The 47228-nt window shown below is 31.8% G+C and carries 37 protein-coding genes and 1 other annotated feature; of the genes, 22 read left to right on the forward strand and 15 right to left on the reverse strand.

Going from position 1 to position 47228, the window contains the following annotated elements; all coding sequences use genetic code 11:
* Window positions 1–44 precede the first annotated feature (44 nt).
* Window positions 45–935 carry an AraC family transcriptional regulator gene (locus LQK79_RS14145; protein ID WP_231016952.1) on the reverse strand — a complete coding sequence of 297 codons (891 nt, stop codon included), beginning with the start codon at window positions 933–935 and terminating at the stop codon, window positions 45–47.
* 179 nt (window positions 936–1114) lie between these two features.
* On the opposite strand from LQK79_RS14145, the gene LQK79_RS14150 reads away from it, so the two are divergent.
* The 4 genes from LQK79_RS14150 (at window position 1115) to potE (ending at window position 8573) form a co-directional block, all read left to right on the forward strand.
* Window positions 1115–2524 carry an MFS transporter gene (locus LQK79_RS14150; RefSeq protein ID WP_053242806.1) on the forward strand — a complete coding sequence of 470 codons (1410 nt, stop codon included), beginning with the start codon at window positions 1115–1117 and terminating at the stop codon, window positions 2522–2524.
* 945 nt (window positions 2525–3469) lie between these two features.
* Window positions 3470–4615 (forward strand): PucR family transcriptional regulator, encoded by a 1146-nt coding sequence (locus LQK79_RS14155; protein ID WP_053242805.1) that lies wholly within the window; start codon window positions 3470–3472, stop codon window positions 4613–4615.
* A 331-nt stretch (window positions 4616–4946) separates the two neighbouring features.
* Entirely contained in the window at window positions 4947–7109 is a 2163-nt protein-coding gene (locus tag LQK79_RS14160; protein WP_053242804.1) for an ornithine decarboxylase, read from the forward strand.
* A 129-nt stretch (window positions 7110–7238) separates the two neighbouring features.
* Window positions 7239–8573, forward strand: coding sequence for a putrescine-ornithine antiporter (gene potE / locus LQK79_RS14165; RefSeq protein WP_053242803.1), 1335 nt, complete (start codon window positions 7239–7241; stop codon window positions 8571–8573).
* Between the two features lie 234 nt (window positions 8574–8807).
* On the opposite strand, the gene alr is transcribed toward potE, so the two are convergent.
* From alr to LQK79_RS14220, 11 genes are all read right to left on the reverse strand, one after another.
* On the reverse strand, window positions 8808–9932 hold the full coding sequence (alr, locus tag LQK79_RS14170; RefSeq protein WP_231016954.1) for an alanine racemase: 1125 nt from the start codon (window positions 9930–9932) through the stop codon (window positions 8808–8810).
* Between the two features lie 45 nt (window positions 9933–9977).
* A complete protein-coding gene (locus tag LQK79_RS14175; RefSeq protein ID WP_231016955.1) occupies window positions 9978–10763 on the reverse strand; it encodes a putative hydro-lyase in 786 nt (261 codons plus the stop codon).
* Window positions 10764–10775: 12 nt separating this feature from the next.
* Complete coding sequence (locus LQK79_RS14180) at window positions 10776–11879, reverse strand: DUF4392 domain-containing protein (RefSeq protein WP_053242800.1); 1104 nt, start codon at window positions 11877–11879, stop codon at window positions 10776–10778.
* 20 nt (window positions 11880–11899) lie between these two features.
* Window positions 11900–12742, reverse strand: a complete 843-nt coding sequence (locus tag LQK79_RS14185) for a D-amino acid aminotransferase (RefSeq protein ID WP_231016957.1) — start codon at window positions 12740–12742, stop codon at window positions 11900–11902.
* Window positions 12743–13029: 287 nt separating this feature from the next.
* Window positions 13030–13455 carry an Lrp/AsnC family transcriptional regulator gene (locus LQK79_RS14190; protein WP_231016959.1) on the reverse strand — a complete coding sequence of 142 codons (426 nt, stop codon included), beginning with the start codon at window positions 13453–13455 and terminating at the stop codon, window positions 13030–13032.
* A gap of 107 nt (window positions 13456–13562) precedes the next feature.
* Complete coding sequence (gene helD, locus LQK79_RS14195; RefSeq protein WP_231016999.1) at window positions 13563–15851, reverse strand: RNA polymerase recycling motor HelD; 2289 nt, start codon at window positions 15849–15851, stop codon at window positions 13563–13565.
* Between the two features lie 209 nt (window positions 15852–16060).
* Complete coding sequence (locus LQK79_RS14200; protein WP_231016960.1) at window positions 16061–16837, reverse strand: ABC transporter permease; 777 nt, start codon at window positions 16835–16837, stop codon at window positions 16061–16063.
* 2 nt (window positions 16838–16839) lie between these two features.
* Window positions 16840–17643, reverse strand: coding sequence for an ABC transporter permease (locus LQK79_RS14205; protein ID WP_053242797.1), 804 nt, complete (start codon window positions 17641–17643; stop codon window positions 16840–16842).
* 370 nt (window positions 17644–18013) lie between these two features.
* Window positions 18014–18790: an ABC transporter permease gene (locus LQK79_RS14210; RefSeq protein ID WP_053243416.1), complete on the reverse strand. Its 777-nt coding sequence runs from the start codon at window positions 18788–18790 to the stop codon at window positions 18014–18016.
* Between the two features lies 1 nt (window position 18791).
* Window positions 18792–19493 carry an ABC transporter permease gene (locus LQK79_RS14215; RefSeq protein WP_231016962.1) on the reverse strand — a complete coding sequence of 234 codons (702 nt, stop codon included), beginning with the start codon at window positions 19491–19493 and terminating at the stop codon, window positions 18792–18794.
* Between the two features lie 98 nt (window positions 19494–19591).
* A complete protein-coding gene (locus LQK79_RS14220) occupies window positions 19592–20566 on the reverse strand; it encodes an ABC transporter ATP-binding protein (RefSeq protein WP_231016964.1) in 975 nt (324 codons plus the stop codon).
* Window positions 20567–20977: 411 nt separating this feature from the next.
* Here LQK79_RS14220 and LQK79_RS14225 point away from each other — a divergent pair, with 411 nt between their 5' ends.
* Both LQK79_RS14225 and LQK79_RS14230 read left to right on the forward strand, forming a co-directional pair.
* Window positions 20978–23473 (forward strand): MBL fold metallo-hydrolase, encoded by a 2496-nt coding sequence (locus LQK79_RS14225; RefSeq protein WP_157055832.1) that lies wholly within the window; start codon window positions 20978–20980, stop codon window positions 23471–23473.
* A gap of 77 nt (window positions 23474–23550) precedes the next feature.
* Window positions 23551–24762: a DUF5050 domain-containing protein gene (locus LQK79_RS14230; RefSeq protein ID WP_231016965.1), complete on the forward strand. Its 1212-nt coding sequence runs from the start codon at window positions 23551–23553 to the stop codon at window positions 24760–24762.
* A 128-nt stretch (window positions 24763–24890) separates the two neighbouring features.
* On the opposite strand, the gene LQK79_RS14235 is transcribed toward LQK79_RS14230, so the two are convergent.
* Window positions 24891–25094, reverse strand: coding sequence for a hypothetical protein (locus LQK79_RS14235; protein WP_231016966.1), 204 nt, complete (start codon window positions 25092–25094; stop codon window positions 24891–24893).
* Window positions 25095–26166: 1072 nt separating this feature from the next.
* Here LQK79_RS14235 and abc-f point away from each other — a divergent pair.
* Together abc-f and LQK79_RS14245 are read left to right on the forward strand one after the other, a co-directional pair.
* A complete protein-coding gene (abc-f, locus tag LQK79_RS14240) occupies window positions 26167–28095 on the forward strand; it encodes a ribosomal protection-like ABC-F family protein (RefSeq protein WP_231016968.1) in 1929 nt (642 codons plus the stop codon).
* 118 nt (window positions 28096–28213) lie between these two features.
* Window positions 28214–29188, forward strand: a complete 975-nt coding sequence (locus LQK79_RS14245) for an effector binding domain-containing protein (protein ID WP_231016970.1) — start codon at window positions 28214–28216, stop codon at window positions 29186–29188.
* A gap of 311 nt (window positions 29189–29499) precedes the next feature.
* Here LQK79_RS14245 and LQK79_RS14250 read toward each other — a convergent pair whose 3' ends face one another.
* Together LQK79_RS14250 and LQK79_RS14255 are read right to left on the reverse strand one after the other, a co-directional pair.
* Window positions 29500–30612, reverse strand: coding sequence for an iron-containing alcohol dehydrogenase family protein (locus tag LQK79_RS14250; protein ID WP_231016972.1), 1113 nt, complete (start codon window positions 30610–30612; stop codon window positions 29500–29502).
* A 206-nt stretch (window positions 30613–30818) separates the two neighbouring features.
* Window positions 30819–31089: a binding site (T-box leader), on the reverse strand.
* 232 nt (window positions 31090–31321) lie between these two features.
* Window positions 31322–32137: a MerR family transcriptional regulator gene (locus tag LQK79_RS14255; protein WP_231016973.1), complete on the reverse strand. Its 816-nt coding sequence runs from the start codon at window positions 32135–32137 to the stop codon at window positions 31322–31324.
* A gap of 301 nt (window positions 32138–32438) precedes the next feature.
* On the opposite strand from LQK79_RS14255, the gene LQK79_RS20915 reads away from it, so the two are divergent.
* The 14 genes from LQK79_RS20915 to LQK79_RS14320 all read left to right on the forward strand — a co-directional run.
* Window positions 32439–32573, forward strand: a complete 135-nt coding sequence (locus tag LQK79_RS20915; RefSeq protein WP_269144163.1) for a MerR family transcriptional regulator — start codon at window positions 32439–32441, stop codon at window positions 32571–32573.
* Window positions 32574–33020: 447 nt separating this feature from the next.
* Window positions 33021–33605, forward strand: a complete 585-nt coding sequence (locus tag LQK79_RS14260) for a TetR/AcrR family transcriptional regulator (RefSeq protein WP_231016975.1) — start codon at window positions 33021–33023, stop codon at window positions 33603–33605.
* 148 nt (window positions 33606–33753) lie between these two features.
* Window positions 33754–34932 carry an acetyl-CoA C-acetyltransferase gene (locus tag LQK79_RS14265; RefSeq protein ID WP_231016976.1) on the forward strand — a complete coding sequence of 393 codons (1179 nt, stop codon included), beginning with the start codon at window positions 33754–33756 and terminating at the stop codon, window positions 34930–34932.
* A gap of 75 nt (window positions 34933–35007) precedes the next feature.
* The gene (locus LQK79_RS14270) at window positions 35008–36036 is read left to right on the forward strand and encodes an epoxyqueuosine reductase (protein WP_231016978.1); all 1029 of its coding nucleotides are present in this window, start codon (window positions 35008–35010) and stop codon (window positions 36034–36036) included.
* 215 nt (window positions 36037–36251) lie between these two features.
* Window positions 36252–37031, forward strand: coding sequence for a TrmB family transcriptional regulator (locus tag LQK79_RS14275; protein ID WP_231016980.1), 780 nt, complete (start codon window positions 36252–36254; stop codon window positions 37029–37031).
* 29 nt (window positions 37032–37060) lie between these two features.
* On the forward strand, window positions 37061–38452 hold the full coding sequence (locus LQK79_RS14280) for an MATE family efflux transporter (protein WP_231016981.1): 1392 nt from the start codon (window positions 37061–37063) through the stop codon (window positions 38450–38452).
* A gap of 327 nt (window positions 38453–38779) precedes the next feature.
* The gene (locus LQK79_RS14285) at window positions 38780–39016 is read left to right on the forward strand and encodes a hypothetical protein (RefSeq protein WP_231016982.1); all 237 of its coding nucleotides are present in this window, start codon (window positions 38780–38782) and stop codon (window positions 39014–39016) included.
* A gap of 35 nt (window positions 39017–39051) precedes the next feature.
* Window positions 39052–39393 carry a hypothetical protein gene (locus LQK79_RS14290; RefSeq protein WP_231016984.1) on the forward strand — a complete coding sequence of 114 codons (342 nt, stop codon included), beginning with the start codon at window positions 39052–39054 and terminating at the stop codon, window positions 39391–39393.
* 190 nt (window positions 39394–39583) lie between these two features.
* On the forward strand, window positions 39584–39946 hold the full coding sequence (locus tag LQK79_RS14295; protein ID WP_231016985.1) for a GntR family transcriptional regulator: 363 nt from the start codon (window positions 39584–39586) through the stop codon (window positions 39944–39946).
* A 1-nt stretch (window position 39947) separates the two neighbouring features.
* Window positions 39948–40652, forward strand: a complete 705-nt coding sequence (locus tag LQK79_RS14300) for an ABC transporter ATP-binding protein (RefSeq protein WP_231016987.1) — start codon at window positions 39948–39950, stop codon at window positions 40650–40652.
* Window positions 40645–41394 (forward strand): hypothetical protein, encoded by a 750-nt coding sequence (locus LQK79_RS14305; protein ID WP_231016989.1) that lies wholly within the window; start codon window positions 40645–40647, stop codon window positions 41392–41394. The genes LQK79_RS14300 and LQK79_RS14305 overlap by 8 nt, the downstream gene beginning before the upstream one ends.
* Window positions 41395–41413: 19 nt before the next feature.
* Entirely contained in the window at window positions 41414–42118 is a 705-nt protein-coding gene (locus tag LQK79_RS14310; RefSeq protein ID WP_231016992.1) for an ABC transporter ATP-binding protein, read from the forward strand.
* Window positions 42111–42911, forward strand: a complete 801-nt coding sequence (locus tag LQK79_RS14315) for a hypothetical protein (protein ID WP_231016994.1) — start codon at window positions 42111–42113, stop codon at window positions 42909–42911. The genes LQK79_RS14310 and LQK79_RS14315 overlap by 8 nt, the downstream gene beginning before the upstream one ends.
* Before the next feature lie 109 nt (window positions 42912–43020).
* On the forward strand, window positions 43021–47228 hold a 4208-nt coding region (locus LQK79_RS14320), incomplete at its 3' end, for a DNRLRE domain-containing protein (protein ID WP_231016996.1).

Here is a 47228-nt window from a genome sequence, read left to right on the forward strand (position 1 = left end):
AACCTCTTTGTTAGCAAATTCAAATAACTGAGAGTAAATACAAACTAAAGTATGCGGGGCTTGGCTGTAAGCCCATATTTTCTAATTTCTGAAGGTGTCATATTTGTATTCTTTTTAAAGATTCGACTAAAGTAATTTGCATCGTTAAATCCACAGCTTAAAGCTATTTCTGTCATATTAAGATTGCTTTCCTTTAAAAGCACCTTAGCTTTTTTTATTCTAAGATTATTAATGTACTCAATTACGGTTTGCCCAGTAGATTCTTTAAAAAGTCTACAAAAATGATAAGTACTAATATGTGATAAAGTGGCGAGTTCATCTAAGGTTATTTGTTTGGTATAGCTATTTTCTATATAATTTAAAGCTTCACTAAATTGTTTTAATTTAATTATTTTAGAGTTAAGCTCCTTTGGCGTATAAATTCTTGCAATATAATTACGTAATAATAAAGCAATTAATTTAAATGTACAACCTTTTATGGAAAGTTCAAAGCCTATCTCTTTTGAAAAATATTCTTTTATGATTTCATTAATATACTTCAAAAATTCAGTGTCATTTCTAATTAAATTTTCAAATAAAATCACATTGTTTGCGAGCGGCGTCATAAACTTTATTTGGCAAGAGTCAATTTGATTGCTAAAAAGAAAAGATAAATCAATTCTAATTACATAGTATTTTAAATTAACACATGAATTCTCTATAGAGTGAAGCTCAGTACTGTTTATGATAACAATGTCATTTGCAAAAGCTTCTATTTTTTTGGAGCCACATCTAAGAAGCGCTTTTCCTTCAGTAAAATAAAAAAATTGAATATGCTCATGCCAATGTGTCCTTAAATCTGTTCCTACGCTATAATGATTTTTTTCAAATATATCTACAAAAAAATTTTCATCAGGCATTTTTTTATAAAAATAATTTTTATTACTTTTTTTCATGGATTTCTCCTTTTCTATAATATAGCAAAATAATGCTAATATTAAGCAATATAATTAATGAAATACAAGCACTATATTGCTAATATAATAATAGCAATTATAGCCTAATATATCAATAATATGCTAAATGTATAAGTTGGGTTTTATCTTAATAATCCTTTAGAGAGGGGAGTTTAATAATGATTTTGGCAGAAAAAAATAAGGAGCATAGCAAGTGGATTATTTTGTTTGTAGTAGTATTAATGTCTTTTATGTCTTGTGTTGACAGCAGTATTGTAAATGTAGCATTGCCTACAATGGCAAAAAAGCTTTCAGTAAATATGGCTCAAATAGAGTGGGTTGTCGCTAGTTATGTTATGATTATTTGCGCTAGTCTTTTGATATTTGGACGATTAGGGGATATAAAAGGGAAGTCGAGGATATTTAAAATTGGCACTATAATATTTACTTTTGCATCGCTTATGTGTGGACTTTCAAATTCCTTAATTATGCTTGTAATTTTTAGAGTAATTCAAGGAATAGGGGCAGGTGCGTATATGGCGAATAATCAAGGAATTATAACTCAAATTTTCCCACAAAAAGAAAGAGGAAAGGCTTTGGGAATTTTAGCATCAGGAGTTGCACTTGGGACTATGATAGGAGCTCCAGTGGGTGGACTTATTGTAGGGTTTTTAAGCTGGAACTATATATTTTTTGTAAATATACCTATAGGTATAATAGCTTTTGTGGCAGGATTGCAGGTGCTTCCAAAAGGCAAGAATATCGATGAAAAACTTGATGTAAAGGGAGCTTTTTTATATTTTATAGCAATTATATTTTTATTTGGTTCTTTAATTGGTGAGCAGCAATTTGGGTATAAGAACCCCATGATTATAGTAAGCTTTGTTTTATCAATAATTTGTTTAATAATATTTGTTTTATCACAAAGAAAAATAGAACTTCCAATTTTACAGCTTGATATCTTTAAGAATAATCTGTTTTTGTTAAGTTTGTTTTGTGCACTTGTATCATTTGTATGTATAGCTTCTTCGATAATTATAATCCCTTTTTATTTACAGGATACATTAAAAATGTCTTCTTCAACTGCAGGAATGTTTATGATTGTGCAGCCATTAATTATAGCTGTAATTTCACCAATTTCAGGTGATTTAGCAGATAAAATAGGATCAGAACTGCTGGCCTTTATAGGGATTATATTTATGACGATTGGATTTCTATTTATGATATTTTTAAATGAGCATTCTCTTTTAATAGACGCAGCGTTTTGTATAGTTTTAATAGGTTTAGGACAGGGATTTTTTCAGCCAGCTAATAATTCCTTAATAATGTCGACAGTTCCTAAAAACAAGCTTGGTATAGCAGGAAGTATTAATTCATTGGTAAGAAATTTAGGACAAATGGTTGGAATAACTTTGTCTACAACCATTTTATATAATTTCATGAGCATCAAAATGGGACATAGAGTAGTGGATTATGTTTTCGGAAGGGATGATGTTTTTGTTTATGGGATGAGACATGTATATATTATTCTTGTGTTTGTGTGTGGCGTGGGTATAATAGCTACTATTTTTAGAATGATAAAGGGATAGTATGGCCTGATGATGTTATTAATTATTACGGTATGAATACTTTACTTATCTTAGTTATTATTATATCCTTCACTCTACTCCCTACTCTGATTTACAAATTCCAGTTTAACAGAATTAATTTGGCTTGCTTATGTAAAAAATTCCGTAAAAAGGATTATGAAAAAATATACATTAAGTATTTTTTGATGCAAATATAACAATAAAAAATGTGAATATAAATACATAGCTTTGATCAAACATTATTTTGCAAATTTACAGCATGGCAAATAAATTTTGTATATGGTCACAAATATGGACTTATAAATTCAAATAAAATTGGAGCATTTTATAAAAATTTATAATCATAAATATAAAATGTAAAATAACTTAAAATGTATATTGCATAAATAAATATTTGTTGCAAATGCTGTCAACAAATATGATAGAATAAAAATAACAAAAAATTTATAATAATACCATAATTTATTAAGTAGTATTTAATATATTCTAATAAGTTATGGTATTTATTTTACAATTTATAAAAAACTAATTCGGTATTTGTACAAATAACGTTATTAAATTGCTAAATTATAAATAATTAGAGCTTGATATTTCATTATTTATAAAAAAAATGTAAAACGATAAGAGAAAGTCATTAAATATAGCTAATAAATGAATAATATTTTTAATTTTGAATAAATGTGAATTAAAAGTATGACTTATTTCGATTTATAACCTAAAAAAAATCGAAAAAGTCATATATTTTAAGCATACAATATGCAATTATCAAAAAAAACCAATAATTATTAAAAAATTTTAATTTAACTTAATTTGAAAAAGACTAAATACAAGAATAATATCAAATCGTATGATGAGGAAATAAATTTTTATATTATCAGAAACATATTTTTGTTATAATTGTTACTTTGATAATATGAAAAAATTGGAGTTAAGGGAGGAATTTTTATGGCTATAACTGTAAAAGAAGCCTTAAGCCTTGATATATTGCAAGGCTTTGAGGTTATTGCTGGTAGAAAAGGTCTTTCGAATAAAATAAATCATGTAGCGGTTTGGGATTATGAAACGCCTAAACTAATAGAGGAAAATTTTAGTCCAGAAGACTTTGCATTAACTACACTAGTTGCAATAAGAGACAGGATCGATGAATTATATGGAGCTGTTGAAATGATGATTAAAGTAGGAATAAGCTGTTTAGCGATTAAGAATATTTATTTTGATCATATTCCTGATGAAGTAATTGACCTTGCTGATAAAAATAATTTTCCTATTATGACATTTAAAGATACGTTTACTGAAGATGTAATTGTAATCGTTAATAAAGCTATTGATGAGAAGAAGGAATATGAAAATCTAGCACTAAAAATAGACGATATTTTGTATAAAAATTTAAATGAAATAAGCATAAAAAAAATTGCTCATAAGATAAATATAAATTTTAAAGAGCAAAACATAGTAGCGTTTTGCAAGAAGAAGAACAACAAATTAGTAGGCATAAAAAGCTTTTCTGATAAGGAAATGGAGGAAGCTTGTAGTAAGGTTATACCGTATAAAGATGGATATATTCTCATTAATACCTTTGAAGATGCAAAACAAAACGATATTGATAAAATTATTTTGAGAAGACTTAAATGGTGGGGATTTAGTGAAAAGGAGTATGTTATAGGAATTAGCAGTTTGTATGAAAATTTGGGTAGTTTGAGTAAGGCCATACAGGAAAGCTTGTATGCTTTTAAATATTCAATTATATACAAAAAGCAAATTTCGTTTTTTAGTGAAATTGGCATAAATAAAATGATTATTCCAATTTTGGATAATCCATGGGTAATGAAATATTACAAGGAAATGATAGAACCATTAATTGATTATGATAAAAATCACGAAACAGAATTATTAAAAACTGCTGTAAAGTATGTTGAGAATAATGGAGATATGAAAGCTACTGGAGAAGAATTATTTCAGCATAGCAACACTATAAGATATAGAATAGAACGAGTAAATAAAATATTAAATGAAAATTGTAAAACCAAACACTTTTATGAAGAACTAGCTGTAGCCATTAGAATATACAATTTGATAAAGATATCTTTGTAAATTTTATAAAAGCATGCGTTTTGCAATTTAAATTATTACAAATCCGAAGTATCCTCCTAAGGTGTATTATATGCATGTAAGAAAACAATAAATAAATGCGAAAACTAATTTCAACTGAAAAATACAAATTTAAATAAAATTAGACGGCGATTGACAAGCACTGCTTTGATTACTGTCGTTAATAAAATGATTAACATAGTGACCCCCTGATTCATTTATACATTCTTTGTGTAAAAATAAGTATATTATAGGCATATTTGGATTAGAATGAATTTATTTCATTGGAAAGAGGTTTTCGAATTTATTTGAAATCTCAAAGGAGGACAAAATTATGAAACATTTAAAAATTGCTTGTACTGAAGAATCTAAAGAATATTTTTCAACTGATAGAAACTTAGTTTTAGCTGAAAACACAGATTATACAGATGTATCAGCAGTTGTATTAACTGATTCTGATATAGACTTAATTAACAATGTACATAATACAAAGTTTGGTATTCCTGTATTTGTCATTCTAAAAGATAAAGAAAAACTTGATGGTGAACTTCTTAAGAAAGTTTATCATGTAATGGACGGAAACAAATTTGATGAAAAACTTTACTCAAGGGAAATTGAGACTGCTGCAAACCAATATGAGGAAAAGGTATTGCCACCTTTTTTCAAAACATTAAGCAATTATGTCGAAAAGGGAAATATACAATTTGATTGTCCTGGACATCAAGGCGGTCAATATTTCCGTAAACATCCTGCAGGTAGATTTTTTTATGATTTTTATGGAGAAAATGTATTCAGATCAGATATTTGTAATGCGGATGTTGAATTAGGAGATTTGCTTATTCATGAAGGCCCAGCTATGGATGCTGAAAAACATGCTGCTAAAGTATACAATGCTGATAAAACTTATTTTGTAATGAATGGAACTAGTATTTCTAACTGTGTAGTTACAAATGCCGTAGTTGCACCAGGAGATTTAGTTTTATTCGATAGAAACAATCACAAATCCGTATACAATTCAGCTTTAGTTCAATCTGGTGGACGACCTGTATATTTAGAAACCGCACGTAATCCATTTGGTTTTATTGGTGGTATTGATGCACACTGCTTCGATGAAGAATACTTAAGAAAATTAGCAGCAAAAGTTGATCCAGAAAGAGCTAAGTCACAAAGACCATTTAGATTGGCTGTAATCCAGCTTGGAACTTATGATGGAACTATCTATAACGCTAGACAAGTAGTTGATAAAATTGGACACCTTTGTGACTATATCCTGTTTGATTCAGCATGGGTTGGATATGAGCAGTTTATACCTATGATGAGAGATTGCTCTCCATTATTATTAGATTTAAATGAGGACGATCCCGGAATATTTGTAACTCAATCCGTTCACAAACAACAGGCAGGATTCTCACAAACATCTCAAATTCATAAAAAAGACAGGCATATCAAGGGTCAAAAACGTTATGTAGATCATAAAAGATTTAACAATGCATATATGTTACATGCTTCTACTAGTCCATTTTATCCACTATTCTCAGCACTTGATGTTAATGCGAGAATACAGGAAGGTGAAGCTGGTAAGCGTTTATGGTCAGACTGTGTAAAACTAGGAATTGAAGCTAGAAAATTAGTTCTAAAAAATTGCACATTATTTAAACCATTTATCCCACCAGTTGTAGGTGGAAAGAAGTGGGAAGATCATGATACAGAAGAAATTGCAAATAATATTGAATTCTTCAAGTTTTATCCAGGACAAAAATGGCATTCATTTGAAGGATATGCTGAAAATCAATACTTTGTTGATCCTAATAAATTCATGTTAACAACACCAGGAATTAATGCTGAAACTGGCGAATACGAAGATTTTGGTATCCCAGCTACCATTCTTGCAAATTATTTAAGAGAGCATGGAGTTATACCAGAAAAGAATGATTTGAATTCCATATTATTCCTATTAACACCAGCAGAAACTTTGACAAAGATGAGTAACCTTGTATCACTATTGGTTAAATTTGAACACCTTGTAAAAGAGGATGCACCATTAAGTGAAGTACTACCAAACCTTTACAATAAAAATGGAAATCGTTATAGCGGATACACAATTAGAACGTTATGCCAGGAAATGCATGATTTCTATAAGAAAAGCGATGCAAAAACATATCAAAAGAAATTATTTAGAGCAGCTTCATTCCCAGAGCAAGCAATTACCCCTCAAGAGGCTAACTGGGAATTAGTAAGAAACAATGCTAAATTAGTTAGGCTAGAAAATATTGTGGGTGAAGTTGCATTAGAGGGTGCACTTCCATATCCACCAGGAGTTTTCTGTGTTGTTCCAGGAGAAAAGTGGAATGAAGTAGCACAAAAATATTTCTTGATATTAAAGGACGGAATAAATCAGTTCCCAGGATTCGCTCCGGAAATTCAAGGAGTGTACTTGAAAGAAGAAAATGGCGTTATTAATGCCTATGGATACGTGTTAGATAAGAAAACTAAGTAACATAAATTTTGTAGTCTGTACATGGATAAACTTGGAATTTATAATTTTAAGGTTCCAAGTTGTTCATCTATATGCAAGTGTTGGATTTGTAAATAAATTAATAAACGTTATAGGGGGAGGAAATGAATTATGGAAAAAACCAAGAATAAGATGAGCGTTCTTCAATTAACTATCTTAACTGCTATAAACATGATGGGTTCTGGAATAATAATGCTTCCTAGTAAATTAGCTCAAGTTGGAACAATGTCAATTCTTTCATGGTTAGTTACAGCAGTTGGATCAATGGCGTTAGCTTATGCTTTTGCTCAGTGCGGTATGTTTAGTAGAAACGCTGGCGGTATGGGTGGATATGCAGAGTATTCTTATGGAAAAGCAGGAAGCTTTATGTGTAACTACACGTATGGTTTATCGCTTGTAATAGCCAATGCAGCAATAGCAATTTCTGCTGTAGGTTATGCAGCTGTGCTTCTAGGAATAACACTTTCACCACTTCAAGTAGCATTATGTACAATTTTTACTTTATGGTTGGCTACAGTACTTAACTTTGGAGGAGCAAGTATAACAGGTAAAATTGGATCAGTTACTGTATGGGGTGTAATTGCGCCTGTATTAGTAATGTGTACTATAGGATGGTTCTGGTTTAGTGGTAAGCAATATGCAAGTGCATGGAACCCTAATCATTTTTCATTTTTTAATGGTATTGGAAAATCAATAGCAATAACTTTATGGGCATTTTTAGGTCTTGAATCAGCTTCTGCAAACATGGATTCAGTTGATAATCCTAAGAAGAATGTTCCTATTGCATGTTTAGGAGGAACTATAGGTGCCGCACTTATATATATTATTTCAACAAATGTTATAGCTGGTATAGTTCCAAATTCAGCATTATTAAAATCTGATGCACCTTTTGGATTAGCATTCGCTTCTATGTTTGGACCTATTGCAGGAAAAATAGTTATTGCACTTATGGTTATGTCATGCTTTGGTTCTTTACTTGGATGGCAATTCACTATAGCACATGTATTTAGAAGTTCTGCAGTTGAAGGATATTTCCCTAAAATATTTAATAAAGTTACAAAAACAGGTACTCCAATTGTTGCAATGGTAATTATTACTTGTGCGCAAACTTTACTTTCATTAATGACAATTAGCCCAAGCCTTAGTAAACAATTTGACGTACTAGTTAACTTGGCCGTAGTTACGAATATTATTCCATACTTGTTATCTATGAGTTCATTAAATGTACTACAAAAAGCAGAGGGAGTGCCAGAGGGGAAAATCAAGACAACTAACATTATTGCTTTAGTGGCTTCAATATACAGTTTATATGCTCTTTATGGTTGTGGTCTTGAAGCAATGACATATGGTGCTATAGCTACTTTTGCTGGATGGACATTATATGGATTTGTTTCACATAGATTTGATTTAAAGAAAAATGAGAGTAATTGTAATACAAATAACTAGTATTTATATAAGCATCTTATAATAATTTAGTTAGAATTCCTTTTGATGAATAGATAGTTGAAATTTTTTTATTGAGTTATTAAGCTCAACCATACGCGTTACCTAATAAAACTAAAAGCAGACATAAATTCGTGTCTGCTTTTGTTTTTAACTGAGAACTAAACAAATATTACTTGCATAGTTTTGGTACTTGCATTCTTAAGCTTTTAGTTAGTACATTTATAATAAAATAGGCTATGGTACATAAATCCTTTTTACCCTTTTGCCTATTCCGCAGATAAATTCATAATTAAAGCTTCCAGCCATATTTGCTAATTCCTCAACAGTAATGGTATTTTCACCATCTTGTCCAACTAAAGTTACTTCATCTTCTATTTCAACACCATCTATATGTGATATATCTACCATCATTTGGTCCATGCAGATTCTTCCTAGTATAGGTGCATATTGTCCGTGAATTAAAACTCTTCCCTTTGAAGAAAGTCCGCGCATATATCCATCTGCATAACCTACGGAAATAGTTGCAATTTTAGTTTTTATCTTTGTAATGTAAGTTTTACCATAGCTTATACCAGTACCTTCATAAACTTCAGAAATATTAATCACATGAGCTTTCCAGGTTAGGGCAGGTTTCAATTTTACAGAAGCCTTGTTGACTTCATCTGATGGATACAAACCATATGTAATTATGCCGCTTCTAACCATGTCAAATCTGTGATCATTAAGTTCCATAATTCCTGCACTATTGCAAATGTGTTTAAGTGCAATATTAATCTTGTTTTTTTCAAGAGTTTTTAAAAATTCATCATATTTTTCTTCCTGCAGTTTAGTGTAATTTTTGTCTTTTTCATCTGCACAAGAAAAGTGGGTAAACATACCTTCAACAATTAAATTATCCATATTTATAATTTTTTCAATATCCGAGATGCTTTTTTGCCTTACTTTAAATCCAATTCTGTTCATTCCAGTTTCTACTGCAATATGAACTTTTATTGTCTTTTTAAGTTTAACTCCACATTTTGATATTTCTTCTGCCATTTCAAGATTGTAAATGGTTTGAGTTATATCATAGTTAGCTAAAATTTCATATTGCTTTGGAGAGGTATAACCTAAAATTAATATTGGTATACCTATTCCGTTTTTGCGGAGTTCTACAGCTTCTTCTATAGTTGCAACTCCAAAGTAATCTACTTTATCTTTAAGAAAGTCGCCTATTTTTATAGCGCCATGACCATATCCATCAGCCTTTATTACTGCCATTACCTTTACATAGTCTTCTATTTTTTTTCTTACCTCATTTATATTATGTTCTATAGCTTTTAAGTCTATTATTGCGCAAGTTCTAAGATATTCTTCCATGTATTAGTCCCCCTTTATCAACTCCTTGAATAAATTTTATCTTGATTAATATTTCAAATCTATATTTTTTATATCTGTTATTAACATGTGACCAGGGGAATGTGTAATAACTATCTTAGGTTTGACGTTCATAACCACTGCTTGAGGAGTGACTCCACAAGGCCAAAATACAGGCACTTCATTATCTTTTATAGTTACGGAATCTCCAAAATCAGGTTTATTTATGTCCTTTATTCCTATGACAGATGGATTGCCTATGTGAACTGGTGCCCCATGCACTTTAGGCATTTCACCACTTACTAAAACTGATTTTACTATATTTTCATAAGAAAGCGGCCTCATGCTTACAACCATTTTTCCATTAAATATTCCAGCTGGTGTACAGTCTATATTTGTAATAAACATGGGTACATTACAATTTTCCTCTATGTGCCTTATAGGAATGTTTGCCTCAATCAGCTCAGATTCAAAAGAAAAGCTGCAGCCAATTAAAAAGCTTACAAAGTCATTTCTCCAGAAATCTGATATATCTGTGTATTCGCCAGTTAATATACCATCTTCATAGACTCTATATTTGGGAATATCCTTTGTGATATCAATATCTTCACCTAGATATTTAAGGTTTCTGTTACCTACGTCACTTACTTCTAATATTGGGCAGGATTTAGGGTTCCTTTGGGTAAATAACAAAAAATCATAGGCTAATTCCTTAGGTAAAATAACCAAATTAGCCTGTGCATACCCTGCACACATCCCAGCTGTTGGTGTTACAACTTTTCCTTCACGAATCAATTTACGAACCTCATAAGGCTTCATGCTTGAATAATTCATTTTTACCACACCTTAAATTATATTTTTTAATTTTTCATATTTATAAGCATCATCGTCATAAAATCCAAGTTCAATTACTTTTTTAAACCAAGTAGAGCAGGTCTTTTCTAATTTCATAGAGGATTCTATGGTTTCCCTCATTAAACTAACTATGGAAACATTTATTTCTAGGTTACAGCCATCTATAGCAGGAATTAGATCTCCGTACATGTCTATCATTCCACTTCTAGATGCTGTAATCATAGCTTCTTTTTCCATTTCTTTTGTGTGCATTATATTTAAATCTTTCTTTAAATAGGCTAATGCAGCTATAAGTCCGTAGCAACCCCAATCTGAAACTGTTGCAGTTATAATGTTGTCTGCTGCTACATCTGCGATTATTCCACCACCACAGCCACAGTTACAGCTTCCTTTTGCAGCATATGGAACATATTCTTCTAAATGTTCTTTTAGAGTTCCCATGCCGAGTTCATTTCCTAGGTCTCCTATGGCTATATTTAAAATACCTTTTTTCTTTAATTTAGTGAATAAAATATCCTGCTTTGCTTCTAATTCGCTTACATCTAATCCAACTGCATTGTGGTAAACACCAAGAGAATTAGCTCCTGGGCATTCTATACTTATAACTGCACTTGGAAGACCTTTTGACATAAGTTCATTTGCTTGATTTTCAGCATCTTTATCATTTTTTGTGAAAGGTATGCCTGCTATTGATAGAGGATATTCCTTTAAGCCTTCAATGTTGTCATGAAAATGAAGTCCAATTACATATGACAAGTTTTCTACAGCTCGCATGTTATCTTCAGGACATAAAATTATAGGTTTTACATTGAAGCCTTTTACTAAAGCTCTTGCCAAAAGCATTGTGCTTACAATCCCATCCATTTCTGCCTTCTTAAATGGGCGCAATACAAAGCCTGTCATTATATAAACAAAGTCGCCTTCTTTTAATGTTTTTACTAATTTTTTAGCACTATTCATTGTTAAAGGTTCTTTAGTGTATTCTCTTGCGGCACTGTATAGAATTCTACAGACACCATATCCTCTTGGATCTAAGTTCATTAAATTATCCAAGTTTTCGCCTATATTTAATATTGTTAATTCTTCTTGCTTCATATAGACATCTCCCCCTAAATTTAATTTGTAGCTTCTAAGAATTCATTAAGTAATGCAGCTTGGAGTTTTTTGATAAGTTCTGGGGCTTTCCCACCTACAGGTTTTCCGTCTATTTCGCATGCAGCCATACAAAATTGACCTGAACTAGTGACTATAACTTCGTCTGCATCCATTAATTCTTTTAAAGTAAATGCGGTTTCATTCACAGGAATATCAAATTTTTTACACATGTTTATAATATGAGCTCTTGCTATACCTGGCAAAATTAAATTATCTGTTGGAGCTGTTTTAAAAATTCCATCTTTTATAATAGATACATTGCTGTGAGCACATTCAGTTACTCTATCTCCTCTATGGAATACTGCTTCCTGGCATCCAGCCTCTTCTGTTTTTTGTGCTGCAATTACACTTGGAAGTAAATTTAAAGTTTTTATATTACAGTGTAAAAATCTAGTATCCTCTAAAGTAATTAGCTTTAGTTTATGAGACATGTCCTTTATATTTGTTGGTTTTAATACTATCCAAAGATTTGCTTTTACTTCATCTGGAGGAAAAGCATGATTGCGCATTCCTGTCCCTCTTGTAACCTGCCAGTATACAAACTGTTCACCAGAATCAACTTTTGTAACCATATCAGCCAATAGTTCTTTTAATTGTTCCTTTGTATATGGAATTTTGATTCTCAATAAACCTGCACTATTGTAAAAACGATCGATGTGTTCGTCTAGGGCAAATATTTTATGATTTCTGCTATATGTGGCATCATAGACTCCATCACCAAAATAACATACCCTATCATTCATAGGGATTTTCATATTTTCAATTAAATCAAATTCTCCGTTATAATATCCTAAGTTCTTCATAAAAAGGCACCTCCTATAAATTTAAAAAATAATATTAAAAAGCAATATATATTATATAATTGCTATAAAAGAATATTCTTCATTAACACATTACTATTTAAATATATGGTATATTAATAAATAAATTTTTTCAATGTTTTCTGAGAACTATGCGGAATTTATTTTTTATTATGCTTTTTACAAAAATATTTACGGTTTTTAACTATATAATATGAAAAATTTATGGCTAGCGAATTTTATGAGGTATGATTATTTTGATATGCAGAAGTCAAAAAAATAAAATCCGTTTAATCTTTCACGGATTTTAAAATATAATAAGTTTTTGTTTTAGACACGCCTTCTAAGTTTTTTATATTGTTGTGAATCTTTTCTAAATCCTCTGATGATTTACAAAGTATTTTAAGCATAAAATCAAAATCACCTGTTAGATAATAGCAAAAATTTATATTTTTATTTTCCTTAATTGCCCTAGTAAATGATTCATAAAACTTTGGATGGTCAAGGCTAACCTCCATTAAGGCACTTGTATCATTTCCTATTTTGCTTTCATCTAAAACTACTGTATAATTTTTTATTATCCCACTTGTCTCCAGCTTATGAATGCGTTCAATGACCGCGGAGACTGATAAATGAATTTCTTTGCTTATTGTTGATGCTTTAGTTCTAGAATTGGCTTTTAAATATTCTAATATTTTATAATCAACATTATCCATAACAATCACTCCTAGTAAAGCTGTTGTTTTATAGAATAATTATAACAATAGTTTAATAAATAAAAAAGCAGGTATAGATTTTATTACGATCTATACCTGCTCCTTTATTATTGCTGAGATACTGCTTTTAACATTTCTGCTTTTTCACCCACAGAATATATATAAAGTTTATGCAGTGGACGCGTCATTGCAATATAAAGCAGTTTTACATCAAGTTCATCAGATGTATATTGATCCTTTGATGCATTCGCTATTATAACCATGTCAAATTCAAGTCCTTTTACCAAATAAGAAGGGATTATTAAGATTCCACTAGAATAATCATTTTCTTTTTCACTTATTATTTGTACCTTATAGCTTGAATTTTTAAATAAGCTTTTAAGCTCCTTGCACTCCTTCATAGTCTTACATATGATTGCAGCAGATTTTAATTTGTTTTTACGTAAGGCTAACAGATTTTTTTCAATTTCATTTTTTACTTCAGCTAGAGAGCCTTTTTCCATTACAGTTACAGGGTCGCCGTGGCGTATTACTGGTTTTGCAAGTGGAAGGCTCTTATTATTTAAAAATTTTATAACTGAGTTTGCTGCATCCATTATCTCGATTGTGGTTCTATAACTTTGTTCTAGTTTTAGTAAGTCTGGCTCATTGCCGCCAAAGATAAGTTCTGCAGTTTTGTTCCAATCTGTAACTCCTCTAAAACTGTATATTCCTTGACACAGGTCTCCAAGGATTGTAAAAGAAGGACTGTCTATTATTTCTTTTAATACTGAAAATTGAAAAAGGCTAAAATCTTGAGCTTCGTCTATGATTATGTGTCTTACGTTTATTTTTTCGTCTAGACCTTGTGTTAAATATTTTATATACATTAAAGGAGCTAAATCTTCAAACTCAACGACATTTTTGTCTAAGATATCGCTTGAAGTTTTTCTTATTAATTCTGAGAGCTCATGATTTATATATTTTTCAGTTAGCTTATTAAATAAAGCTTTATCATTTAGCAGTTTTTTATAATATTCAAGAGGAGACAAAACAGAAATCTTTGATAAATAATTTTTAACAAGTGTTTTTGAATTTTTGTTTATGCCTTTTAGCAGAGCATCTCTTTCATCTATTATTTTTATTATAATTTTGCGTCTTTCAGGTGAATCTGGAGCTTCATCTCTAACCTTGTTTAATTTTTCGTCGTAGGATGACTCAACTCTTTGTAAAATTCTTGCTTTATTGTTTTCAATACTGTTTGTAAGATGTTTTTTTATTTCATTGATTCGCTTCATAAGTGGCAAGCTTTTGTAATCTTCAAGAAACAACTTTTTTATATTTTTTGAACTAATAAGAACAAAAGTGTGAAGTTTAAAATCTTCCTCTAGAATGAAATTTTGTTCTATTAGCTTAATGAAATTCTGTATTGATGTTTTAAATTCTAGGGAAGCTTTAAAATTGGATATCTTTTTTATATTTTCACAGTTTATGCTGTCTCTTAAGTTTACAAGGTCTGAAAGCTTTTTGGTGCTTGGCATGATTTTTAGTTTTCGACCTATGATTTTTTGAGCAAAGTCTTCAAAGGTTGTTTGCATGACATTTTCTACACCGAGTTCTGGCAAAACGTCAGATATATAACTTAGGAAAAAATGACTGGGAGCCATAATCATAAAGTTTTCCGGCTTTAGTTTTTTCTCAAAAGTATATATTAAATAGGCAATCCTGTGAAGGGCAATTGTGGTTTTACCACCGCCGGCAGCACCTTGAACAATTAGAGGTCTCCACATGTTTGCTCTTATGACCTTATTTTGTTCAGCCTGTATTGTTGAAACTATATCTTTAAGCCTGTTGTCCTTACTTGAGCCTAGACATGCTTGAAGAAAATCGTCATTTGTTGTTATATCAATATCAAAGAAATCTTGAAGTTTTCCTTTTTCAATCATATATTGACGTTTAAGCTTTATTTCTCCTTTAATATTTCCATCCGGGCAGGTGTAATTTGCTGTCCCAATACGGCCATCATAGTAAAGGTTAGAAATAGGAGCTCTCCAATCTATAATTAAAAATTCACCAGTTTCCTCCTTTAGAAGGGACATTTTCCCTATATATAAATTCTGGAGTTTATTCTTATCTTCTTCTTTAAAGTCGACTCTTGCAAAGTATGGTTTCAAAAGGCTACGCTCAGAATTTTGAATTTTTTGATGAAGTGTGTCTCTTACAGAAGTATTTAAAGTAACTTGAGTAAACTGTTCTTTATTATCTGGATCAAAATATTTAAGCTGGGAATCTATTTGTGTGTCTAAACTGGATTTTTGTTTAGTAATAACTTCTTTGTATGTTTTTAAATAGTCAAGCGTGTAGTTGAGCCTTTTAAGCTCGGAGTTGTAATCTGGATGTTTTATCAATTTTATCACCTCGTTTAATTCAGAGTACAGATTACAAAGTACAGAGTACAGTGAAGGTTGATTTTCTGCTGTGGCAGAAAATTTTAAATTTAATGGGCTTGCGCCCAACCCTTTTGGGTATGTTTTTTCAGCGAAGCTGAAGCTATAAGTTTAAAGGTTTACCTGACGTAAGGAAGGCAAATCATCCATCACTGTCCTCTGTCAAATGTACTCTGCTTCTAAGATCCTGTTCCTGTGTAGTGTCTTACGCCAAATTTCCATAAAATATAGCTTGGAATAATAAATAAGCATGCAATCAATGGAGAAAACATGTAAAAGATATTGTGACTTCTCCCTATTATATATAGGAGAGGATAGTAGTTAACAAAGGCTAGTGGAACGATAAATGTAAAAAATCTTAGTACAGAAGTTTTGTATATATCTAAGGGATACTGGGCAAGTTCTCTTCCGCCATCTGTAAAGATGTTTATGACTTCAAGACTTTCTATGGTAAAAAAGCAGATGACTGCGGAAATCATAAATAAGCCAAAGAATAAAAAGGTTCCTCCTATTATCATTAATATAAGTGTAAGAATTTTATCGGGCGAAAAGTGAACTCCGCAGGTTTTTATTGAATATATAAATATTATTAATGCTTGAACAAGTTTGCCTATTCTTGTAAGTTCAATTTTTGTACCTAATACTTGCAGCACTTCGTTTCTTGGTCTTGTAAGTATTCTGTCAAAACCTCCATCTGATATTATTGAAGAAAAATTGTCAAAACCTCTTCCAAAGCATTCAGCTAGTGAGAAGGACATAAAAATTGTACTAAAACATAAAAGAACTTCATTAAAGCTGTAATTTTTAATGTTTCCAAAGCGTTTAAATAAAAAATACATGCTAAGAAAGGAGAAAAATGTCGTTAAGCATTGACCAATAGTTGTAAGAAAGAATGAAATTTTATATTGCATTACGGATTTTAGTTGGATTGAAAAGTACTTTAAATATAGTCCCATAGTTAGCCCCCTTGTACCGTTACGCGTTTTAATGCTTTAGAGATTATGAATTTACCAATAATAATTAAAGTTGCTGCCCAAAAAACTTGCAAAACTATGGGAAGAAGTGCTTCACTTACTGGAATTTGGCCACTGTAAATTCTAAATGGAACATTTTGCATTGCAGCAAAGGGTGAAAGATAAAGATATTTTGTGAGCCAGTTGGGCAAAAATGGAAGCGGAACAAGACCTCCAGAAAGAAAATCTGCTGTCATTACAAGAGCAAGTCGTACGCCAATAGGTGATACTGTATAAAAGGTAAATATATAAACAAGCATACAGTAGGAAATAACCACTATAAAACTTAAAAATGCTGTAATTAAAAATAGTAAAGCAGAAGCCAATGAGCTTGGTAAGTTAAATTTATACGGTGCTGGCAAGAAAAAAGCTATAATGAGTATTGGAAAACATCGTAAAAGTGTTCTTGAAAGTCTAACAGCACAGCTTTTAACAAACCAGGTATTGTATATATCAAAGGGTCTGCATAATTCATAAGCTATATTTCCACTTGTTATTAAATTAAAAATATCATTGTCTAAGAACCAGGTCATGAAAAGTGCTAAAAATGCTTGTTGAAGCCATATATAACTGGAAAGTTGAGAAAAATTCATTGGTGCCTTTGAGGGATTACTTTTATATAAAGCTTGATACAGCATTATATACATAAAGCCCCAGGCAAATTGTGTGACAATTCCAGCATAGGCAGCGGTTCTGTATTGAAGACCATTTATAAAGCGAATCTTAAAAAAACATAAATAAGCTCTCATATTTATACTCCTTATAAAGTTGTGTGGATAGATAACTTGAAAGTTTAAAGTTGTCAAATCCAAGTTTATCTCGACAAACTGGAATTTAACTCAGAGTACAAAGTACAGAGGACAGAGTACAGTGAAGGATGATTTTTCTCCGCTGTCGCTACAAAAAATCTTAAACTTAATGCACGCAAAGCGCTTAAAATATAGTGCTCAGTGTAGCTGACACTATTAAGTTCTAAGATTTACCTGAGAGAAACGAAAGGTAAATCCACCTTCACTGTACTCTGCACTTTGTACTCTGTGCTCTGAATCAACTTCCAGTTTGCAGGGATAGATTAGGTATTAGCAATTCAATCTTTCAGCTTGGTTATCTATATTTTTTCTATGATCCTGTTGACTTATATCTACTTAATCCAAATCTAAAAAATCCATAACTGGGAATTAAGAATAGCAAGGATATTATTGGTGAAAACATAAAAAGGATATTTCGGTTTATGTCCAATAAATACAATAGAGGATAATATTGAATCAAGGCCAGTGGAACTATAAATGTTAGAAATTTTAAAATACCATTTCCATACACGGAAAGTGGGTATCGACCAAATTGACGTGCACCATAAGTGAAGATGTTCAAAAACTCCAAGCTTTCCATTGTAAAAAGTGAGCATGCAGCGTTAATGAGAAATAAACCAAAAAACAAAACTCCTCCGCAAAGTATCATAAGACATAGTGTGATAATCTTTTCAAAAGTCCATGTAATAGCACTCATAGGTATTGTATAGAATAGTACGAGTGCAGCCTGCAATAATAAACCAAGTCGCGAAAAATCCATATTAGGCATCAGCACTTGCAATATAATGCTTCTTGGCCTTATAAGGGCGCGGTCAAACTCACCATTGCTAAGCATACGGGGAAATGAAGCTAATCCTCCTCCAAACATTTCTCCAAGTGAAAAAGCCATCATTGTAACGGAAAAGCATAGAAGTACTTGCTGGTAGGTGAAGTTATCTACCGCCTTAATTCGTGAAAAAATAAAATATAAGCCAAAGAACGATGTAAATGATGTTATGAACTGTCCTAATGTAGTTAAAAAGAAAGATACTTTATATTGCATCTGGCTTTTTAGGTTCAAGGCTATAAAATTTAAATATAGTTTCATATTAACCTCCCTGTACAATTACTTTTTTTAGGGTGCGCCGCATAATAAACTGTCCAATGACAAACAGTACTACAAGCCAAAATAATTGAAAGGCAACACCCTTCAAAGTAGCTGTACCTTTAACAGTTCCACTGTATATAATAAGTGGCATATTTTGCATTGCCGCAAAGGGAAGCAGTTTAACAATTGCAAGAATGGGTGCAGGAAAAAATGGTAAAGGTATTATGCCTCCAGATAAAAATGATGTAAAAGCAGTAACTATGATTTTTATACCTCTCTGAGACAGTATATAAAACATTGAAATATACATAAGCATAGCAAATGAAACAACTACGCACAATGCAAGTACTGTTGATAGTAAAAACAGAAGGAATTGTGCCATACCAAGCGGCATGCACATTCTGTACGGCTTTGGCATGATAAGTGCTAAAAGCAGTGAAGGTAGACAGTTAAGTATTGTAAAAGTAATGCGGTTGGCAGCGGACTCACAAAACCAACGGCCATATAAGTTCATTGGGCGGACGAGTTCATAGGCAATGGAACCACTTTCAATGGTAGAATAAATTTCACCGTCTGAAAAAACCACTGCGAAAAGTACTATTAATGTTTGTTGCATCCATATATAAGAAATCGTCTGTGAAAGTTTCATTGGAAAAGTGTTATTGCCAGTGTGATAAAGTGCTGAATATGCAAGTACTTCCATAAGGACCCATAAAAACCTTGTAAGAATTGCTCCAAATGATACAGCACGATATTGTAAGTTGTTTATAAAACGTATCCGGAATACTGATATATACATATTCATATGCTATATTCCTTATAAAGAGAGGCAACCATTTCTTCAGTAGTTATGTCAGAGACTGAAACGTCAAGTAATTCCGTCTGCGTGGCAAAATATCCAATTGCATCTGAGACCTGCACTGCTGATGGATCAAGGGAAATTACAAGCTGTCCTTCACTAGCTTCAGTAATTGTCATTCCTGCACAAATTTTAGGTGCTTTCCCGCGGTATTTTATCACAAGTGTTTTGCGCTCGGATGCATGTTTTTTTAGCTCATCTAGACTTCCATTGAGTAGTATCTTGCCTTTTCCAATTAATAGTATACGATTGGTTAATGCCTCAATATCTTGCATATCATGGGTTGTAAGTATGACAGTTGTGCCCCTTTCAGCGTTAAGCCTCTTAATAAAATTACGCACAGCTATTTTGGAGACTGCATCAAGTCCTATAGTTGGTTCATCTAGAAACAATGTTTTTGGATTGTGCAGCAGAGAAGCAGCAATTTCACAGCGCATACGTTGGCCAAGACTTAAGTTTCGTGCTGGCGTTTTTAATAATTCCCCTAAATCAAGAAGCTCGGAAAGCTCATCCAAATTGGCTTTAAAAAGTTTTTCATTAATCTTGTACATATCACGTATTAATTCAAAGCTGTCAATAACAGGTACATCCCACCAGAGTTGGCTCCTTTGGCCAAATACGACTCCAATTTCACGTACATGAGCTATACGGTTTTTCCAAGGGGTACGTCCATTTATAATACATTCACCACTATCGGGAGTGAGAACGCCGCACATAATCTTGATAGTGGTACTTTTTCCAGCACCGTTTGGTCCTATATAGCCAACCATTTCACCATCATTAATTGTAAAGGATATATTTTCAAGAGCTTTTACTACTTCATATTCTCTATTGAATAGAGCTTTAAAAGCATTACCGAGTCCAGCATTTCGCTTGGAAACTTTAAAGGATTTAGAAATTTCTTTTAATTCAATCACTTAAACACCACCTTTGTACTCTGATTTCTGTGCTTATTAATTATATAGATAAACAGGCTTTAACGAAAGTTTGCATTTAAGTCTTATTTTATACTACAATAGGTGCCAAAGTAATCTTAATAATTTTTCTAGGTTTTTCATATAATATCTAAATTTTAGTTGACAGACTTGCATTTTTACTATAAGATATAAGTATAAAATAACAGTAAAATAATTAAACTATTGACCAACATGCCAAAAATGGCTAACATAATATGGAAATGCGCCCTTATCCAGCTTGGATAGGGGCTTTTTATATACTTACATGTATTGATTTCAGTGCACAATTTATGTAAGTTAAATGTATCAAAAAGATTTTTAACTAATTTAAAATTTGAAATTAGTAAATAATATATAGGTTAAGGATTGGAAGTGGAAAATTTGAAAATATCATTTTTAGGTGGAGCAAGAGAAGTTGGTGCTAGCTGTATGCTTGCGAGGCTTATGGATAAGAACATTCTTCTAGATTGTGGAATAAGGCAGGGAGCGGCTAAAGATATACTGCCAGACTTTAGTACCATTCAAGAAAATGGTGGTGCAGATATAATCATAATAAGCCATGCACACATGGATCACATAGGGGCACTGCCTTTAATAAGTAAGGAGTATCCCAATGCCAGAATTTATATGAACAACATGACAAAGGATCTTACGAAGGTGCTTCTTTATGACAGCTTAAAAATTATGAACAGCAGAGAAGCTGAAATACCACTTTATGCAGAAAAAGATGTAGAAAATATGATGGGCAAGATTTTTACAATTAATTATCAAGTTGAATTTGAAATTGCAGCTGGTATAAAATTGAGTTTTTATCAGGCTGGTCACATTGCAGGGGCAGCAGGAGTGTATATAACCTCAAAAGAAGGAAGTCTTTTCTATTCGGGAGATTTTTCTATATTTAAGCAGAGGTCTATTGAAGGAGCAAAAATACCTAAGCTTAGACCGGATGCAGCTATATTTGAATCAACCTATGGAAATAAACTTCACAGCAACAGAGAAATAGAAGAAGATAGGCTAATAGATGTAATAAGTGATTGTATTAAAAATAACGGTAAAATGCTAATTCCGGCCTTTGCACTAGGCAGGGCACAGGAAGTTTTACTAATTATAAAAAGTGCCATTAATAAAGGTAAGCTTCCCAAAGTTAAAGTTTATGTTGACGGAATGATAAAAAACATAAATAGGGTATATAAAAATAACCCACTTTATTTAAAAGGGAGCCTTGGCAAGAAAATATTAAGGGGAACGGAACCTTTTTATGATGACAATATTTCTCCTGTAGAGAATAAAGAGGAAAGAGAAAAGCTTCTAGATTCCGAGGAAACAGTAATTATTATATCAAGCTCTGGAATGATGACAGGAGGACCTAGCCAATATTACGGAGAAAGAATAGCAGGAATGGAAAACGGGTATATTGTTATAACAGGATATCAGGATGAGGAAGCTCCGGGCAGAAAACTTTTGAACCTCATAGAACTTCCTAAAGAAGAGAGAACTATGGATATAAACGGAAAAAGTATTCCTGTAAAATGCAGCATAGAGAAGGTTGGACTTTCGGCTCATAGTGATAAGAATGAGATAAAAGCACTGGCTGAGCAGCTTAGCTCAAGAAATATATTTCTTGTTCATGGAGAAGAAAGCGTTATTGAAGGTCTTGCAAGTGAAATAGCTAGTGATGTGATGGGGAGAGTATATGTGCCTAAAGATGGAGAAACAATAGAGGTAAATATAAGAGTTCCTAGAAAGCAGCTAAAAAGACAGCTTGAACATTTATTAAGCCGTAAGGATGAGATTAGTGAAGAAAATGTAGAGGAGCTTTGGAAATTTGTACGTGAAAACTATAATGAAAGACTATTTACTATAGAAGAACTTCTTGTTATATGGAAGGGAAATGCTGTTTTTAATTCTGTGGAATTTGAAAGCATGAAAAACGTTCTTTTAAATTCACCATACTTTGAAAATGATGTTAGAAGATTTTTTATGTTTAAAGCAAGGTCAAAAGAAGATGTAGAAGAGGATCTTAAGCCTAAAGAATTAAAACCAAATGAAATAAATGATTTAATTAGAGAACATTTTAATGGATATGCTTTTAAAAAGATAAGCATTAAATTGGGAGAAAAGAAAGTAATACTTGTTTTTGATTTTCCAAGAGCAGTAAATAAGGATATAAGTAATATTATATCTGATTTTGAAGGTGAATTTGAATGGAAGGTTGAAATCAATAAGGAAACAAATAATAATGCTTTAGAAAATTTAATAAGAACTCTATTTTTAAATTTAACTATAAAGAAAATATCATTTTTGCTTAATGAAAACAAAGTTTTAGTGTTAACTGATGATAAAGTAGAGGGGTTTGAAGCTGAGAAAGAAGAATTTAAGAAGAAAACTGGCTTTGATATAGTTCTTCAAGGCAGTAATAATATAAAAAGCACAATTAATGATAGCTGCGTAATGTCAGCGGGAAACTCACCTATGATGGAGCAAAATGAAGCATTAAAATATATAGATACCTGTTTTCAAGGTGAAAAGCATAAACCTTATAAGAAAAGCATTAAATCTAAAGGAAACCTAGAGCTTAGTTTTATTTCACCTATAATAGGAAGAAAATATGCAGAAAAAATAGGGTCTATTGCAAAAGACATAGGATGGAACATGTCTATATCAAATTCTGTAAACCAAAATGAAGTTATTAATATTGTAGTAAGACTTTGTGTGAAAGAAGGGATAAAGCTAAAGAAGAATCCATCTTTTAATCTTGGCACTATGGAGGTTACTTTGAGTTTAGAAGATGGAAGCAAAGAAGTGTTAGAAAAAATTAAAAGTGAATTTGAGGGAAGTACAGGATGTTATTTAAATACAGCTTTATAAAAATATTTAATATTTTATTACATTTGTAGTATAATAGTAAATGGAAAAAATTTGAATTTGAGGGGGGTATAAGTGTTATGAGTAAGATTTCTAAGGTAGCGATGGCTGTTTTTTGTTTAGTATTTTTGAAATCATTAACAGTTCATGCTCAAATAGTAGATAATCAGGTTGTTGGTAAGTATAAGACATGGACTATAAAATTTAGTAAGGCAGTTAAATTTGATGATAAAGTCAAAAATAAAGTTCATGTATTTGATAATAAGCAGGATGATATTAAAGTCAGTGTAAGCAAAGGAAATAGTGACAATGAGATTTTAGTTAGTCCACCAAGTGAAGGATATAGTTTGGGAGAAAAATATACTTTAAATGTACAAAAGGATATTTATTCAACTGATAATAAAAATTTAAGTAATGATGTGAAAATGAATTTTAGTATAAATCAAGATGTAAGTAGTAACGCCAATTTAGTTAACGGTGGGGAGATTGCATCGGATGGAGAATGGCTTTATTATAGTGCCACTGATGGACTTTACAAAATTAAAAGCGATGGAACTGGTAATTTTAAGTTAAGTAAAGATACTGCAAAATATATAAGCGTAAATAATGGCTGGATTTATTTTGTCAATAATGATGACAGAAAAATATACAAAGTAAAATCAGATGGTACAGGACCATATAAAGTATCAGATGTAGAGGTTAAGGAAATTTATGTACAAGGAGATTATATATACTATCATAATTATAATGGACTAGGTGAATATGTTTCTAAAATGAAAGTTGATGGTACTGGTGCCGAGGAGATAGGAAAGAGTGACATATTTGAAGGAGAATTTGCACTAGACGGAAATTATATTTACTGCAATAATGGTGGAACCGTAAGTAAAATTAAGGCAGATGCTGTTTCAGGAGATACGGGTACTACTATTATTAGCAAAGTAAGAGGACCACTGTATATATATGATGGCATGATTTATTATGGAACTAATAGTTCAGATTATATATCAAAATTTAACTTAGGTAGAGCAAATGAGGATGGAACTGGAGCATTAAATTTGAATGTAAAAAACTTAAATTGTGTTAATTTTGCAGGTAACAGTATGTATTATAGTGCAGATGAAAATAGTATATTATATAAGGCAAATTTGGATGGAAGTAATCCGATTAAAATAGGTCAAGGTATTAATAACTTTTATATTTTAGGAAATGAAATTTATTATATAAATAGCAGCGATAATTCATGGTATAAAATGAATTTGGATGGAAGTAATCATATAACACTTGGAAATTAACAAGTTCATTTTTAAACAACGAGCAGCATATTATCATATTATAGTTTAATACAAATTTATTTATATCTGATGTAGTCATTCTAAGTGTATCTACGGAATAAGACATAGGTACGATATTGTTAATTACCCTATAAAATGCTGGTGCAGTTTCTATTGGAAAAGTTCCTCCAGAATAAGCTAACTGCAGCATTAATATTTAATATTTCAATAACACCAAAACTTAAAATTATTGCCTGTAAAGCTACAAGTGCTGAGCCTAGTGTGAATTTTTCCAAAAAACTGTTCAAAAACTTGGACATATCCTCGGAACTAAATTTAAGTTTATTATCCATATTATTGTATCCATTATTTAAAGCATTGTTAAGCTGACCTGTTCCTTGGTTAACGGTCTACAAACCATTCATTAAAGAATTAGAACAGGCATTTAATACCTTTAAACCATCTGTTAGGGTACCTATCTTATCGGCTGCAGTATGTAGTCCCTTTTCTAAGGTTATACTTCCATTATTAGTTGTTTGTAAGCCATTTACTAAAAGTTTTGAATTATTATTTAATGTTCCAATTCCGTTTGTAAGAGTTCCAAGCTTATCAGTGATAGTAGGGAAATGGCAACTATTATCACTAAAGCGATTAAAAATATAGCTGATAATTTATAGACTTGACGCATTTTTGTTTATGAATTAAGTAAGAGGTTGCGTGAGTAAAAGGAATAATGTATTCTTGAACCATAGTAAAAACTTGAGGAGGAAGTAAGTATGATACCAACTAATTGCTAATATTAATTAACCAAAATTAATATGGATTTTCATATTGAGTTTTAAAAGCCTAGTTTTATATAGGCCTATTTATGGATAGACAACATGGAAGGTTGAAAATGATAATGCCAAGTTTATCCTATTAAACTGGAAGTTGATTCAGAGCACAGAGTACAAAGTACAGAGTACAGTGAAGGTGGATTTACCTTTCGTTTCTCTCAGGTAAATCTTAGAACTTAATAGTGTCAGCTACGCTGAGCACTATATTTTAAGCGCTTTGCGTGCATTAAGTTTAAGATTTTTTGTAGCGACAGCGGAGAAAAATCATCCTTCACTGTACTCTGTTCTCTGTACTTTGTACTCTGAGTTAAATTCCAGTTTGTAGGGATAAATTTGGTATTAGTAATTTAAATCTTTCATGTTGTCTATGTACAGGATACTCTTTATGGGATAAAGCATTTAGAAGGCAGCTTACTTTCAGGAAATTTTTATTATAAATTTGATGTTGATATTTTATAGAAGGTTTTGTATAAGTCACAAAACTTATATTAAATTTAACAAATTATAATAGATATATGTAGTATTTTTGGACTGTAAGAGGAAAACATCTTCTTACGGTCCTTTTTATTTAAAGAAAGAAGGAATTTTTATGTTTGAATTAACAGTAAATAATATAAAAAAATATATGGAAGGCTCCCTTATTCTTAAAAATATAAGTTTTCAGGTTTATTCAGGAGAAAAAGTCGGTATAGTAGGTGCCAATGGAAGTGGCAAGAGTACAATTCTTAAATTAATAGCTGGAGTATTGCCCTTCAATTATTGGCCTGGTTACCCAAAGGTTTCAAGTCCGGGCTATGATGAAGGGTGGGTTGTGATACCTAGAGAAGCTACTTGTGCTTATCTTGAGCAAATACCAGAGTATAAGAGCGGTTTAAAGGTCATTGATATTTTAAAATTGGCTTTTGAAGACATTTACCATATAGAAAGCGAAATGCATAAATTAGAAGAAAAAATGAAACTTTTAGAAGCTGATGCTTTAGAAAAGACTTTGAAGCAGTACAGTGATTTAGTTCAATTATATGAGGTTAAGGGAGGATATGCTGCGGAAGAGAAATTAAATAAGATTTGCACAGGACTAAAGCTTTCTGACAGTTTTTTAAACAAAAATTTTAGTTTATTAAGCGGCGGTGAAAAAACTACAGTTCTTCTAGGGAAGCTTTTAATTGATGATCCAGATATACTTTTACTTGATGAACCTACAAACCATTTGGATATGGATTCAATTGAATGGCTTGAAGGGTATCTTAAAGGTTATAAAGGAATCGTAATTGTTGTATCCCATGATAGATACTTTTTAGATAACGTGGTATCAAAAATTGTAGAGGTAGAAGATAAAGAGTGCATGACCTACAAAGGTAATTATTCTGCGTATGTTTATCAAAAAGAAGAAAATTTAAGAATACAATATGAGAATTTTAGGGAGCAGCAAAAGAAGATTAATACCATGAAAGATACTGTAAAAAATCTTCGTGACTGGGCAATGAGAGCTGACAACAATAAATTCTTTAAAAGAGCTGCAAGCATACAGATAAAGCTTGATAAAATGGAGAAAATAGCAAAGCCAACTTTTCAAAAAAAGAATATGAAATTAGATTTAAAGGCAGCAGAAAGGTCAGGTAATGATACAATTAAGGTAATAGGGCTTTCCAAAAGCTTTGAAGATAAAGTTATTTTTAAAAATTCAGATTTGCTGGTGAAGTTTGGTGAGAGAGTAGCATTAATTGGTCCAAATGGCAGTGGAAAGACCACATTTTTAAAACTTCTTTTTGGTGAAGAAAGGCCAGATGCTGGCACGGTGGAACTTGGAGCTAGTGTAATGGTGGCGTATTTACCACAAAATATCACCTTTAAAAATGAGGAGCTTACGGTTCTTGAATGCTTTAGAGAAGATATTTCTATAGTGGATGGAAAAGCGAGAGAATACCTGTCAAAGTTTATGTTTTTCGGAGGAAGTGTATTTAAAAAGGTTAGGCAGTTATCAGGAGGGGAAAAAATTAGGCTTAAACTTAGTAAATTACTATATGAAGATATTAATTTATTGATATTAGATGAGCCTACTAACCACCTTGATATAGATTCCATAGAAACTTTTGAAGAAGCCTTGGAAGAATTTAATGGAACTATATTCTTTATCTCACATGATAGATATTTTATAAACAAAATTGGTGAGAGAGTTATTGCTCTTGAGGATAAGGCTTTTAAAAGTTATGCTGGTAATTATGATTATTATAAAAAACTAAAGGAAGACTTAAAGCTTCAGTCCCCTAAAAAAACTGTAGTAAAGCGTGAAAAAAATAAAGAGCAGAAGAATAATTACGAGAGAAAAAAGCATGAAGCAGAAACAGCCAAGGCTTTAAAAAGTGTTGAGAGTCTTGAAAATGATATAAAAGAGGTTGACTTGGCTATGACTGAGGATGGATTAAGTTATGATGAGCTAAACAAGCTTTACAATAAAAAATGTGCATTGAATAAAGAATTAGATTTAGCTATGAAGTTATGGCTCAGTTTAAGTAACTAAAAAGTTGATTTCTACTATGAGAATTGTTTTTTATAAAGGAAATTTTGAAAAACTCTTGACTTTGACGTCGTGTCGTCCATTATTCTGATTAAAGAGAGGAGATGAGCGTATGGAATTTATGACTATCAGCGAGGTGAGTAAAGGCTTTAAGGTTTCTACCAGGACGCTTCGATATTATGAAAAAATAGGATTGCTGCCAAGTAAGCACGAAGAAGATTACGCATATCGAGTTTATGATGAAAGTTCTGTAAAACGTCTGCAGTGCATTCTAATATTACGCAAGCTGCGGATTTCACTAAAGGAAATTGCGTTGATTCTGGAAAATCCTGAACAGCTTCAGATTATTGAAATATTTCAAAAAAACATTGCCGAGCTTAATGGTGAGATAACTGCTCTCAATATTATTCGTGATGTATTGGAGATTTTTGTATCACGCTTGAACGAAAGTATAGGAACAAAAATTAGACTCGATTTATTGGGAGATGCTGATATTATAAAATTTATTGAACCGCTTACCCCTTCTCGAATTAATTTTAAGGAGGAAGGATCGATGGAAAAATTAAATAAGGCAAATGAGGCATTAGGTAAGCTTAGGAAGGTTCGTATTGTTTTGCTGCCTCCAATTACTGTTGCTTCGTATCATTTTGTTGGTGAAAATCCAGAAGAAACCGTTGGAGGTGTGGTAGATAAGTTTGCTTGCGAGAGCAAGCTCTATGAAAAAAAACCAGATGCAAGGATGTTTGGATTTAATCATCCAAATCCATCGCCGATTAAACCAAATTATGGATATGAGGAGTGGGTAACTATTCCAGAAGATATGGAAGTGCCAGCACCGCTAGTAAAAAAGAGAGTTGAAGGCGGAATGTACGCGGCACATACCATTGCATTCCCTGATTTTCAAGAATGGCAGCTTTTGAGCAAGTGGGCTGAAGAAAGTGACAAGTATGCACCAAATTACAGTGAGCAGGGAGAAGAGATTATGGATGGCTGCCTTGAAGAACACTTAAATTGGGTTTATTCTTCCTATATGGGTTGGCCTAAAAACGGAATAGATGGGTATATTGATTTGCTTTTGCCAATAAAGCTAAAATAACGTTAGATAGACGACTTGGAAGATTAAAAATGGCATTAACAAATTTATACTGACAAACTGGAAGTTGATTCAGAGTACAAAGTACAGTGAAGGTGGATTTACCTTTCGTTTCTCTCAGGTAAATCTTAGAACTTAATGGTGTCAGCTACGCTGAGCGCTATATTTTAAGCGCTTTGCATGCACTAAGTTTAAGATTTTTTGTAGCGACAGCGGAGAAAAATCATCCTTCACTGTACTCTGTCCTCTGTACTTTGTACTCTGAGTTAAATTTCAGTTTGTATGGATAACCTTTTAATATAAGCTTTTAGTGTTTATTGCATACTTACTTTTCCTGCCTTGTCTGCGTCTTTTATTGCATTTATAAATTTTTCTTTCGTGGACATTCCAGGTGCGTATTCCCATTCAATAACAGAAGCAGCTTTTTCTGCAACTATAGGCAAATCTTTTTCTGTAAGACCGATTTCTTTCATAGTAGTAGGAAGCCCTACACTTTTATTGAAGGCAAGTATTTTATCTCTTTCCTCTAGCTGATTATCGTAGGTTAAGAGACATAATACACCAAAAGCTACAATTTCACCATGCAGGTGCTTTTCACATTCTGGTATCAAGGAGGAGCCGTAATATACGCAGTGTGCAAGTGAACTGTTATAGTAATATCTATCCTTTGGATCTGGCTGATTTATATGTACTTCACAGTTTGAAACAATACCTGTAAGCATTATAATATCTAAGGCAACTTGTTCAAGTTCAAAAGAAGATGTTTTATTTTTACAATCCGCTAGAGCTTTTTTTCCAAGATCAATTAATGGAGAGGTACATGTTTTGGCAATGCCTAAGCCTAAGAGAGGTATATGGTATAAGTTCTTGTCTCTGCAAGCAAAGGAAACTTCATATTCTTTTGATAGTGCATCTCCAATGCCTGCCCAGAACATATCATAAGGTGATTCGGCTATAATTTTTGTGTTTATGAATATGTGGTATGGAGGTTGCTTTGGATAATAATATTCCTTAAATGAGCCATCTTCATTGTAAATAACACAAAGTGCTGTACAACCGGCACAATTTGAAGCTAGCGTAGGAAAGGTAAAAATAGGTTTATCAAGCATATCAGCAACAGTTTTTACTGTGTCGCAGGCTCTTCCTCCTCCAACCCCGAAAAGCATATCTGCAGCTTGTACAAGTGGATCGTTTTTTAGTTTTTCTACATTTTCCATATTAGAATTTCCGCCGTACCACAAGAAATCAAGAATTTTAATACTAGAACCTTGTATTCCATCGAGTATTGCAGCTTTTGCTTTTTTTATTGCAGTCTTTCCACCAATTACAACTGCTTTAGTTCCATATTTTCTTGTTATGTAGGGTATTTCCTTATAACAGTCAGCTCCTACACTATAGCTTGGTAAATAAACATTGTAACTTGACATTTTTAACAGCCCCTTTTTATTTTTTTGAAATCAATACTATAGATATACAGTATCAACTACAAAAATCAATTTGCATCAAAATGCCTAGAAGATAGCATTTTGATACAAATTAATTTTCAAGTTTCAAGCGGTTTATCTTTAAAGGCACGATAAAAATCCAGAGCTGCTTAAAATTAGCTGCATAAAAAAAGAGCCATTCATCCTAATATTAGGACGAATGACTCGTGTTACCACCTAACTTCATATAGAAGTATTACAACTATATCTCATAACAACACGGATTTTTATAAATCGATGCCGTTTCCCATTTATACGGTAGGAAATCCGTCAGAGTCTACTCAAAACAGTAATATGTGCTGTTTCTTTTGGTCTGCAGCTCCGAGACTACTTCGTATATTACCTGATAAAGCGTTTCCACCATCCGCTTCTCTCTAAAATCAGTAAGAAATACCTACTCCTTCTCTTCATTGCCTTTATAGGATGAAATCACTGTGAAACTTTAAACTATTTATGTTTCAAAATACCAATCTTTAAGGAACTATGGTACATATATAGTTTGTAGTTGAACTGATTTCACTATATTTAATTGATTTTAAGGTAAATTATAGAACATACTTTTTTGTATGTCAACAGAGAAAGGTACACTTTAATAAATTGCTGAAAAAAACAATGCTATGAATGATATTACCAAGCCTTATATAGTTTATACTTATTTTGTCACAGGAATTTGAATTTCTGTTATATATTCATCTACGCTATCCTTTGACCAGTCCCCTTCTAAATACAATTCTCTATTAGGACCGGCAATTTTGTAATTATTGTCTTCAATCCACTTTTGAAGAGCGGCATAAGCAGCTGGTAAGCCTTCATAGCCACCCTTATGAACGGTACAAGCCATTTCATGTACAGCATCAAGTTCCTTAAATTTAATTCTGTCAGTATCAGGGGCAGTTCCAAGTACATGTTCAGCAATTTCAGCATCTACATCGCATTCTTTAAATCCTGGATCATAGTAAATAACTAAGCAAGGTGGAGCCATTTTTACATTGTTTTCTTTTAAATAATTACCAAGTTCTCTCCAAATGTTATGCTGAGACTCATAGTTTGGTAAAATGCTTCTTATAGAAGCTACCTTTATAGGATCAATTTTTTTTATTACAACATCATATTTTAACATGTTTAAATCCTCCTCATTAATTTTATTAATTAAATTTTTAAGCTTTAAAAGTTTTTCTTTCTCGTTTTCTATATTTTGCTTTATTTCATTTTCTTTGATTGAGAGCATAGATAAAACAGTATCCGTACAAAGTTTATTGTCTAATATATTTGCAATTTCTTTTAATGAAAGCCCTAAATCCTTTAATGCAAGTATTCTATTTAGTCTTGGAAGTTGACTTGCAGAATAATATCTGTAGCCACTCTCATCATCAATCTTATATGGTTTTAAAATCCCTAAATCGTCATAATATCGCAGCGCTTTAACCGATATTTTATTTAGCTTTGAAAAGTCACCTATTTTAAACATTTAAATCTCTCCTATGTGCACATATTTGGATTAAGATAAACCATCTGAAACTTTAAATTTATTTGTACCAAAATGCCATGTTTTTAGGCATTATGGTGCACATGAATTTAGATAGTTAAAGTGGTTTATTTGTACAATATTAGAATAAACCCTCCTGCTATAGGAGAGTCAACTACTTTTGTTGAAATTTTATTTTTTAAAGAAGATGATAAAATATTCTTTTCTCGTTAGGTTCCTTATTACTTGACTTCGTCCAAAGACACAGGTTTATACTTATTTTGTAAGAAAGGAAGTGATCGGGATGTATACAAGCGGTAAGTTTTGTATTATTGGACATATAACGAGAAGGGCACTGCGTATATATGAAGATATGGAGCTTTTACTTCCAGAATGGATTAATCCAGAAAACGAATATAAATATTATGATTCTAAGTAGGTTGAAAAAACAATAAAGATTAATGAATATAAAGAAGCAACCATTAAAACTGAAAATGTTGGTGAAGTAGTAGGAAAAGTATATGAAATGTGCAGCAAAGGAAAATTATGAGGATTTACTTTTGCATATAAAAAAGGAAGATATTTAAAGACAGTTCATAAAGGCCGCTTTTCAAAGGTTGGTCTTGCTCATGCAGCACTTCTTGATTATGCAGATAAAAACAATATTAAACTTAGAAAAACTGCATATGTTTATTTTTGTGAAAAATTTGATATAATATAAATAGGAAATTGAGAAAATAAAAATAGGGTGTTGGTAGCACCCTATAGTATAAATTTTAGTTGCTTAGGCAACTGGCATCACTAGAATTTATTAAAAAATAGTTGACAAAATAAACAGAATGGTCTAATATTAAATTAAGCAAATTAAATGTAAGGAGATTATAAAATGGCAAAGACAACAAAAGGCGAACAATCAAGAATAAAACTTATAGAGTGTGCTGCAAAATTATTTTTACAAAAGGGGTATAATGCCACAGGTATTAATGATATTTTAGCAAGTACGGATTTGCCAAAAGGATCGTTTTATTTTCACTTTGCAAGTAAAAAAGATTTAGCTATTAGTGTAGCAGAGTACTTCGAAAAAAAATTTTTAGGGTGGGCAGTAAAAACTTCAAAAGATAAAAGCTGGAATGAATTCATAACAGATTTAATTGGAGAAATGATTAAAGGAGCAGAAAATGGGAAACATTACGGTTGTCCTTTTGCTGTATTAGGATTAGAAATAGCTTTTTCTGATGAGGATCTTTCAGAATGTTATTATAACTCTATGAAAAAGTTAATAGATATATTTGCTTCAATTTTTGAATATTCTGGAGTACCTAAGGAGGAAAAATATGCATTAGCAAATCGTGCTTTTGCAATATATGAAGGCTATTTAGTGTATTATAGGCTTGGTAAAGATGTAGATATTTTAAGAACTATGTTAAAGGATCTTATAAAAGTATATGATGATTTTAATATGGTAAAATAGTAAAGTACAAATAAAAAAATCCATTAAAAGTGGAAAAATAATTATACTGAAAAGTTAAACAACAAATTTAAGAGATAAATTTTAGACAAATCAAACAGACTGGTCTATTCTAAAAATAAAAATTTATAATTTCAGGAGGAATAGAAATATGAGAGATGTAGTAATAGTAAGTGGAGTAAGAACTGCAATAGGAGCCTATGGAAAAACTTTAAAGGATGTACCCGCAGCAGAATTAGGAGCTATAGTAATAAAGGAAGCTGTCAGAAGGGCAAATATAAATCCGAAAGAAATTAGTGAAGTTATTTTTGGAAATGTACTTCAAGCAGGTTTAGGACAAAATCCAGCGAGGCAAGCAGCTGTAAAAGCTGGATTACCTGTAGAAATACCTGCCTTTACAATTAATAAGGTTTGTGGTTCAGGATTAAGAGCCGTAAGTCTAGCAGCTCAAATAATAAAGGCTGGGGATGCAGACACCATTGTTGTAGGTGGTATGGAAAATATGTCTAGTGCGCCATTTTTGGTAAGTAATGCAAGATGGGGACAGAGAATGGGTAACGGCGAGCTGGTTGATGAAATGATAAAAGATGGTTTATGGGATGCCTTTAATGATTATCATATGGGAATGACTGCAGAAAATGTTGCAGAAAAATGGAAGGTAACAAGAGAGGAGCAAGATGAATTTTCACTTTTATCACAGCAAAAGGCTGAAAGAGCCATTAAAAATGGAGAATTTAAAGCTGAAATTGTTCCTGTAGTAGTAAAAACAAAAAAAGGTGAAATAGTATTTGAACAAGATGAGTTCCCTAGGTTTGGAAATACCATAGAAGCACTAAGAAAACTTAAGCCTATTTTTAAAGAAAATGGAACAGTTACAGCTGGAAACGCATCTGGGTTAAATGATGGAGCAGCAGCTTTGGTGATAATGAGTGCAGACAAAGCTAAAGCTCTAGGAATAAAACCACTTGCAAAAATAAGCTCTTATGGATCAGCTGGACTAGATCCTGCAATAATGGGATATGGCGCATTTTACGCAACTAAAGCTGCTTTAGATAAAATTAATTTAAAACCTGAGGATTTAGATTTAATTGAAGCTAATGAAGCGTATGCTTCTCAAAGCATAGCAATAGCTAGAGATTTAAATTTAGATATGAATAAAGTAAATGTAAATGGAGGCGCTATAGCACTTGGACATCCGATAGGTGCATCTGGTGCGCGTATTCTTGTAACCTTGCTATATGCTATGAAAAAAAGAGATGCAAAAAAAGGACTAGCTACATTATGTATTGGTGGAGGTCAAGGAACAGCGCTAGTAGTTGAAAGAGAATGAAGAATGTTGTAACAATAGTTAATTATGAGATTGAAATTAATCTAATGGGTTTAATTCCTTAAGGAGGACTTCATTATGGATATAACTGCTCAAATGATTCAAAAAAAGGCCTATGAGCTTGGCTATGAAAAATGTGGTATTATTCCGATTGATTTAATGGATGAGTATGCTGAAAAATTTAATGAACGTATTGAAAAAATTCCAAAATCAAAGATGTTTTATCAAAGTCAGCAGCGTTTGATTAATACTAAGAAGATATATCCATGGGCAAGATCTGTGGTAGTACTAACAGTACCATATGGAAAATACAAGGTCCCAGAAGAATTAAATGGTCACATAGCTAAGGCATATTTATTTGATACACGTGTTGATAAAAATACAAAAGAATATCAGAATAATCGTGCACTGGAAAAATATATGCAAGAGCTTGATTTAAAGGTAGAGACAGATCAAAAGTTTGGAGTGGTTGGGATGCGTTGGGCAGCTCTGCAGGCTGGAATTGGCATTATTCGTAGAAACAATTTTTTATACACAGAGTCTGGTTCATGGGTTCATCTTGAAGCTTGGATAACTGACAGAGAAATGGAGCTAAAGGAAACAAATAATGTTGTACAGTGCCCAAAATCTTGTAATCGCTGCATGACGTCATGTCCTACAAAATCACTTTCTGCACCATATACCATGTCACCAACAGAATGTGTTTCTTTTTTGACAACCTTTGGTGGGCGTAATTTACCACAGGAACCGTTGAGTAAAACATTTGGAAACTGTATTTATGGATGTGACATTTGTCAAGATGTATGTCCTATGAACAAAGGAAAGTGGAAGGGGGAAATAGAATTTCCCGGTCTTGCAGAACTATCTTCTTCATTGACACCAGAAAATATTTTGAATATGGAAGAAGCTTTCTATCGTGAGAGAGTACAGCCCAAATTTTTCTATTTATCGCCAGAAGATCTTTGGAAATGGAAAGTAAATGTATTGTGCTATATGTGTAATAACTATAAGGAAAGTTATAAATCGCTCATTATAAATGCCTGCAATAGCGAAAATAATAAAGTGCGTGAAATTGCTTATTCAATTTGTAGAGAACTGTGTTTATAATAAATTACTAATTGAAATTATTGTAGTTATGAAAAGCTCTTATCTTATAAAAGGATGAGAGTTTTTTATGGTTTACTATTATTTTATTATAAATTAATCTTTCTATAAGAAAAAATTTATTTAACTAATATTTTTGTTGACATAAGAGAAAGCAGCGGTTAAAATTTAAATTAGTAGTACATGATGTACTACTAATTTAAAAGGGGGTAAAACTTATGGATCAAATACTTGATTTATTAGAAAATTTAAATTTTACAAAAACTGAGGGGTTAGTATATGTTGATTTACTAAAGAATTATAGTCTTACAGGGTACCAGATAGCTAAAAATTTAAATATATCTCGTTCTTCTGTGTATTCAGCTTTAGACAATTTATATAAAAGAGGTGTTGTATTTTTATTGAATGGCAATTCTCAAATGTATATAGCAGAAAAACCTTCTACTTTAATTAATAAGATGAAAAGTCAATTTATGGAGAATGCTGACCTATTAGAAAGTAAGCTAAATAGGCTGGAAAAATATGACTTGGAGGAGAGGTATGTAAATATAGAGGGTTATGACAATATTATTTCAAAAGTAAAGGAGCTTATTTTAAAAGCTAAAAGTGAGATCTATATCAATACAGATTTTGACCTTCATCTTTTCTCAAAGGAGTTTAATGAAATTAATAAAAGAGGTGTCAGGACAATTGTATTTTCCTTTGCAAAATTAGATAAAGATAATCTTCCTGTCGAACTGTATAGTCATTGTAGTTCTGCTTGTGATGATAAGCAAACAAGAATTATGCTGGTGGTAGATTGTAAAACTTCACTTATTGCTGATATAACACCTCATCGGGATGAATTTTTAGGAACGTTTACAGATAACTTACTTTTGACTTCCATAGTTTCGGAACACATACATAATGATATTTATCTTTTGAAATTAAAAAATAAATATGGAAAAGATTTGATTACTGAAGATATAAAATTAAATACATTACTTGAAAACAGATAATCCTATTAATTTGAGAGAGGTGTATATAAGTGCTAGATAATTCTTTTAATGATAAATCTTATTATAAAACTATATTAGCTATTGCTATTCCAATATCTATACAAAGCTTATTTCAAGCTTCTTTAAGTGTAATTGATCAACTAATGGTAGGGCAGCTTGGTGAAAATGCAATTGCAGCTGTTGGACTAGGTTCAAGGTTTCCTTTTATTTTTATAACTACTTTAGGTGCAATTGCTACAACGGCATCTATCTTCTCTTCCCAATTTTGGGGTAAAAAAGATACAAGGAGTATAGGTCATGCCTTTGGTGGAACACTTGTACTAGGTATGGTAATAACAATTATTTTCTCTTTAATATCATTAGCTTTTCCAAAACAGATACTAGCGCTCTATTCTAGAGATGAAAAAATAATAGAAATGGGAGGCTCATATCTTAGGATTATAGCGATAAGCTACATTCCATTATTACTAACTGCTATTTTCTCAGCGATTTTAAGAAGTACAGAACATGTAAAGGTACCAATGTATGCTGGATTATTATCCATTGTATTAAATACCAGCTTAAACTTTGCCCTTATATTTGGTAGTTTTGGTTTTCCTAGATTGGGGTTATATGGTACGGCTTATGCTACGGTCATTGCTAGATTTGTTGAATGTATATTGATCTTATCTGTCACATATGGTAAAAAATATGTAGGTGCCTTCAAGGTCAATGAATTTATTTTTATTCCTAGGGAACTTGTAAGGAAAATACTTATAGTATGTGTTCCATTAGTACTAAATGAGTTCATGTGGTCTTTGGGTGAAACTATGTATTCTATAGTATATGGAAGAATGGGGACCTTTGAGGTAGCCTCTATGACTTTGACTTATCCTATTCAAGGCTTAAGCATAGGACTATTTACAGGATTAAGCAGTGCAGCTGGAATAATGGTTGGAAATAAACTAGGTGTAGGTGATACTGAATTAGCCTTTAAGTATTCAAAAAAACTTATTAAAATTGGTATTGTAGGTTCAATATTATTTGGTGGGCTGTTATCGATTTTTTCAAATTTATATGTATCAGTATTCAATATAAATAATAACCTAAAATCTTGCACAGCTAATCTTTTAATCATATTTAGCATAGTACTGTGGATTAAGGTTTCTAATATGATTATAGGCAGCGGAATACTAAGAAGTGGTGGGAAAACTCACTATACTCTTTTCTTAGACATGTTTGGCACTTGGTGCATTGGAGTTCCTGTGGGATTTCTGTCAGCTTTTATTTTTAAGTTATCAATTGAATGGGTTTACTTTATAATATGTGGAGAAGAGCTTGTAAGATTTATAATTGGTCTTAAATTGTTATATTCAAAAAAGTGGATGAAAAGTTTAACAAATGTTACCGATGAGCATGGCACATCAGAAGTATTTGACTAGTTACAGTAAACTGGCATATAAAATGCTCAATCTAAGCTTGATTTGACACAAAAATTATCTGCATATGAAGATTAGTGTCAAAGAGTTAGACTTTTATAGTGTTACAGTAAAATAAATTAATATATCTAAATTACAGGCTATCAATGTTTGACACAATAGTGCCACTAATTTGGCATATTTTTTGCTTTGAATAAATAGGATGAAGACTTAATTAAAGCTTAGGTATTATGGAACATGTATAAATTAATAGTTGGGTCGGTAATCATATAAATAGGAAAAGCTTGAAATGTGCACTAAAGAAAATTCAGATAGGTGGTGTTATTGTTTATGTTAAAAGATGATACTCTAAAATATTTGTATGAAAAAACAAAGAATTATGAGAAGGGTAAAAATAATAAGATATTTACAGCTCAATATATTTCGGAGCTATTTAAGGTAAAACGTAATACTATAAGCCATTATATAAACCAAATGATTGAAGATGGTGAAGTAATTAAGGTTAATACAAGACCAGTATATTTTTTTCATAAAAGAGCATTCGAAGAAACGTTTTTTCAAGTTTAGACGAACTATTTTTTAGAGAAGATGAAGGTGAGAAAGTGGAGGAAGTATTTGATAAACTTATAGGTATCAGCGGAAGCTTATGGGGAAAGACATATTCTTATGCAATGTGTGTATTAGAAGAAATGCAGTGGATTAAGACAAAATCTATACAGGCTCCTGAATACTTCCACGGTACACTTGAAATTGTAGAAGATGGTACATGTGTTGTACTTTTAAGAGGTGAAGATGAAACAAGAGTTATTTGTGATAGAGTTGAGAATTTTACAAAACAACACTCAAGCAAATTTACAATATTTGATACAAAAGATTATGTAACAGAAGGGATAAGCGATGAATTTAGAGGGTTATGTGTAAAAAAGCTATTGCTAGAAACTTGAGTTTTTAGTAATAGTTTTTTTTATATAGGTATTGACCTTTTTTTTGTTTTAGTGTACTATATGTATAGTACACTAAAACAATTAATTATGGTGAAATCAGCTTCGCTGTGATTTCACTCTATTTGAATGAGAATTATAAATGTGGTATTATTTCAAAGGCTTTAATATTAAGAACATGGAGGTAATTTATATGCAATATGATAACAATATTCCAATTTATATACAAATAATAAACAGCATAAAAGCAGATATAATAAATGGCAAACTGAAGACTGGTGACAAATTGCCATCTATAAGGGAAATGGCAGTAAAGTTTAAAGTTAATCCTAACACGCTCCAAAGAGTTTATCAGGAGCTAGAAAGAGCCAATATAACTTATACGCAAAGGGGAACAGGAAGCTTTATTAGGGAGGATGAGAATATGGTTAAAAATTTAAAGAGAGAAATGGCAACGGAAGTAGTTGAGAACTTTATAGAAAGTATAAAGAGTTTTGGGTTTGATGATGAAGAAATAATAAAAGTTATTAAAGAGAAACTTGAGGGGAGCAAGTAAAATGGTAGAATGCATATTAAAAGTTTCTAATCTCAACAAAAGTTACTTCAGAAAAAAGGCTTTAGATAATTTTGAAATGGAAATAAAGGAAGGAAAAATAGTAGGGCTTTTAGGACCAAATGGAAGTGGAAAAAGCACCTTTTTAAAAATACTAGCAGGTCTCCTAAGAAAGAGTTCAGGAGAGGTTTTAATAGATGGAAATGAAGTGGGAGTATATACAAAATCTATAGTATCTTATTTGCCAGATAAAAATTACCTTTATAAATGGATGAGAATAAAAGATGCATTTAGCTATTTTAGAGATTTTTATAAGGATTTTGATTATGCAAAAGCAGAAGAACTTTTGAAGTTTATGAATTTAGATATAGATAGCAAGGTAACAACTCTTTCAAAAGGAATGCTTGAAAAACTACATCTTGTACTAGTGCTTTCAAGAAAAGCAAGACTTTATATACTTGATGAACCATTAGGTGGAGTCGATCCAACTACAAGAGAAAAAATATTGGATACAATAATAAATAATTTTAATGACAAGAGTTCAATGATAATAACTACGCATCTCGTAAATGACATAGAGAGATTATTTGATGATGTTGTATTTATATCAAATGGCAAGAATGTTCTAAGTGGAGGTGCAGAAGAACTTAGGAATGAAAGAGATATGTCTATAGATGAGCTTTATAGGGAGGTTTTTAAGGATGCTTAAACTTATAAAATACGAAATTAAAACAGTGTGGAGAGACTTAATTATACTTTTAGCAATTGTAGTTTTGCTAAATCTAGCTCTCCTAACAAGAGTTAATGTGTGGAAAAATGATCTTGTTTTTGGATTAAGCTGTTTAATTTATTTTGGAGGTTTAGTTGCAATTTTCATAGGTAATATAAAAATATTTACAAGAGATTTAAAGGAAAACACAGGGTACTTATTATTTACACTTCCTCAAAATGGCTATTCAATCGTTGGAGAAAAACTAATAATATCATTAGTAGAAGTTATTATTATAAGCACTGCTGGAATAGGCTTTATTGATGTTTTTTCAAGTTTAGTATCTTTACAATTATTTAAAGGCTTTAACTTTGGGGCAGTTTTGCAGACTGTGGGAGATTTATATGCATATATATCACTTATTATATTTATATATTTTGTAGTTGCGGTTACGAAGATGATAATGAAGGGAAGAAGATTGAGTGGTCTAGTAGAATTCGGAATATTTGGAATTTTAGCATTTGTATCATATAAAATAGATGTAATTTTAGAAAAGATATTTCCACAGAAGATTAATATATCAGGAGGAATAACAAATCTACAAATATCTCCTGATAAAGTTAGCAATGTTAGTTATGGAAGTGTATCATTTAATATTGCAAATGGAGTATTTGGTTTTATTGTAACTGTAATCTTATTCGTGGTTACAGCGCGTATTTTAGAAAAAAGAATAGACTTATAGATTTTAGGAGGAATAATTAATGGGAGAATGCATATTAAAAGTTTCTAATCTTAATAAAAGCTATTTTAGAAAAAAGGCTCTTGATAATTTTGAAATGAAGCTGGAAGAAGGAAAGATATTAGGGCTTTTGGGACCTAATGGAAGTGGCAAAAGCACATTCTTAAAAATATTAGCAGGCCTTTTAAGAAAAAATTCAGGAGAAGTTTTAATAGATGGAAATGAAATAGGTATATACACAAAATCTATAGTATCTTACTTGCCAGATAAAAATTATCTTTATAAGTGGATGAAAATAAAGGATGCATTTAGCTATTTTAGGGATTTTTACAGCGACTTTGATTATGCTAAGGCAGAAGAACTTTTGAAATTTATGAATTTGGATATGGAAAGCAAAGTAACAAGTCTTTCAAAAGGAATGCTCGAAAAATTACATTTAACACTTGTGCTTTCAAGAAAAGCAAGATTGTATGTACTTGATGAACCATTGGGAGGAGTCGATCCAACCACAAGGGAAAAAATATTAGATACTATAATAAATAATTTCAATGAAAAAAGCTCAATGATAATAACTACACATCTTGTAAATGACATAGAGAGATTGTTTGATGATGTTGTATTTATATCCGATGGTAAAAATGTTTTAAGTGGAAGCGCTGAAGGACTTAGAAATGAAAAAGGCATGTCTATAGATGAACTTTACAGGGAGGTTTTCAAGGATGTTTAAAATTATAAAATATGAAATTAAAACTATAAGCAAAGAATTTTTAATAATTTTAGCAGCAATAGTGCTTTTGAATTTAGTACTTATGACTAGAATTAATGTTTGGAAAGATACTACCTTGATTATGTTGACATTTCTTATATGTTTTGGAGCAGGTGTAGTTGCTTTTATATACAATATAACTATGTTCACAAGGGATCTAAAGCAGGATACAGGATATTTGATTTTTTCAATTCCTAAAAGTGGATATTCAATTTTAGGAGCAAAGATGATTTCTTCTATAATTGTAATTGCAGCTTCATTGATTATTAGTGCAATTATGAGCTTTCTTCTTGGAATTGTTGCAATGGGAAACTTTAATGATTTTATTAAAGGATTCACTAGTTTAAAAATATCTGGTATTGATGCTATTAAAGCTGTATTAGTTTTAATAGCAGATGTTATTATAATTATTATTGGATATATTGGAACTCTTTTAATTATATATTTTTCTGTATCAGTATCTAGGGCTATAATGAATGGAAGAAAATATAGTGGTCTTGTTAGCTTCTTGATTTTTATAATAGTTAATTTAGTATCAGGAAAAATATATGACCTTCTATCTAGAGCAATTCCTAAAACTATAAATCCTTATGTTACGCTTTATAGTAATAGTATTGTTAATTCAACTAATAATCCTGATCCATCTATACTCTTTATTCCAATAAATTGGGCAGGCGGAATTTTTTATCTTGTTTTTAGCGTTGCTTTATTTATAGCAACAGGGTATATACTTGAAAAGAAAATAGATCTTTAATAGTTGACGATAGGCAGCATATAATCTTGTGCAAAGCACATAATTATATGCTGTTTTTTTATATAGATAGACAACTTGAAACTTTAATGGGATAAGTGATGGAGTTGATTTGCAGTATTTAATAAAAGGAAAAACTTTAAGAGAAAATATTGTAATAAACAAAGCAACTTCTGCTAATAGCTTTACTTTTAATCTATCCGTAAAAAATTTAACTGCTGTAAAAAAAGACAATACCATAGAGTTTTTGGATAAAAAGACGCAAAACGAGGTGTTCAGCATAGTACCACCTGTTATGTATGATGCAAATGGAGAAAGTTCAGAGGATATTCAAATTGATGTAAAAGAAAATAAAAAAGGATATACTTTGATCCTAACACCAAATAAAACTTGGATGAACAGCACGGATAGAAAATACCCTATAGTAATTGATCCTGATGTAACCTCAACCTTATCACAAAAGGATATAGATGATACCTTTATTTGTTCTAACGATACAGAGAATAAAAAATACAATTTATTTTTAAGAGTAGGTAATGTTCCAACTATAGGTACTACAGAAACTTATTTAAAGTTTAATAATTTGCCAAAGCTGAATACTGGAGATATGGTCACAAACTGCCAATTGTATTTGGATAAGCAAAGTTCTTACAGCGGCTCAGATGGAGAAATAGAAGCTCATAAAATTTTGACAAATTGGAATAATGACTCAATATCCTGGAGCAATAAGCCTGGTGTAGAAAGCAAAATTACAGATACACAAAAGGTTTCTGGAGATTGGTATTCATGGGACATAACTAATATAGCCAAGGCATGGTATAATAACGAGGCCAATTATGGAGTCATGCTTAAAAGAAGTAATCCTGCATCAGGTCATACAGCATTTTTATCCTCTGATACTTCGAGTGCCTACAGCGGGGGATGGCCAAGAGTTGTTGTATCGTATACTAATAACAGTGGACTTGAAGATTATTGGACATATCATTCGCAAGGTGCTGGGAGAGCAGGAACCGGGTACATAAATGACTATAATGGGAACTTAATATTTGAACACGATGATATGGACACTACAGGAAATAGAATGCCTGTAGCTATAAAGCATATATATAACAGTAATGATAGAGATAGTACTTTTGGTTGTGGGAATGGCTGGAGGACAAATTTAAATCAAAGGATATTAAATCAGTCTATTGGTGGAACTCAATATTATGTTTATATTGATGAAGACGGCACAAAGCATTATTTTTATTATGATTCTACTTCAAAGGTTTACAAAAATGAGGAGGGACTAGATTTAACCTTTAAGATCAACTCTGATAGTACCTATGATATAGTAGATAAGGATGGCACAGATTTATATTTTACATCAGGAGGATATTTAAATAAGATAATAGACAAAAATGGAAATACTGATGTAATTCGATATAATGGTACCACTTTATATGAAGTGACGGATGGTGCTGGAAGGGTAACAAGTTTTACTGCAACAGCCCAAGGATATCTTACAGGAATTACGGATCCTGATGGCAGAAAAACTCAATTTATTTATACTGGCACAGATTTAACCAATATAATCTATCCAGATGGAAATAAAACCACTTACACTTATGATTCAAATCACAATTTGATAAGTGCAGCAAACTATGATGGCTTAAAACTAACATATTCTTATTACACAGTGGCTCCATATAGAGTAAAACAAGTAACTCAAACTGGTGCAGATGGAACAGGTGGCGGAAGCTTGAGCATTAGCTACGGTTTTAATGATACAAGCTTTACAGATGCTAAAAATAGAACAGAAATATATCAATTTAATAATTCAGGAAATACTATGTGCATAACAGATGGTGATGGTAATGCACAAGCTTATCAGTATACAACTGACAATGCAAAAAGCACAAATAAGCTTTCTTTAGATTCAAAGCTGCAAAAAAGCAACAAAAGTTACTTAAAAAACAGCAGTGCTGAAGTAAGTAATTCTTATTGGACCTTTGGCTATACTGGGGCATCAGCTGTTGGAAGTGGAAGCTATTCAAACGAGGCGGCATATGTTGGTTCAAATTCCTTGAAGATAGCTAAAACTGATTATGGAGATACTGTGTATTATAATGAAAATGTTGACTTGACTAAAGGAAAAACCTATACATTTTCTGGTTATGTGAAGGCAAACGGAATAACCAATGATAAAAAAGCTGGTGCTGCATTATATGTAATTTATCAAGATAAAAATGGAGTACAGCAGTCTGCAGCCTCAAGCTATGTAACTGGAACTGCAGATTGGGAAAGATATTCGGTTACCTTTACCCTGCCAGCGGATTCAGCCTCTACAACTGTATCTGTAAGAGCTGGAGTAGTCTTAGAAAAGGGTACAGCATATTTTGATGCACTTCAGCTTGAAGAAGGAACTTTAGAAAGTAGATACAATTTACTAGAAAACTCAGATTTTGATTACGGAAGCTTATCCTCAGAAAACTGGCTGTATAACATGGGGGATTCTACAGGAGGTGTTACAACCCTTGAAAATCGCTCGATTTATAAAATTCAAGGAAACCTAGGAAAGTCTAAAAATATAAGTCAAGTAGTAAATGTATCAGGAAAAGCAGGAGATTCCTTTGTACTGTCAGGTTGGGCAAAAGCAGATTCACTGCCTAAAGACTCTAGTGCAAATAGATATTTTGCACTGGATCTAGGGATAAATTTAAATGATGGCACAACTCAGTGGGTAGTTATAAATTTTAATGCTGATAGTGGAAAATGGCAGTTTGCATCTGGACCAGCTGTTGCTAAGGGAGATTACAAATCCTTAACCTATTATGCCTTGTATTATGATGAAGAAAACTGCGCATACTTTGATAACCTTCAACTTTACAAGGAGGAATATGGACAAAGCTATCAATATGATTCAAAGGGAAACGTAATTTCTACCTCAGATTTAGCAAAGCAGCAAAGCAAATTTGACTACAATGGAAATAATGACCTTGTAACAGCTACTGACCCCAGCGGTAACCAGTATAAATATGAATATGACGGAAAGCGAAATATAACAAAAGCAACTACAGCCATGAATGTAGTTTACAGCTTCCAATATGACTCCTATGGAAATCCAATAAAAAGCACAACAAGTGGAACAACAAACCACATAGATTCATCGGCAGCTTATACCTCTGATGGTAACTACATGAGTTCCTTAACAGATGCAATGGGCAATACGAAGAACTATAATTACGATTCTAAAACGGGAAATTTATTGACCTCCACGGATGTAAAGGGCAAAGTAACAACTAATACCTATGATAGTAATGATAGACTAACAAGTGTAACTAAGAATGTGGATGGTAAGAATATAGCTAACACTTATACCTATAAAAATGATAAAATAGATACTATAGGGCATAATGGCTTTAACTACAGCTTTTTGTACGATTCTATAGGAAGAAATACAGGGGTTAGTGTAGGAAATCAAAAGCTAATAACGAATATCTATGAGCAAAATGGAGATAATCTATTAGAATCCGACTACGGAAATGGCAATATAGTTAAGTCCGATTATGATAGTCAGGATAGAGTGATTTCTAAAAAGGCAAATGGAGTAGAAATAGCACATTATACCTACGATGCCAGCGGAAATTTAGGTTTACTTGAGGATAAAGTAAACAACATAAGCTATAAATACAGCTATGATTTAGCAGATAGACTAACAAAAATTACAGATTCAAAAGGTAATGTATATAAAAATATGTATGACAAAAACAATAATATGTCTGGCTGTAGAGAAGTAGTAAATGGGAAAACCATAGAAACAGATTATGATTATGATAAAGATAATAAAATAAGTTTAGTATCATTAAATTTCTTATATGAATATATGCGCTATGATTATGATGATTTATCAAGAGTAAGCAGCGAAATTCTAAAATATGGAGACTCAACATATTACGTTACTAAATTTGATTATTTATCAGGCAAGGATGGCTCCAGCACAACTAGAATAGGCAGCATAGATAACAATGGAAATAAAATATCCTATACCTATGATGCACTAGGAAATATATCAACAACAACACAGGCAGGAATAACAATAAAATATACCTATAATGAATTGAATGAAGTTACAAGAGAAGACAATGGAATGCTAAATAAATCCATAGTTTACGCCTATGATGCTGGAGGAAACATAACAAGTAAAACGGAATATCCATATACAACAGGAGCTTTAGGTGCAGCAACAAACACAATAAGCTACGGCTATGGCGATACAAACTGGAAGGATAAGCTGACAAGTTATAATGGAAAAAATATAACCTATGATGCCATAGGAAA

The organism is Clostridium guangxiense (assembly GCF_021043395.1).
GTDB lineage: Bacteria > Bacillota > Clostridia > Clostridiales > Clostridiaceae > Clostridium_S > Clostridium_S guangxiense.

Coding starts and splice junctions, on each gene's coding strand:
- LQK79_RS14145 (WP_231016952.1), bottom strand. CDS start 935: ATGAAAAAAAGTAATAAAAATTATTTTTATAAAAAAATGCCTGATGAA.
- LQK79_RS14150 (WP_053242806.1), top strand. CDS start 1,115: ATGATTTTGGCAGAAAAAAATAAGGAGCATAGCAAGTGGATTATTTTG.
- LQK79_RS14155 (WP_053242805.1), top strand. CDS start 3,470: ATGGCTATAACTGTAAAAGAAGCCTTAAGCCTTGATATATTGCAAGGC.
- LQK79_RS14160 (WP_053242804.1), top strand. CDS start 4,947: ATGAAACATTTAAAAATTGCTTGTACTGAAGAATCTAAAGAATATTTT.
- potE (WP_053242803.1), top strand. CDS start 7,239: ATGGAAAAAACCAAGAATAAGATGAGCGTTCTTCAATTAACTATCTTA.
- alr (WP_231016954.1), bottom strand. CDS start 9,932: ATGGAAGAATATCTTAGAACTTGCGCAATAATAGACTTAAAAGCTATA.
- LQK79_RS14175 (WP_231016955.1), bottom strand. CDS start 10,763: ATGAATTATTCAAGCATGAAGCCTTATGAGGTTCGTAAATTGATTCGT.
- LQK79_RS14180 (WP_053242800.1), bottom strand. CDS start 11,879: ATGAAGCAAGAAGAATTAACAATATTAAATATAGGCGAAAACTTGGAT.
- LQK79_RS14185 (WP_231016957.1), bottom strand. CDS start 12,742: ATGAAGAACTTAGGATATTATAACGGAGAATTTGATTTAATTGAAAAT.
- LQK79_RS14190 (WP_231016959.1), bottom strand. CDS start 13,455: ATGGATAATGTTGATTATAAAATATTAGAATATTTAAAAGCCAATTCT.
- LQK79_RS14200 (WP_231016960.1), bottom strand. CDS start 16,837: ATGGGACTATATTTAAAGTACTTTTCAATCCAACTAAAATCCGTAATG.
- LQK79_RS14205 (WP_053242797.1), bottom strand. CDS start 17,643: ATGAGAGCTTATTTATGTTTTTTTAAGATTCGCTTTATAAATGGTCTT.
- LQK79_RS14210 (WP_053243416.1), bottom strand. CDS start 18,790: ATGAAACTATATTTAAATTTTATAGCCTTGAACCTAAAAAGCCAGATG.
- LQK79_RS14215 (WP_231016962.1), bottom strand. CDS start 19,493: ATGGAAGTACTTGCATATTCAGCACTTTATCACACTGGCAATAACACT.
- LQK79_RS14230 (WP_231016965.1), top strand. CDS start 23,551: ATGAGTAAGATTTCTAAGGTAGCGATGGCTGTTTTTTGTTTAGTATTT.
- LQK79_RS14235 (WP_231016966.1), bottom strand. CDS start 25,094: ATGGATAATAAACTTAAATTTAGTTCCGAGGATATGTCCAAGTTTTTG.
- abc-f (WP_231016968.1), top strand. CDS start 26,167: ATGTTTGAATTAACAGTAAATAATATAAAAAAATATATGGAAGGCTCC.
- LQK79_RS14245 (WP_231016970.1), top strand. CDS start 28,214: ATGACTATCAGCGAGGTGAGTAAAGGCTTTAAGGTTTCTACCAGGACG.
- LQK79_RS14250 (WP_231016972.1), bottom strand. CDS start 30,612: ATGTCAAGTTACAATGTTTATTTACCAAGCTATAGTGTAGGAGCTGAC.
- LQK79_RS14255 (WP_231016973.1), bottom strand. CDS start 32,137: ATGTTTAAAATAGGTGACTTTTCAAAGCTAAATAAAATATCGGTTAAA.
- LQK79_RS20915 (WP_269144163.1), top strand. CDS start 32,439: ATGTATACAAGCGGTAAGTTTTGTATTATTGGACATATAACGAGAAGG.
- LQK79_RS14260 (WP_231016975.1), top strand. CDS start 33,021: ATGGCAAAGACAACAAAAGGCGAACAATCAAGAATAAAACTTATAGAG.
- LQK79_RS14265 (WP_231016976.1), top strand. CDS start 33,754: ATGAGAGATGTAGTAATAGTAAGTGGAGTAAGAACTGCAATAGGAGCC.
- LQK79_RS14270 (WP_231016978.1), top strand. CDS start 35,008: ATGGATATAACTGCTCAAATGATTCAAAAAAAGGCCTATGAGCTTGGC.
- LQK79_RS14275 (WP_231016980.1), top strand. CDS start 36,252: ATGGATCAAATACTTGATTTATTAGAAAATTTAAATTTTACAAAAACT.
- LQK79_RS14285 (WP_231016982.1), top strand. CDS start 38,780: ATGTTAAAAGATGATACTCTAAAATATTTGTATGAAAAAACAAAGAAT.
- LQK79_RS14295 (WP_231016985.1), top strand. CDS start 39,584: ATGCAATATGATAACAATATTCCAATTTATATACAAATAATAAACAGC.
- LQK79_RS14300 (WP_231016987.1), top strand. CDS start 39,948: ATGGTAGAATGCATATTAAAAGTTTCTAATCTCAACAAAAGTTACTTC.
- LQK79_RS14305 (WP_231016989.1), top strand. CDS start 40,645: ATGCTTAAACTTATAAAATACGAAATTAAAACAGTGTGGAGAGACTTA.
- LQK79_RS14310 (WP_231016992.1), top strand. CDS start 41,414: ATGGGAGAATGCATATTAAAAGTTTCTAATCTTAATAAAAGCTATTTT.
- LQK79_RS14315 (WP_231016994.1), top strand. CDS start 42,111: ATGTTTAAAATTATAAAATATGAAATTAAAACTATAAGCAAAGAATTT.